This window comes from Chitinophagales bacterium, assembly GCA_017303415.1.
GTDB lineage: Bacteria > Bacteroidota > Bacteroidia > Chitinophagales > Chitinophagaceae > SpSt-398.
The window spans coordinates 1-57671 of record JAFLBJ010000003.1; the positions used below are offsets into that span (position 1 = coordinate 1).

The 57671-nt window shown below is 46.8% G+C and carries 44 protein-coding genes and 1 tRNA gene (1 of these 45 running past the window's edge); 26 read left to right on the forward strand and 19 right to left on the reverse strand.

Going from position 1 to position 57671, the window contains the following annotated elements; translation table 11 throughout:
- Positions 1-374: 374 nt before the first annotated feature.
- Together J0M30_15150 and J0M30_15155 are read right to left on the reverse strand one after the other, a co-directional pair.
- Complete coding sequence (locus J0M30_15150) at positions 375-806, reverse strand: hypothetical protein (protein ID MBN8668832.1); 432 nt, start codon at positions 804-806, stop codon at positions 375-377.
- Positions 807-1227: 421 nt separating this feature from the next.
- On the reverse strand, positions 1228-1959 hold the full coding sequence (locus J0M30_15155) for a hypothetical protein (protein ID MBN8668833.1): 732 nt from the start codon (positions 1957-1959) through the stop codon (positions 1228-1230).
- A gap of 339 nt (positions 1960-2298) precedes the next feature.
- Between J0M30_15155 and J0M30_15160 the strand changes: the two genes are divergently transcribed.
- Positions 2299-3846 (forward strand): YifB family Mg chelatase-like AAA ATPase, encoded by a 1548-nt coding sequence (locus J0M30_15160; GenBank protein ID MBN8668834.1) that lies wholly within the window; start codon positions 2299-2301, stop codon positions 3844-3846.
- Between the two features lie 75 nt (positions 3847-3921).
- The gene (locus J0M30_15165) at positions 3922-4332 is read left to right on the forward strand and encodes a hypothetical protein (protein ID MBN8668835.1); all 411 of its coding nucleotides are present in this window, start codon (positions 3922-3924) and stop codon (positions 4330-4332) included.
- Between the two features lie 75 nt (positions 4333-4407).
- On the opposite strand, the gene J0M30_15170 is transcribed toward J0M30_15165, so the two are convergent.
- The gene (locus J0M30_15170; protein ID MBN8668836.1) at positions 4408-7809 is read right to left on the reverse strand and encodes a glycosyl hydrolase 53 family protein; all 3402 of its coding nucleotides are present in this window, start codon (positions 7807-7809) and stop codon (positions 4408-4410) included.
- Between the two features lie 51 nt (positions 7810-7860).
- Between J0M30_15170 and J0M30_15175 the strand changes: the two genes are divergently transcribed.
- Positions 7861-9705, forward strand: coding sequence for an ABC transporter ATP-binding protein (locus J0M30_15175; GenBank protein ID MBN8668837.1), 1845 nt, complete (start codon positions 7861-7863; stop codon positions 9703-9705).
- A gap of 92 nt (positions 9706-9797) precedes the next feature.
- Here J0M30_15175 and J0M30_15180 read toward each other — a convergent pair whose 3' ends face one another.
- The 4 genes from J0M30_15180 to J0M30_15195 all read right to left on the reverse strand — a co-directional run bounded on the left by J0M30_15180 (position 9798) and on the right by J0M30_15195 (position 14862).
- Positions 9798-10235: a DUF2721 domain-containing protein gene (locus J0M30_15180; GenBank protein MBN8668838.1), complete on the reverse strand. Its 438-nt coding sequence runs from the start codon at positions 10233-10235 to the stop codon at positions 9798-9800.
- A 15-nt stretch (positions 10236-10250) separates the two neighbouring features.
- A complete protein-coding gene (locus tag J0M30_15185; GenBank protein ID MBN8668839.1) occupies positions 10251-11822 on the reverse strand; it encodes a DUF1501 domain-containing protein in 1572 nt (523 codons plus the stop codon).
- Positions 11823-11832: 10 nt separating this feature from the next.
- Positions 11833-13506, reverse strand: coding sequence for a DUF1800 domain-containing protein (locus J0M30_15190; protein ID MBN8668840.1), 1674 nt, complete (start codon positions 13504-13506; stop codon positions 11833-11835).
- A gap of 180 nt (positions 13507-13686) precedes the next feature.
- Positions 13687-14862 carry an acetyl-CoA C-acyltransferase gene (locus J0M30_15195; GenBank protein MBN8668841.1) on the reverse strand — a complete coding sequence of 392 codons (1176 nt, stop codon included), beginning with the start codon at positions 14860-14862 and terminating at the stop codon, positions 13687-13689.
- Positions 14863-14997: 135 nt separating this feature from the next.
- On the opposite strand from J0M30_15195, the gene J0M30_15200 reads away from it, so the two are divergent.
- Genes J0M30_15200 through J0M30_15210 form a run of 3 tightly spaced genes read left to right on the forward strand, consistent with a single transcriptional unit; the run spans position 14998 to position 17429 of the window.
- Positions 14998-15582, forward strand: a complete 585-nt coding sequence (locus tag J0M30_15200) for a hypothetical protein (GenBank protein ID MBN8668842.1) — start codon at positions 14998-15000, stop codon at positions 15580-15582.
- Between the two features lie 7 nt (positions 15583-15589).
- Positions 15590-16612, forward strand: coding sequence for a quinone-dependent dihydroorotate dehydrogenase (locus J0M30_15205; GenBank protein ID MBN8668843.1), 1023 nt, complete (start codon positions 15590-15592; stop codon positions 16610-16612).
- 13 nt (positions 16613-16625) lie between these two features.
- Positions 16626-17429: a TerC family protein gene (locus J0M30_15210; protein ID MBN8668844.1), complete on the forward strand. Its 804-nt coding sequence runs from the start codon at positions 16626-16628 to the stop codon at positions 17427-17429.
- 83 nt (positions 17430-17512) lie between these two features.
- Here J0M30_15210 and J0M30_15215 read toward each other — a convergent pair whose 3' ends face one another.
- Entirely contained in the window at positions 17513-18220 is a 708-nt protein-coding gene (locus J0M30_15215; protein ID MBN8668845.1) for a 16S rRNA (uracil(1498)-N(3))-methyltransferase, read from the reverse strand.
- A gap of 8 nt (positions 18221-18228) precedes the next feature.
- Positions 18229-19773, reverse strand: a complete 1545-nt coding sequence (dnaB, locus tag J0M30_15220; protein MBN8668846.1) for a replicative DNA helicase — start codon at positions 19771-19773, stop codon at positions 18229-18231.
- 333 nt (positions 19774-20106) lie between these two features.
- On the opposite strand from dnaB, the gene J0M30_15225 reads away from it, so the two are divergent.
- The 3 genes from J0M30_15225 to J0M30_15235 are packed head-to-tail and all read left to right on the forward strand — an operon-like array spanning position 20107 to position 23101.
- On the forward strand, positions 20107-22533 hold the full coding sequence (locus tag J0M30_15225; GenBank protein MBN8668847.1) for a phenylalanine--tRNA ligase subunit beta: 2427 nt from the start codon (positions 20107-20109) through the stop codon (positions 22531-22533).
- 6 nt (positions 22534-22539) lie between these two features.
- Entirely contained in the window at positions 22540-22818 is a 279-nt protein-coding gene (locus tag J0M30_15230) for a hypothetical protein (GenBank protein MBN8668848.1), read from the forward strand.
- A gap of 4 nt (positions 22819-22822) precedes the next feature.
- Positions 22823-23101, forward strand: coding sequence for a cell division protein ZapA (locus J0M30_15235; protein MBN8668849.1), 279 nt, complete (start codon positions 22823-22825; stop codon positions 23099-23101).
- An 82-nt stretch (positions 23102-23183) separates the two neighbouring features.
- Here J0M30_15235 and J0M30_15240 read toward each other — a convergent pair whose 3' ends face one another.
- A complete protein-coding gene (locus J0M30_15240; GenBank protein MBN8668850.1) occupies positions 23184-24341 on the reverse strand; it encodes an AhpC/TSA family protein in 1158 nt (385 codons plus the stop codon).
- 218 nt (positions 24342-24559) lie between these two features.
- Between J0M30_15240 and rny the strand changes: the two genes are divergently transcribed.
- The 7 genes from rny to J0M30_15275 all read left to right on the forward strand — a co-directional run bounded on the left by rny (position 24560) and on the right by J0M30_15275 (position 30298).
- On the forward strand, positions 24560-26125 hold the full coding sequence (gene rny / locus J0M30_15245; protein MBN8668851.1) for a ribonuclease Y: 1566 nt from the start codon (positions 24560-24562) through the stop codon (positions 26123-26125).
- 191 nt (positions 26126-26316) lie between these two features.
- Positions 26317-26682 (forward strand): 50S ribosomal protein L19, encoded by a 366-nt coding sequence (rplS, locus tag J0M30_15250; protein ID MBN8668852.1) that lies wholly within the window; start codon positions 26317-26319, stop codon positions 26680-26682.
- A 122-nt stretch (positions 26683-26804) separates the two neighbouring features.
- Positions 26805-26999: a twin-arginine translocase TatA/TatE family subunit gene (locus J0M30_15255; protein ID MBN8668853.1), complete on the forward strand. Its 195-nt coding sequence runs from the start codon at positions 26805-26807 to the stop codon at positions 26997-26999.
- A 36-nt stretch (positions 27000-27035) separates the two neighbouring features.
- A complete protein-coding gene (gatA, locus tag J0M30_15260; GenBank protein ID MBN8668854.1) occupies positions 27036-28472 on the forward strand; it encodes an Asp-tRNA(Asn)/Glu-tRNA(Gln) amidotransferase subunit GatA in 1437 nt (478 codons plus the stop codon).
- 3 nt (positions 28473-28475) lie between these two features.
- Complete coding sequence (locus J0M30_15265) at positions 28476-29552, forward strand: lytic transglycosylase domain-containing protein (protein ID MBN8668855.1); 1077 nt, start codon at positions 28476-28478, stop codon at positions 29550-29552.
- A 130-nt stretch (positions 29553-29682) separates the two neighbouring features.
- A complete protein-coding gene (locus J0M30_15270) occupies positions 29683-30135 on the forward strand; it encodes a hypothetical protein (GenBank protein MBN8668856.1) in 453 nt (150 codons plus the stop codon).
- A gap of 10 nt (positions 30136-30145) precedes the next feature.
- A complete protein-coding gene (locus J0M30_15275) occupies positions 30146-30298 on the forward strand; it encodes a hypothetical protein (protein MBN8668857.1) in 153 nt (50 codons plus the stop codon).
- A gap of 35 nt (positions 30299-30333) precedes the next feature.
- Here J0M30_15275 and J0M30_15280 read toward each other — a convergent pair whose 3' ends face one another.
- The 5 genes from J0M30_15280 to J0M30_15300 all read right to left on the reverse strand — a co-directional run bounded on the left by J0M30_15280 (position 30334) and on the right by J0M30_15300 (position 39998).
- Positions 30334-31578, reverse strand: coding sequence for an anthranilate synthase component I family protein (locus J0M30_15280; GenBank protein MBN8668858.1), 1245 nt, complete (start codon positions 31576-31578; stop codon positions 30334-30336).
- A gap of 50 nt (positions 31579-31628) precedes the next feature.
- Positions 31629-32075, reverse strand: a complete 447-nt coding sequence (locus J0M30_15285; GenBank protein ID MBN8668859.1) for a hypothetical protein — start codon at positions 32073-32075, stop codon at positions 31629-31631.
- 147 nt (positions 32076-32222) lie between these two features.
- Positions 32223-33488 carry an adenylosuccinate synthase gene (locus J0M30_15290; protein MBN8668860.1) on the reverse strand — a complete coding sequence of 422 codons (1266 nt, stop codon included), beginning with the start codon at positions 33486-33488 and terminating at the stop codon, positions 32223-32225.
- A 45-nt stretch (positions 33489-33533) separates the two neighbouring features.
- On the reverse strand, positions 33534-37667 hold the full coding sequence (locus tag J0M30_15295) for a gliding motility-associated C-terminal domain-containing protein (GenBank protein MBN8668861.1): 4134 nt from the start codon (positions 37665-37667) through the stop codon (positions 33534-33536).
- A gap of 93 nt (positions 37668-37760) precedes the next feature.
- The gene (locus J0M30_15300; protein MBN8668862.1) at positions 37761-39998 is read right to left on the reverse strand and encodes a bifunctional (p)ppGpp synthetase/guanosine-3',5'-bis(diphosphate) 3'-pyrophosphohydrolase; all 2238 of its coding nucleotides are present in this window, start codon (positions 39996-39998) and stop codon (positions 37761-37763) included.
- Between the two features lie 82 nt (positions 39999-40080).
- Here J0M30_15300 and J0M30_15305 point away from each other — a divergent pair.
- From J0M30_15305 to J0M30_15340, 8 genes are all read left to right on the forward strand, one after another.
- A tRNA-Leu gene (locus tag J0M30_15305) sits at positions 40081-40162 on the forward strand.
- Positions 40163-40181: 19 nt separating this feature from the next.
- The gene (tig, locus tag J0M30_15310) at positions 40182-41555 is read left to right on the forward strand and encodes a trigger factor (protein ID MBN8668863.1); all 1374 of its coding nucleotides are present in this window, start codon (positions 40182-40184) and stop codon (positions 41553-41555) included.
- A 273-nt stretch (positions 41556-41828) separates the two neighbouring features.
- Positions 41829-42524, forward strand: a complete 696-nt coding sequence (locus tag J0M30_15315) for an ATP-dependent Clp protease proteolytic subunit (protein ID MBN8668864.1) — start codon at positions 41829-41831, stop codon at positions 42522-42524.
- A 7-nt stretch (positions 42525-42531) separates the two neighbouring features.
- Positions 42532-43170: an ATP-dependent Clp protease proteolytic subunit gene (locus J0M30_15320; GenBank protein ID MBN8668865.1), complete on the forward strand. Its 639-nt coding sequence runs from the start codon at positions 42532-42534 to the stop codon at positions 43168-43170.
- Between the two features lie 344 nt (positions 43171-43514).
- Positions 43515-44756 (forward strand): ATP-dependent Clp protease ATP-binding subunit ClpX, encoded by a 1242-nt coding sequence (gene clpX, locus J0M30_15325; GenBank protein ID MBN8668866.1) that lies wholly within the window; start codon positions 43515-43517, stop codon positions 44754-44756.
- Positions 44757-44858: 102 nt separating this feature from the next.
- Positions 44859-45005, forward strand: a complete 147-nt coding sequence (locus J0M30_15330; protein ID MBN8668867.1) for a hypothetical protein — start codon at positions 44859-44861, stop codon at positions 45003-45005.
- Between the two features lie 111 nt (positions 45006-45116).
- The gene (locus J0M30_15335) at positions 45117-46124 is read left to right on the forward strand and encodes a hypothetical protein (GenBank protein MBN8668868.1); all 1008 of its coding nucleotides are present in this window, start codon (positions 45117-45119) and stop codon (positions 46122-46124) included.
- Positions 46090-48498, forward strand: a complete 2409-nt coding sequence (locus J0M30_15340) for a hypothetical protein (protein MBN8668869.1) — start codon at positions 46090-46092, stop codon at positions 48496-48498. Before J0M30_15335 ends, J0M30_15340 begins: the two co-directional genes overlap by 35 nt.
- Before the next feature lie 506 nt (positions 48499-49004).
- On the opposite strand, the gene J0M30_15345 is transcribed toward J0M30_15340, so the two are convergent.
- Complete coding sequence (locus tag J0M30_15345) at positions 49005-52352, reverse strand: vitamin B12-dependent ribonucleotide reductase (GenBank protein MBN8668870.1); 3348 nt, start codon at positions 52350-52352, stop codon at positions 49005-49007.
- A 557-nt stretch (positions 52353-52909) separates the two neighbouring features.
- On the opposite strand from J0M30_15345, the gene J0M30_15350 reads away from it, so the two are divergent.
- Positions 52910-53659: a geranylgeranylglyceryl/heptaprenylglyceryl phosphate synthase gene (locus J0M30_15350; protein ID MBN8668871.1), complete on the forward strand. Its 750-nt coding sequence runs from the start codon at positions 52910-52912 to the stop codon at positions 53657-53659.
- A 24-nt stretch (positions 53660-53683) separates the two neighbouring features.
- On the opposite strand, the gene J0M30_15355 is transcribed toward J0M30_15350, so the two are convergent.
- Genes J0M30_15355 through J0M30_15365 form a run of 3 tightly spaced genes read right to left on the reverse strand, consistent with a single transcriptional unit; the run spans position 53684 to position 56814 of the window.
- Positions 53684-54967: a M28 family peptidase gene (locus tag J0M30_15355; GenBank protein MBN8668872.1), complete on the reverse strand. Its 1284-nt coding sequence runs from the start codon at positions 54965-54967 to the stop codon at positions 53684-53686.
- Between the two features lie 45 nt (positions 54968-55012).
- Positions 55013-55747, reverse strand: a complete 735-nt coding sequence (locus tag J0M30_15360; GenBank protein MBN8668873.1) for a response regulator — start codon at positions 55745-55747, stop codon at positions 55013-55015.
- Positions 55748-55758: 11 nt separating this feature from the next.
- Entirely contained in the window at positions 55759-56814 is a 1056-nt protein-coding gene (locus J0M30_15365; GenBank protein MBN8668874.1) for a histidine kinase, read from the reverse strand.
- Positions 56815-56994: 180 nt separating this feature from the next.
- On the opposite strand from J0M30_15365, the gene J0M30_15370 reads away from it, so the two are divergent.
- Positions 56995-57671, forward strand: the beginning of a protein-coding gene (locus J0M30_15370; GenBank protein ID MBN8668875.1) for a 1-deoxy-D-xylulose-5-phosphate synthase. Its footprint extends 1246 nt past the window's final position; only the first 677 of its 1923 coding nucleotides appear in the window; it begins with the start codon at positions 56995-56997; its stop codon lies beyond the right edge, outside the window.

Here is a 57671-nt window from a genome sequence, read left to right on the forward strand (position 1 = left end):
TGTACTTAATCACGATAATTTTCATCCTTATTGTTTTAACAAGTTAACATCCTGACCTATGGCACCCCTGCTCTCCTGAGTCTTCCCGTACCTCTTTAAAAAACAGAAGGCTGGCCGTTGTCTTACTAACTCCAAACTATCACAATTATAGTTCACCAGACTACGGCCCATCCAAACCACCGCCTTGAAAAAAATTCAATTATAATCTCTGTGTCTCTGTGGTCATTTCTTACCCAAATTTCCGAAAAATTACCTCTTCTGACCCCGAAAAGATCTCCCATAATACGGGCGATTTTCTTCTACGCTCGGTTAGAACTTAATTTGAAATGTAGATTTTAAAGATCGAGGTTAGCTGACCGAGACTTACTTAACATCTATTCTGAAACATTGCCAAACCTATTAGTCAAATAAAACAAATGGTCATCAGGATAATCCGGATGTTTACGAATAGATCCATTTGAAATTAGCTCATCAAACTGCTTATCAAATTCACCAGTTGAAATACCTTTTGATGTTAAATATTTCTTCAAGCGATAATTATCAAATCCGTCATTTCTCCCGCCAGGGCCAAAATCTATATCAATCTCCGTACCTGCATCCCTAAAATAACAACCTCTTCCATGAAAATTGTAAGATACATTCCCTATGGTTCCTGTTTTGGGGAGGATTTTTAAAATTTTCGCTCGTTGCAGACTTACGCTTTCCTTATAAGTACTCATTAACATGCTACAGTACTTGTTTGAGCATTCTAAATAATCTCTAATTAAAGGCAGTAGCTCTTTATCCATAATACCATTTACATTCATTTAAGATAATTAATTTCCAAACCCTCCGGGATACTTTGATACTATTTGAATAACAGATACTCCGCTGGCCGTTGTCTTACAAACTCCAAACTATCACAATTGTAGTTCACCAGACTATGGCCCATCAAAACCACCGCCTTGAAACAAATTCAATTATAATCTCTGCGCCTCTGTGGTTTTTTCTTACCTAAATTTCCAAAAAAATACCCATACTGATCCTATAGGGGTCTACCATATGCAGGGCGACCCTTTCAGGGTCTATAAACCTCGTGGAAACTTCTGGCTACAAACGGGTGGCCCATTCAGGGCCCCTGTAAACAATGCCTTACTTTGCGTAATCAATTGTCCCAAAATCGATTCTGGCCTTTGGCAGAAAAATTCTGCAGGCCTCTACCTGATCTTTGGAAAGATATCGGAAGAATTAGAAATCGAGGTTATTACAACCAAATAAGAAGCTGCGTTTACGCCTAACAACTTTATTTCTGATGATTTCACAATCAATGTTTTCATCAAAAAAACGATTGCCTTTAATAAATAAGTTAGACATTACTGAAAAGAATGTTTCTTCTCCAAGATGTATGTTGTCTGACCTGTATCGAACCGTAACTTCAATCAAAAGACTATCGCTTAACACACTATTAATCGTTAACAATGTATAATTCATGCTATTCTTATCTATTCCTGTAAACTTATTATAATGATAAACTCGGTCGCAGGTGGTGTTAACTAGTGCACAACTGTTAGAATTTACTTTTAAACTATTGTTTTTAACTTCTTGAAGCATTGCCTTATGATATTCAGCAAGATCAAAGTCTATATTCTCGGCTATCCCAATTTTTAACAAAAGCAATTTAGAGGTATCATCATGTGCAAATGCAACAAACTTACCTTCATCAGTATCAGTACTTAAGTAAACAGGTACGTTAGTTCTTATTGATGAATCTTTACTATAATACTGTACCCAAAAGATTGAATCCTTAAATGGGAAATAATATTTCCACAACCCCACTCGTACTCCATTTAAAAAAAAACCCTCTTGGCAAAGGTTATGGTTTTCTAATCCATAGAATTTCCATAGTCCTTTCTCCAAATGATTTGAATCTGCTGTTCCTTCAGCATAATAATCTCTAATCTCCAATTTATTCTCAGTCATATTGCATGAGACTACTATGCAAAAACTCAAAAAAAATAGAAAAAAGCTATGTTTACTCATTATTTAATATTTTTTACCCCCGCTCTCCTGAGTCTTCCCGTACCTTTTCAAAAAACAGAAACCCGCTGGCTGTTGTCTTATTAACTCCAAAATAACACAATTATAGTTCACCAGACTACAGCCCATCCTAGTCACAGCCTTTAAAAAAATGACTCCCCTTGCGCTCATTAATGTTCTCGCGTCCTGACGGTTAAACCACCGCAAACCGCCGGTGATTTTCACCAAAAACCCCGTTGCCTTTTCTGCTGAACACATCCACTTGTTTTCTACTTTCACTCCATGCTCGTAAGAACCTATGGAAGCGCTGTATATGGAGTAGAGGCCCGCACCATTACGGTGGAAGTGAATTGGATGGCCACAGGAAAAGAAAGTGTGGTGGTGGGCTTGCCGGATAGCGCAGTAAAGGAAAGCATGCAACGGGTGGAAAGCACGATCAAATCCATCGGGTTATTGATGCCCCGCACCCGTATCGTGGTCAACCTGGCACCCGCGGATCTGCGAAAAAGCGGAACGGCCTTTGACCTGCCCATGGCGATTGGAGTACTGTCTGCCTCGGATCAATTGGAAAATGGCAAGGCCATTGACAAATACGTTATCATGGGCGAATTGAGCCTCGATGGAGAGGTTCGTCCCATCAAAGGCGCACTCCCGATTGCTATTCAGGCACGCAAAGAAGGATTCAAGGGAGTGATCATACCCCATGCGAATGCACGGGAGGCAGCCATTGTCAACAACCTTCCCGTATTCGGGGTCAATCATATCAAGGAGGTTATAAAATTCTTTGAAAACGGAGAGAAGGGAATCCAGGCCACTACCATCAATACCCGGGAAGAATTTTTTAATGCCCAATATGATTTCGAAATAGATTTCACCGATGTAAAAGGCCAGGAGAATATCAAACGTGCCCTGGAAATCGCCGCTGCCGGAGGACATAATGCTATTTTGATCGGGCCACCAGGAGCGGGTAAGACCATGCTCGCGAAAAGATTGCCCACCATCCTTCCTCCGCTGAGTTTGAACGAAGCCCTCGAGACCACGAAGATCCATTCGGTGGCGGGAAAGCTTCCGGAAAACGCGACATTGGTTTCCCGAAGACCCTTTCGTTCCCCGCATCATACCATCAGCGATGTGGCCCTGGTGGGTGGCGGGGGCAATCCACAACCGGGTGAAATATCACTGGCGCACAATGGCGTGCTGTTTCTGGATGAACTGCCTGAATTCAAACGCACCGTCCTCGAAGTGATGCGACAACCCATTGAAGAAAGAAAAGTGACGATCTCACGCGCTAAAATGGCGATCGATTTTCCGGCCTCCTTTATGTTGATCGCTTCGATGAACCCCTGCCCCTGTGGATTCTATAATCATCCCGAAAGAGAATGTACCTGCCCTCCAGGTGGCGTACAGAAATACCTGAACAAAGTATCGGGACCTTTGCTTGACAGGATCGACCTGCATGTGGAAGTAACACCCGTCGCCTTTAGTGAACTGTCATCCCTTCGGCAAACAGAATCCTCGGCGTCCATCCGCGAGCGGGTGATCAAGGCGCGGGAGATACAGGCCGAGCGGTATAAAGAAAATACGGGCATCTATTGCAATGCACAAATTAGCAGCAAGATGCTCAAAGAAATTTGTGTGATTGATAGTGCCGGGGCAAATATGCTTAAATCGGCTATGACCAAACTCAATCTCTCCGCACGCGCCTACGACCGAATACTCAAAGTTTCCCGCACCATTGCCGACCTGGCAGGTACTCCACAGATCCAACCTGAGCACCTCGCCGAAGCAATTCATTACCGAAGCCTGGACAGGGAGGGATGGGCTGGTTGAAGGTAATAGTTTGCCTTCATCGTGGAAACACTTACTCAAAAACCAATTTTCAATCACTATTTTTAATTCAAATCTATGGGAATGATCTATGCAGAAATCGAGTTGCTGAATGCCAGCGATGTGTATCAGGCAAGAAAAAACTTAATTGACCACGATGAGGTAAAACGTATCCGCGTGAACATGCTAGTAGACACAGGCTCTTATGTATTGGCCATTAACCAAACGATCCAAGAGGTACTTCAACTACCTTTAATAACACGTCAACGAGTTTGGTTGGCAAGTAATAAGACTGAGGAACATGATCTGGTTGGTCCAATTGAGATAAGGTATCAGGACAAAACAACAAGCTGCAATGCCATTGTTCTTCCTGGTGATTGCGAACCCTTATTGGGAGCTGTGCCCATGGAAGCCATGGAAGTTCTTGTTGATCCTTTAAGACAAGAACTAATTGTTAATCCTGAAATTCGTCGCGGACGATACTTTTAATCCCTTTGCGCCTTAGCGTCTTTGCGGTTAAGTGCTTAACCGAGAAGACGCCAGGGCGCAAGGGAGCGCGAAGGGTTAATGGAGATAGTCAGAGGAAATTTGGTCGTATTTCTTCAAATAATCATTCGCCTTTCCATCACGGTCAAAGAAGGATTCCCAGGTACTGAGCGGCTCCCAAATACATGTGCCTTTGCCTTTTCCTCGGGGAAGTTCAAACACCAGTTTATTCACTTCCTCCTTCTTAGCCGAATACTCCACCACGATAATATCCTTGTCATACCGGTTGATCAGGTCCAGCATATTATCACGCAGGTCATCCAAAGTGCCATGCCACTTGGGATAATAGGAAAGACCGATCACATCAAAAGGAACATTTCTTTTGCGCATTTCTTCGAGGAAAAAAACCGTTTCTTCATTTTGTCCACCCAGGGCCAAATGAAGTAATAACACCGTGGAAGGTGCCACTGTTTTTACGGCCGCAACTCCGGCACTTACCAATTGGGCCATTTGATCAGGGTTGGCCACATTGCCTTCAGGCCATACAAGGCCATGATTGATCTCATTTCCCACCTGTACCATATCCGGGAGTGTCCCCTGTGCCTTTAGCTCGTTCATCACCTGAAGGGTATAATCATACAAGGCCTTTTTTAATTCACTCATTGAAAGCCCCCGCCAGGCATATGGTTTATATTGTTTGCCCGGATCGGCCCAGTAATCACTGTAGTGAAAATCCAGCAGGAATTTCATACCAGCCTCTTTTACCCGTTTGGCCATAGCCTTTGTATGAGCCAGGTCGCAAAAACCCTTTCCAGGTGAATAGCCACTATCCAGCGAAGGGTTATGAAATACACGGAGTCGCACATAATTGAACCCATGCCCTTTCATGATCGCGAGAACGTCCTCTTCTTTTCCATTTTCACTAAACTTAATCCCTCTGGCCTCAAGTTCGGGGAGAAAGGAAATATCGGCTCCCAGCATAGGAGTTGCTGATTGGGGTTTTGCCGCTTCGCCCTTTAATATATATGTGGGATCGAGGGTAACAGGTTCCAGGTTCTTCACCGGAACTGTAACAATATCCGTTGATCCACTCCATAACCCGGGCGAATAGGCTTCAAACTCGATCATGCCTGCTTCTTTCTCCGACTGAACGATAACCTGGCACTTGCCATTGAATACACTGCGCTGCCAGGCACCATCGGGACATTTATCAGGCTCATGACTACTTGGATCACCATTTCCTACTCCAATGATCTTTCCGGGGCCTTTGATGCGAAACCGGATCATGTTATTGGCATTGGAGACTTCCCTTCCTTCCCGGTCAATGATGCTGACATTCAAAACAGCAATGTCTTTTCCGTCGGCGATCATCGTGGTCTTGTAGGGGGTAAGCACGATCTCGGCGGGAGCGCCTGTCGTTTCCACCTTTGCTTTTAATATCCTTCCCTTTTTATACCCAATGGCCTCGAGTGTACCGGGGGCATAGGTTACATCCCATTGAAGGTGACCATTGCGGGGCATGGTCTTCATACCCAGTTTCTTTCCATTCAGCAAAAGTTCCACACTATCGGCATTGCTATTGACCCACACATCGATCACGGGTGCGGGCTGCCCCCATTTGATGGTCCAGTTCCAATGAGGCGAGATATTCAACACATCCTTATCCGTCCACCAACTTTGATAATAGTAATAATTGTTCTTTGGGAAACCACACACATCCATCACCCCAAAATGTGAATTGATATTGGGCCAGCGGAAAGGGGTAGGTTCGCCGCGATAGTCAAAGCCGGTCCAGATAAACCCACCCAACCAGTACTTGTTTTCTGCCGCCGGTTTCCACCAGGCCTCGGCTGTTGAAGCCCACCAGGGTGCATTCAGGTCATGATCATGCAGGTAATTGCGTATCGTGTCCTTCGCATATTCGCCTCGAGTAGACACCGTACTTCCCATCTCTGTTCCTATTATAGGTTGGGTGGGATGGTCTCGGTGATAATCGACCACAAAAAGATGCCGGTAATTAAACCCTCTGATCGGTATCACTTCATTTACTCCCGGAAATACATTGGCGAGATCGGAGGCATAGGTGCAGGTACGGGTGGGGTCCCATTGTTTTAATTTTTCAATCAGAGTTGCTGCAATCCTTTTCCCGTACGGCGTTGCCTGAATACCGAATTCCTCATTACCAATACTCCAAAGAAAAACAGAAGCATGGTTCCGATCGCGGTAAACCAACCGCTGTAATTGATCAAGGTATTCCGGACTGCTATTGAGCGACCGGTTCTCATCCATCACCAGCATACCCAGGCTGTCACAGGCATCGAGTAGTTCAGGCGTGGGTGGATGGTGGCTGGTCCGGTAGGCATTGCATCCCATATTCTTTAACAACCGGACGCGATAGTATTGCAGAGCATCCGGGACAGCGATGCCCACCCCGGCATGGTCCTGGTGATTATTGGTACCCATGATCTTCAGGTGCCGGTCATTCAGGAAAAATCCTTCATTGGCATCAAACCGGAATGTTCGTATCCCCATGCGGCCCGTTTCCCGGGCAATCTCTTTTCCATTTTGTTTAATGACCGTTATGACCCGGTAGAGATAGGGGTCATCAAGATCCCAAAGTCTTGGTCGGGAAACAGACAGCGCAAACTTCCTGGTAACCTCACCGGCAGCGGCGATCTGAATCGCCTCTTCCCTGGATTTGGCTATCGGCTCCCCTGCCCGGCCGGTGATAAAACTTTGAACGGTGCAGTTAACCGGTACAGATGATCCGTTCTTCACATGTGTCTCCACCTCTACCCTGGCCACTCCATTGCTGACCGTATTGTGGTAAAAATGTCCGCCTGGGGGTATATACACCGGTGCAGTTTGACGCAACCATACATGCCGGTATATGCCGGCACCTTCGTAAAACCATCCCTCATATTGGGAGGCATCTGCACGGACAACCAGTACATTCTCCCCGCTTGGGTTAAGGATATCCGTTATATTATATTGTTCGCCGATATATCCACTTTTTATATTCCCCACAAAGAAGCCATTGACCCAGATCATGGCATCCCGGAATATGCCGTCAAACTGAAGCAAATACCTATTACCATCCATCGGATTGGGTACCTGGAATCGCTTTCTGTACCAGCCAATGGTGGTTTCGGGAAAATGGCCGCCAACTGGTTTATATCCATGTCCATCAACATCCGGAGCAGGATGCTTAACGAACGGAAGTTCTACGGCCCAATCGTGTGGAATATCCAGTTTTCGCCAGGAAGTATCCACGAAATTGGGATCGATCGCCGTCCCAACGGCTGTACCCGATTTGGAGAAAATGGTTCGAATACCATAATTGAAGTCCTTCTCCGGGTTGGCTGCATGGCCAAAATGAAATCGCCAGTCATCGTCGAGGGGCCAAACCTGCTGACCGAAGGATGTCCCAAAAATCAAAAAACTACCGATAAGGATCAGGGATTTAGTGAGTGCGCACATGGCCTTGGGGGTTTTGGGTAAAGTAACATTTTTTTTCACGAACTTGGCCTGATGAAAATCCTCTTACATTATCTCAAACCCTATAAGTGGCTGGTGGCATTGGCTTTGTTCCTGGCGGCCATCAACCAGGTCTTTTCACTCCTCGATCCATTTTTCTTTGGTAAAATGTTTGACACCTATGCCCTCCACCCTTTTGAAGAAGGGAAATATGTGGTGCAGGAAGTGCTTAAAGCAGATGGCAAGGTCGACAAACAAAAAATATTTGTACCAACGGGTGATGGCAAAAGGACTGAATCCGAATTTATCTGGGGCGTCCTGAGTATGTTAGCCATTTTGATCAGTGTGGCCATGGTGTCACGGATCGCCAAAGCCTTTCAGGACTATTTTGGAAATGTGATCGTCCAGAAATTTGGCGCCCGCATTTTTACAGATGGGCTTAAACATTCCATGAAACTCCCTTACCAGGAATTTGAAGACCAACGTAGCGGGGAAACCCTATCCATCCTGACCAAAGTGCGTACGGATACGGAAAAATTCATCGTTTCCTTTATCAATATCGTTTTTGGATTGTTAGTTGGTGTTGTCTTTGTATCCATTTATTCGTTCTCTCTCCACTGGTCCATCATGCCTGTATATTTTGGCGGTATTGTGGTCCTGGCCCTGCTCACCAGTGTATTGAGTAAAAAAATAAAAGGGATACAAAAGAACATCGTAAAGGAAACAACATCGCTGGCGGGTTCCACAACGGAAAGTTTGCGGAATATTGAACTGGTAAAAAGCCTGGGGCTGACTGAGCAGGAGATCAACCGGTTGAATAATAATACCTATAAAATATTGGGGCTTGAACTGCGAAAAGTAAAAAGCATACGGACCCTCAACTTCATTCAGGGTACCTGTGTAAATGCCCTGCGACAGATCATCATGTTCATGCTGCTCTGGCTGGTATTTCAAAGTACGATTACGCCAGGGCAGGTGATGACCCTTATGTTCTATTCCTTTTTCATCTTTGGCCCATTACAGGAGATCGGGAATATCATCATCATTTATCGTGAAGCGGAAGCCTCGTTGACAAACTTCCATAACCTGATGCAGAAGAAACCTGAATCCCAACCGGAAAAACCACAACACCTGGGACCGATTCAGGAACTTGCCTTCCAGCAGGTTGCATTTAAACACCAGAGTGCCTCACAAAAAGCAATTGAGAATATCAGTTTCAAGGTTAGATCAGGGGAAACGATAGCCTTTGTTGGCCCTTCCGGTTCGGGTAAATCCACACTGATGAAATTACTTGTGGGATTATACCGGCCACAGGAAGGCAGTATCCTGTACAATGGCATGGATGAAAACGCGATCAGTTATGAAGACCTTCGCAACCAGATCGGGTTCGTAACCCAGGATACGCAATTGTTTGCGGGTACGATTCGTGAAAACCTGTTATTTGTAAACCCCAAGGCCACCGAAGATGACCTGAACGAAGTGCTGCGCAAATCAGCCTGTACCAACCTGCTTTCGCGTGCGGAAAAAGGATTGGATACCATGATCGGTGAAGGCGGCCTCAAACTTTCCGGCGGGGAGAAACAACGCTTGTCGATTGCGCGCGCCTTATTACGCCAACCCAAACTGCTGATCTTTGATGAAGCAACGTCCGCGCTTGACTCCTTGACAGAAGAAGAAATCACGGATACCATCAAGGATGTTTCTTCGCAACAAAACCAGATCACCATCCTGATCGCCCACCGTTTATCCACCATCATGCATGCCGACCGTATTTATGTACTGGAACAAGGCCAGGTGGCTGAAACCGGCACCCATGAGGAACTGCTTGGCGAAAAGGGATTGTATTATGCGATGTGGAGACAGCAGATCGGCGAAAGAAAAAAAATGAGCCTGGTTTAAATTCTGCCTATTCTGTGCTTTCCGTGTTTTGCGTGAGCTAATTTTTTCACAGTCCCGAAGCTTCGGGACACGGAATGCACAGAATAAATTACTTAGTCCTTCTTATTAAAAATATTTTTGAAAAAATTCTCCTGATCCAACCCTTCCATATCACTGATCTCGAGCTCTAGGGCCTTGGTGCTCTGTGTAATTTCCAATAAGGATATAAACAACGAGGCGAGAAGACTGAGCAGACTGATCGCAAATACGATCTTGATGGCTTGTGCCCATTCCATATACACGCCATACATGGTGATCACACAGCAAAGAAAGCTAAAGACGCCAAAAGCCTGCATTTGCCTGACCAGGTTGATCCGGCTGCGGAGGATCTTGATCTGTTGTAAGAGGAGATGATTCTTCTCCCCGCGCATGTACTCATCATGTAATTTACGGATCAGATTGGCCAGGGCCAGATATCGATTGGTATAGGCCAGCAACAAGAGGCTGATCGCCGGAAATAACAAGGCGGGGGTAGTAAAGGTGATCTCCATGCCGCAAAGGTAAACTTAGTCCCTCACTTTCAACATGGCCCTTACCTGTTGTACCGGACCATTCTGTAACCGGGCATAATACACCCCGGTAGCCAGGTTACCGCTATCAAACGTAACGCTATATAACCCGGGCCCGTTATACTCCTGGTCAACCAGGGTTTTGATCACGCGGCCCATCACATCAATGATCATGACAGAGGTATGTCCGCCATTGGTCTTGTATTGTATACTGGTAGAAGACGTGAAGGGATTAGGTTGGTTACGGATCAGCAATTGTTCCGGCATATCCGGAATGGTAGAGCTGCAGGAATTGGCTTTGACGATAGGCAGTGACTGATAATTTTTTAACATCACCATCTGCAGGTCATTGTTCTCCAGACAAAACCATTTCTCCAATATCGAAGCATATACACTTCGAAAATCATACTGAAAGGGAATGTTGTCATTCACACTCACCCCCGGTGGTATGATGGGATTGGATCCCAATACACCCGACTGTACATAATCCCCAAAGAGAATCATCGGTGCTGCGGCGCCATGATCGGTGCCAGTACTAAAATTGGATTTGATCCTTCTTCCAAATTCGGAGAAGGTGGCTCCCATCACGCGGCGATTAACCCCCAGGTATTTAAGGTCATCCATAAAGGCCTTGATGGCTTCGGAAACATTCCTTAGCAGGTTGGCATGGGCTCCTGTTGTGGTATCTGAACCATTGACCTGATTGGAGTGGGTATCAAAACCCTGAATATTTACCATGTACACCCGGGTCTTAAGTCCGCCGGCAATCAACCGGGCCACGATTTTTAATTGATCGGCCAGGTAATTATTGGAGGGATAGGTCAACTGCTGAGTAACCGAAAGCGCGGCTGATTTCACCACATCTGCATATTGCTGGGTCTGCTTATTGATGGTGCGGATGTAATTCAACTCGTACCCGGCGTAGGTATTGGGTACGGGCTCATCAATGCCATCGATCAGGTTATAAAAATTGGTGGGATCAGATATACTCATTCCCATACTAACCTGAGGGCCCTGGAAAGTAAAGGAGGTCAATGATCCAACCTGGATGCCCAGGGGATCAGAAAAAGTAGTGTTGGGGTAACCATCGGGAAAACCCGGGTATTGGTTGTCAAGATACCTTCCGGCCCAGCCGGTATTCAGATATTCATCACTATCTGAGCCACTCATCCATATATCCGTGGCACGGAAATGAGAGAAATTTGGATTGGGGTAGCCCACCGATTGTACGATGGCTGCTTTCCCTTCATTGAACAATTGTTGTATACCGGTCATGGAAGGGTGAAGACCTGTCTTGCTATTTCCTTGTAAACTTAAAATCCGGTTCTGGGGAATGGCCACATTGCTACGCGCTGCCTGATAAGCACCATAGGTATCAATAGGGATCACCATATTCAGTCCATCATTTCCTCCATTCATCTGCACCAATACCAGCACATGATCTGTATCCGTGGTAAAACCCAATAAGGACCGCACCAGCGGAGATTCCATGCCCAATGCCTTGATCGGCATCCCTTGTACCATGGCCGCCGCCGGCATACTCAGTCGCAAAAAGTTTCTTCTTTTCATGGGATGGGTTTTAGCTTAACTGGTACTCGGAAAGGTTCATGAAATATTTGTAGAGATTCCGTAGCCGGGTATAGACCACCTGAAAGGTTTGGGGATTGGGGTCGGCGATATAACTATTCCAGGCATTGGTCCAATAATGATCCTGCGTCTGCCCGGTCAGCAAAGCCTGGGTCTTGATCGCTGCCTTTGCCGTTGCTGACACATCAACCCGATAAAGAATATCCAGGGCATCATCAATCAGTTGATTCGGATCTTGCGGATTGGGAAGGTCTTTAGTAAAAGCCACCGGGTCAATGATCAGGGTATTCCCACCCTGAGTGTACCCGGAAAGGATCATGATATCCGTGAACAGGTTACGGAATGGCAGGGTATCTGAATTGATCCAGATTTCGTAGAACTGAGGTGTCTGATAAAAGGCCTTCCATCCCGCCACATCCGGCGGATCACCGATATCCTGTTGCAATACGGTGCCGACATCCTGTATGAATCCCCACATATTGTATTGCTTCGAAATATCGGAGGCATTAGGAAAGGCCACATTGAACTCGCGGCATAAACCGGTCGCAAATTCGATGGGGGATTTGATATAACAACCCCGGTTGGCCACATCAAAAAAATGATCACTTTTCAACAGGGTCTCCAATACCGGTTTGATCTCCCAGTTACTATTGCGCAACAATAAGGCCAGCGGCTCGATCACATTGATCTCGGTGGCGCTGTCTATTTTGTAATAAATAAAATGACGGTATAATTTTTTTACCAAATACCTGGACACTTCCACCTGCTTGCTGAAAATCATATTCAACAGGTCATCCAATTCCTGCATACCAGCCGTAGCCCCACTGCGGCCAGTGATGGTGGTATTATTATAAAAAGAAGAAAAGGTTTTATTGCCTGTATCATGCTGTCCGGCATCGAAATAAGCTACATTGTTTGTATAATCTATTTTCCATCCGGTCAACACGCGGGCGGCCTCTTTTACATCCTGTTCATTATAGTTGGGATTATTTTCTTTTCCCAGGGTGAACAGCTCCTGCAATTCACGTGAATAGTTCTCATCCGGTGCAGTTTTGTTATTGAGATAGCCGTTCAGGTAGCGTAACATGGCCACATCCAGGGTAACCTGTTTGACAAGGTCTTTGAAATTTCCCACTACATTTTGTCGAAGTAATTTGTGATGGTTGTAGGACCATATCGCAAGGTCAACTTCATTGGACTGTGTAGCAAAATGGTTATGCCAGAACAACAACATTTTTTCGCGCACATTCCGGTCCTGGTTTAATATCAATCCGGTCCACCAGGCTTTAAAAGAACGACGGCGTTTAAAGTTGGCTGTGCCGTCATACGTTGTTGTATTTACCCAGGTTTGCCCTTCGGCGATCCCAAGTTCAGGATCTCCGGTAGCAATATCATTGTTATTATAACTCTTGAGTGGTGGTGGCGGCGGGGTGTTATCTATCTGGAGTAATTCATCTACAGCCTGATCAAGAGTCAAACCGGAAAAATAGTTGACATCGGAGATCTTTGCTCCGAACATGGTGCGCTTTAAAAGGTGGATCACTTCGGTCTTGGTCCAGGGACCGGTATAAGGATTGATACCTGACCATGTCCTGACCGCATCCGTATGCACGACAGGGTTGGTCTTTGGCTGCTTTCGCAGGGCAAGAAAATCTCTTCGGTCCATTTTCCAGGGAGTTTAGCCGTATTCACTAGGACAAGAATTTTTGGCCGAGGTTACACGGAGACCTAAAAAATACCCTTTTTTTTCAAGAACTGCAAGCAGGGAGAGGGACGTGAGACGTGAGGCGTCAGACGTGAGTCTTCTCACGCCTCACGCCTCACGTCTCACGGCTCATGTCTCACGTTACAAATTCTCTACGATCCCTGCTATTCCCTGCCCGCCACCGACACATGCGGAGATCATTCCATATTTTTTATTCAACCGCTTCATATCATGGAGATTCTGGATGGTCAGTTTGCAACCGGTGCATCCAAGCGGATGTCCCAGCGCGATGGCGCCTCCGTTGATATTTACTTTGGATGGATCCAACCCGGCTTCGCGAATCACGGCCAGTGACTGCGAGGCAAAGGCCTCATTCAATTCAATGAGATCGATCTGGTCGAGGGTCATTCCGGCTTGTTTGAGTGCTTTGGGTATGGCCGCTACGGGACCAATCCCCATGATGCGAGGATGAACACCCGCCACGGCAGAGGTTACCAACCGCCCAATGGGTTTTAATCCCAGTTCATTGACCATGCGCTCACTCATCACGATCACAAAAGCTGCACCATCGGAGGTTTGCGATGAATTACCGGCCGTCACACATCCACCTGCAGCAAAAGCAGGTTTTAATTTGGCGAGGGCCTCCACCGATGTATCCGCTCTTGGTCCTTCATCGGTGTCTACAATATATTCCTTCTTTTTTCGCTTTCCATTTTCATCTACATATACCTGTTCCACATTGATCGGCAGAATGCCCGGTTTAAAATGACCATTTTGAATCGCACTGATGGCTTTCTGGTGTGATTGATAGGCGAACAGATCCTGATCCTCCCGGCTCACATTAAACTCCTTGGCCACCGCCTCTGCCGTTAATCCCATACTCAGATAATAGTCAGGTTCATCTTTGGCAATGGAATAGGCAGGTACGGTTTTCCACCCAGCTGTAGGTACCAGACTCATACTCTCTGTTCCTCCGGCGATAATACATTCCGCCATGCCCATCCGGATCTTCGCGGTAGCCATAGCAATGGTTTCCAATCCTGAGGCACAATACCTGTTTACCGTAACCCCGGGTACATCAATACCCAGCGCCCGGGCACTGATGATCCGGCCAAATTGCAAACCCTGCTCCGCTTCGGGTACGGCATTTCCTACAATCACATCGTCAACCCTTTTCGCTTCCAGTTGAGGAACCGATTGCATTAGGCCCCGGATCACGTCAATCGCCAGATCGTCAGGCCTTGTGAAGCGAAACGCTCCCCGCTTGGATTTACCTACCGCCGTACGATAACCGGCAACAATATAAGCCTCCTGCATAGTCTGATATTTTCAAATGACTGAAATAAGTAATAGTTGTTTATGCAACTTTCTATTTCAAAATTAATTCTTCCGGTCAATCCGGCAAACTTTTTATAAAGGGGAATATTATCTTCGCAGAATAACTTAATCCCAATGAGAAAATTTAGCTTCTCCCTTATCCTCGTTCTTTCGTTCTTTTTAACTATTCAGGCCCAACACGATCCCCGTTTGGTACAACGGTTGGATTCCACCTTGTTGGCCACACGCGCTATGGATTTTAACCGCATCCTTGATCTTACTTACCCAAAACTGTTTGATCTGGTAGAGCGGGATCAGATGAAAGCGGTTCTCCGCTCCACTTTTGATAATAATCAATTTCTGATCAGCCTTGATTCCTTAACGATTGCCTCCATATCACCGGTAATGACGGTAGGTACAGGACAATATGTAAAGATTCAACATACGATGCTCATGATCTTTCATTTCAAGGATACAGCCGGTAAGGAAAACATAGAGACTGAAAAACTGGTGGCAAACACCATGGCCATGCAATATGGGGATGAAAATGTGAAGTATGATGAGGTTACAAGATCGATCAGGGTTTTTACCAAACCTGAAATGATTGGGGCAAAAGATGATATCTCCCCGGAGTGGACCTTTGTCAATTACAAAAAAGGGGACATGATCACCGAGCTATTATTCAGTAAAGAGATCAGGGATAAACTGGCCGAAAACTGATTTTCCCATGTACACCTTACTTCGCAATTTCCTCTTTCTGTTTGGTCCGGAGCAAGCGCATCATATTTCCATGAAACTCCTGAAGCTGGGCTGCTCCTTTCCTATTATCCGTCAAATGATCGCACGGCAGTTTACCCCGGCAGACAAACCAGTTACTGCTTTTGGTATCCGGTTTCGCAATCAAATTGGATTGGGTGCCGGTTTTGATAAAAATGCCAAATACCTGCGCGAGTTGGAAGCACTTGGTTTTGGCTGTGTGGAGATCGGTACGGTTACCCCAAAGGCACAGGATGGCAATGAGCGACCCCGATTGTTTCGACTGCCTGCCGATAAGGCACTGATCAACCGGATGGGTTTTAACAATGAAGGCGTGGAGGCTGTTGCCAAACGCTTGCGTAAATGGAAAGAAAAAAAACATGTGCTGGTCATCGGTGGCAATATTGGAAAGAATAAGGTCACGCCCAACAACGATGCCTGGATGGATTACGAGATCTGTTTCAACGAACTCCATCCTTATGTCGATTATTTTGTGGTCAATGTCAGTTCCCCAAATACACCCGGTCTGCGTGAACTACAGGAAAAAGAATCCCTCCGCAAGATCCTCACCAACCTGCAATGCCTGAATGATGAGAAGACGGTCAAAAAACCCATCTTGTTAAAGATCGCCCCCGATCTTACCCGGGAACAATTGGATGATGTGGTAAACCTGGCCCTGGAGATCGAACTCGACGGGATCGTGGCGACCAATACTACCATTTCCCGGACGGGATTGCGTACCCCTTCGGTAGAAGTGGAAAAGATGGGAGCCGGTGGATTGAGTGGCGCACCGGTCCGAAGCCGGAGCACGGAAGTGGTGGAATATCTGTTTCGAAAATCAAATGGAAAACTCCCCATCATCGCCTCGGGTGGTATCTTTGTTGCCGCCGACGCGCGCGAGAAACTCAGGGCAGGGGCCTCCCTTATCCAGGTATGGACCGGTTTTATTTACGAAGGACCGGGTATCCTGAAGAATATCTGCCGCGGTCAGTGATCAAATAATTTACATGGAACACTTATTTACATCGGAAAGCATCATCAGTTTTGTTGTCTTGGTCATTCTTGAGGTCGTGCTGGGCATAGACAACGTGATCTTTGTCAGTATCATCATGAACCGGCTGAAAAGCCTCAAAGAACAAAAAAGAGCCCGTCGTATCTGGATGATCACAGGCATCCTCTCACGCAGCTTATTGTTGATGGGATTGGGATGGCTGCTTTCGCAAAAAGGAAAAGCGGTATTTACCATCTCCGGAAAAGGATTCGATCTGGCCAGTCTGGTCATGCTATTGGGAGGATTGTTCCTGATCTATAAGGCAGTCAAGGAAATCCATAACAAACTGGAAGGGGAAGACCCCAATGCGGCGACAAAAAATGCAAAAGGTATCAGCTTAGGCCAGGCCATTGCCCAGATCATGCTCATTGATGCCGTATTCTCCTTCGACAGCATCATCACTGCCGGTGGAACAGCCAAACATGTAGAGATCATGATCGCGGCTGTAGTGATTGCCATGACCATTATGTTTTTATTCAGCCCCCGCATTGCCGGTTTTATCCATAAACACCCCACCTTGAAAATGCTGGCGCTTTCCTTCCTTGTCATGATCGGTCTAAGCCTGATCATTGAAGGATGGGATAGCGAAGCGGCGCACCAGTTGCACCTGAAAAATTATATCTACTTCGGTATGGCCTTCTCTTTTGTGGTAGAATTGTTGAACATGACCATGCGCAGCCGGGAGAAAAAGAATAAGGCGCATGTGGTGAAATTGAACGAACCCGTGTTGGAGCAGGATGACTCACCGCAAAGAACATAAGAACGCAGAGAAACGCAGAGATTTTTTTGAAGGAATAAATATCTTCATATATATCTCTGCGTTCTCAGGTTCTCTGCGGTGAATCATATTTTCAATAACATAAGCCCGACAACCCCTGCTGTCTCCGTTCTTAACCTCGTATCACCCAGCGACACCGGCGAAAACCCTTTTTCCATGGCCAGTTCGATCTCCTGCTTTGTAAAATCTCCTTCGGGTCCGATCAGCAGCAAGCGGTCATTGCCTGTATTTTTCTGCGCAGCAAGACCTGATTTTTCACCCTCGGCACAATGAGCAATAAACAGGTCGTGATTATTAAAAGATTGTTGAAGATAAGCGCTCATCTCTATTGGTTCCTTTAGTTCAGGCAACCAGGCCTGTTGGCTTTGGATCATCGCGGCTATGCAGATGCCTTGCAATCGGTCCTGCCGAAATTTCTCGCGTTCGGTGCGCGCGCAGATCAACGGTTGAATAACCGAAACACCGATCTCCGTAGCTTTCTCGAGGAACCACTCAAAACGACTGGCATTTTTTATAAGGGAAATAGCGATGGTGATTCGGGGAGAAAAAGGAGCTGCACTTTCCACCTTTTTAATGATCACCCTACAGTGTTTCTTATGTTCTTCTTCGATTTCGGCAAGGATAAAATGGCCTTTCCCATCGGTCAGTTGTAGTAGCTCCCCTTTTTTCATCCGCAATACCTGAATGATATGGCGTGAATTTTCTTCTCCCAGATCGAGACGGGATTCGTTTTGAAAGGCAGGAATATAAAATAATGGAAGCTGCGTTTGCATGATAAGAATTAGAAAGGATCTTCATCCCCCATATCCAGGTCATTCATTTTGCTACCGGTTTGGTAGAATACTTTAGGACCATCATCATCTTTCACCGGTCTCCAGTTTCCTCCAGGCATACCAAAATCCGATTCACCACCATCCTCAATAAATTTCTGGATATGCAGCAGGGCCCTGAGTTTGATCGTTTCAAGGGAACCATTCCGGTGTTTGGCGATCCGTACATGGGTTTCCCCCTTATTGCTCTCCCCCATTTCATTGGAGGTGATATCATAGTATTCAGGGCGGTAAAGGAACATAACCATATCGGCATCTTGCTCGATCGCTCCCGATTCACGCAGGTCACTCAACTGAGGCATCTTGTTTCCTTCCTTTCTGGTTTCAACCGCCCGGCTTAACTGTGACAGGGCGATGATCGGGATGCTCAGTTCTTTTGCCAGGCCTTTCAGGTTTCGGGAGATATTACTGATCTCCTGTTCCCTGTTTCCTTGCCGGTTATCATTGGTACCACTCATGAGCTGGAGATAGTCAATGATGACCATTCCGATATTGTGTTTGTTTTTGAGACGACGGCATTTCGCCCGCAATTCAAAAATATTCAGGGCAGGAGTATCATCTATAAAGATCGGCGCCTGTGCCAGGCGTTGAATACCCCGTGCATATAATTGCTTCATTTCATGCTCTTCCATTTTACCGCGGCTGATCTTCTCCAACCAGATCTCACTTTCAGCAGAAAGGATCCGTTGCACCAACTGACCGGCACTCATCTCCAGCGAAAAGAAAGCAACCGGTGTGGGTTTGTTTGCATTGAGGCCGGCGTTTCTCGCCAGGTTAAGGGCAAAGGCAGTTTTACCAACGGCAGGACGTGCCGCCAAAATGATCAGGTCGGTATTCTGCCATCCATACGTAACACGGTCAAGTCCGGGGAAACCACTGGGCACACCCGTAACATCTTCGTTTTTATGCCGCAGGTCTTCGATCCGTTGAATGGTTTTTACCAAAACCGAATCAATGGTATCAAAGTTTTTCCGCAGGTGATTATTGGTGATCTCAAATAATTTGCTTTCCGCATCATCCAGCAGATCGAATACATCAGTGGAATCTTCAAAGGCATCACCAATGATCTCTCCACTGATACGTATCAGTTCGCGCTGAATGAATTTCTGCAATACAATACGGGCATGTGCCTCGATATTGGCCGATGATACAACAGTGTTTGTCAAACGGGTTACATAATAGGCCCCGCCAACCATATCCAATTCTTCTCTGGTGCGGAGTTCTTCCGATACGGTCAGGATATCGATCGGCTGGCTTTTTTGTGCCAGGGATTGCATGGAACGAAAAATCCGCTGATGCGCTTCTACATAAAAACATTCGGGCTTCAGTATCTCCACCACAGCATCAAAGGCATTTTTTTCCAGCATGATGGCGCCTAATACGGCTTCTTCCAATTCCTTGGCCTGTGGGGGAACTTTGCCATAGACCATGGGGGTCAGGTCTGGCACATTCTTCTTGCGTTGCTTCCGGTCGCGATTCAGGTTAGTAAGGTCCATAGTCTTAAAGATTGACTCTTTTTGACCTTCGGGTTCGTATTCCAGCCTTGTGTTAAGTAAATATTACCTCCGTGTGATGGAAATGTTATCCGATAGTCTGAACGGCGAATTTAAAGGCAAGTAAATTGCCTTCCATGAATTGCCGTATCATTTTTTACCTACCCCACTCCCATCCCTATTCACCCGTTATCCACACCCAAAACAGGTTAATCCACATGTTTTCCCAGGTCATCCACAAGTTACTCCAATTTTGGCGAATGGATGTCCCTTGTTAATAATCAATAATTAATAATTAAAAATCCATAATTTGCCCCCCACGTTTTACATACAACCATGAAGATCTCATACAAATGGCTTAGTGAATACCTGCCTGTGGACCTGGAACCCGAAAGACTCAGCAGGATACTGACTTCCATCGGTTTGGAAGTGGAGAGCCTGGAAAAATTTGAAGAAGTTAAAGGCGGGTTGCAAGGACTGGTGATCGGTGAGGTATTGACCACCGAAAAGCATCCCAATGCAGATAAATTGACGTTGACCACCGTAAACATTGGTGCAGATTCTCCTCTGTCCATCGTATGCGGGGCACCGAATGTTGCAGTAGGACAAAAGGTAGTTGTAGCTCCTGTTGGCGCCACCATTTACCCCACCCAGGGCGAACCGGTGACCATGAAACTGGCCAAGATCCGTGGCAGTGAAAGTCAGGGCATGATCTGCGCGGAAGATGAGATCGGATTGGGAACATCCCATGCAGGTATACTGGTTCTCCCGGCTGATGTAATGGTGGGAAAACCGGCTGCTGAGTATTTCAAACCCTATTCAGACTGGGTGTTTGAGATCGGTTTGACCCCCAACCGCATGGATGCCATGAGCCATTGGGGTGTGGCCAGGGATGTATGTGCCTATCTTTCCCATCATGATAAAAAGGATCTGCGCGCAAAGATCCCGGTAACCAATGGCCTGAAAGCCGACAACCTCGAATGGCCCATTCAGGTGAGTATTGAAAATACACAGGCTTGTAAACGGTATAGCGGTATCAGTATCGCCAATATTACCGTTAAGCCCTCACCGGTCTGGATGCAACAACGGTTAAAGGCCATAGGCTTGCGACCGATCAATAATATTGTCGACATCACCAATTTCATTCAACACGAAACCGGTCAGCCGCTACATGCCTTTGATGCAGAGAAAATTGGCGGAAAAAAGATCCTGGTGAAAAATCTTCCGGAAGGCACTCCGTTTGTGACCCTCGATGAAAAGGAGAGAAAACTCAACGCACAGGACCTGATGATCTGTGATGCTTCGGAGGGAATGTGTATTGCCGGTGTATTTGGTGGCGTACATTCAGGTGTTTCGGATAGTACCCGTCATATCTTTTTAGAAAGTGCCTGGTTCAATCCCATTGATATCCGCAAGACCTCTTTCCGTCATGGATTACGCACCGATGCTGCCACGCGATTTGAAAAAGGGATCGATATTTCCAATACCGTCAATGTATTGAAAAGGGCCGCTTCGTTGATCAAAGAATTCGCTGGTGGACAGATCGCGTCGGAGATCGTAGATATCTACCCTCAACCTGTGGAGAAGACCAAGGTGGGTATAAAATATCATTACCTGAAAAAGCTATCGGGTAAGAATTATCATCCAGATACCGTCAAACGTATTTTGGAAAGTCTGGGTTTTGAGATCACCAAAGAAGGGATTGATGAACTCTGGGTGGCTGTACCTTATTCCAAACCGGACATTAGTCTGCCGGCAGATATCGTTGAAGAGATCGTGCGCATCGACGGACTTGATAATATCACTATCCCGACCTCGATCACGATCTCCCCATCCACCGAAGAGAATTATTTCGCGGATACACTCAAGGAAAAGATCGCCAATTATCTGACCGGTCTTGGGTTCAATGAGATCATGACCAACTCCATTACCAATTCCGCCTACTATTCTCCCGAAGAGTTGGCCGAAACGGTGAAGATGATCAATAACCTGAGCGCGGAACTGGATATACTACGCCCTTCCATGCTGGAAACAGGTTTGGAATCGGTAGCGCATAACCTCAATCGCAAAAACCTGGACCTGCGGTTTTTTGAGTTTGGAAAAACATATCGTGTCATTGCTCCCGGCCAATACGAGGAAAAAGATCATCTCACGCTCTATGTCACCGGAAATAGCCAGACCAGTTCCTGGAAAGGAAAATCCGTTGGGTCTGATGCCTATTATCTGAAAGGGGTATTGGAGGCATTATTCAGCCAGGCAGGTGTGGAAAAACCACAATTCCAGAGCAAGGAAAATGAAAAGATCAGTGGCGCACTCGTGGCCCGGTCAATGGAACAGGACCTGGCCCTGACAGGTACGGCGGCACCATCTTTATTACAACGTTTTGATATCAAACAGCCAGTCTACATCGCGGATATTGACTGGACCAATTTTACCAATAAAGCCGCACTGGGCAAGATCCAGTATATGGAGTTGGCCCGTTTCCCGGCGGTAAACCGTGATCTCGCGTTGGTTGTAGACAAGGCGGTGGCCTACGAACAGGTGGAAAACTCGGTGAAAAAGTTAAAGCTGGATAAGCTGAAAGATGTGCAACTCTTCGATATTTTCGAAAGTGATAAATTGGGAGCAGGTAAAAAATCCCTGGCACTTAGCTTTACCTTCCAGGATACCGAAAAGACGCTCACGGATAAGGAAATCGAAAATTGGACCGGTAAGATCATTCAAACCCTCGAAAAAGAACTCAACGCCGAGATCCGGAAATAAATTCGCATGGAAGAACAAATCAAACGCATACAGGAAAAGATCCAGCAATTGCTCAGGCATCAACAACTGCTCCAAAAGGAGAATAAGGAGTTGAAAGGAGCGCTGGAGAAAATGCGGGCGGAATCTTCCCAACAACAAGACATCATCCAGGACCTGAAACAAAAAGTGGAGATCCTCAAGATCAGTTCAGGCAAATGGGAGGAAGGCGATAAAAAACAATTTGAAAAAAGGATCAATTCCTATATCCGCGAGATCGATCGTTGCATCACCCTCTTAAGCGAATAATACCATGGCTGATACACTCATTCCTGTTTCCATCGTTATCGGTGACCGGAGTTACCGCATCAAGATCAACCCGGCCGATGAAGAGGTTGTGCGAAAAACAGTAAAGACCATCAATGACAAGATCGTTGATTTCAAAACCCATTTCGCCGGCAAAGACATGCAGGATTATGTGGCCATGGTACTCGTTTGGTTTGCCACCGAAAAAAACGAACACCTTAGCTCTGTAATGGAGGAAGAAAAATGGAAGGAAGGGTTGGCCCAGATCGAGAAACTGTTACCATGATTACACGGATTTCACTGATTAAACGGATTATTAAAAATCTGTTTAATCAGTGAAATCCGTGTAATTAATGTTGCACAAGAAATTAGAATGTCTTTCCAACCACAATCAACTCAGCCAGCTTAGCCTCTAACTCCTCCCCTCTTAAGTTTTTAGCAATGATCTTTCCCTGTGGGTCAATCAGTAAATTTTGAGGAATGGCCTTGATACCGTATTGCTGTGCAACGGCATTATCCCAGTATTTCAGGTCGCTGACATGTGACCAGGTGAGTTTATCGTCTTCAATGGCTTTGAGCCATTTGTCTTTTTGTCCTTCCCGGTCAAGGGAAACACCCAGGATATTGAACCCTTTTTCTTTAAACTTATTATACGCTTTAACCACATTGGGATTCTCCACCCGGCAGGGACCACACCAACTGGCCCAGAAGTCGACCAATACATAACTTCCACGGAAAGAGGAAAGCGAAACCGGTTTACCATTGGGATCATTTTGGGTAAAATCCATGGCTACCATACCGATACCGGTTTTTTTGGCGGTATTGATATCCTCATGCAGGGTTACGGCGGTGGGATAGGCCTTGTACTTCTCTGGCAATTGATTCCATAAAGGCTCAATTACCTCAGGTTTGATATCCCATCCCGCAGCACTTTTAAGCATATAAACAGCGAGGGGGCTTTGTGTATTTTTCTTGAAATATTCTATGCGACTGGCATTCTCTTCTTCATCCAGTTTTTCCATTTCATCCTCTACCTTTTTCTTTCCTTCTGCATCTTTGGCTTTGTTAAAGGCAGTCCACTGTTCGCCAAGGGCATTTTGTTTTTGGGTAAATGGTTCCAGATAAGTGTTGAGTTTTTTATATTCATCATGAGCCGCTGATCCTTTAACCTGCACATTCGCAAATGAATCAATATGGCTCAGTTTGATCTTTCCCGAAGCCGCGAAGACGGTAGCATAGTCCCGGTCAAATTTAATGGCGGGTCGACTGCCATCAGCCTTGGATTTATAGGCCGGGTAAAGCGTGATCATGGTTGGCTCGGCCAGAACAGCGGAATAGCTGAATTTATTATTTACTACTTGGACACTGTCGTGGATCCTTGCGCCATTGTTGCGATAGGAAAAATGGATCCATTCGGCCTCCAATGCCAGATTTTCAATTGTACCCGACATTTTTGCGGGGGCCGGGGATTTTTGGGCTTGGCCAAAAAGAGGCATGGATACCAGCAGGAACAGGATTTTTCTCATGATAAAATTTTAGAATGAACTGCAATTTTAATGTTTTTGGGGCTTTATTCCGCTCCGATCGTCATTTTCACGGGGCAAAGGTTGAATTTCATGCTATTCCGTCTGTTTTGTATCTTCGCTGATTACCTGACCATTATCAGGTATTTTGGAAAAATACGGCAGTATGTGTCAAAAAAATGGAAATATTGCTGAGGAGTTAATTATTAAAAAACAAATTCATGGATCCCATCATAACATTAGTCATCGTAGGGGCGGCCGCATTGATCCTGGGGGTCATTGCCGGTAAGTTCATTTTTGCAAAGAATACACGTCAAAAGATCGAAGAGGCCGAACAACAGGCCAGCAAGATTCTCGCCGATACCCAGGCCAAAGCTGAAACCATCAAGAAAGAGCGCATGCTCGAAGCGAAAGAACGGTTTGTACAACTCAAATCGGAGCATGACAAGGAGGTAATGGAAAGAAACCGGAAGATCACAGAGGGCGAGAACCGGATTCGTCAAAAAGAACAGGGAATCAATCAAAAAGAAAGTAATCTGGAGAAACAGATCCGGGAAAATGAGGCCATCAAAGAAAACCTCAATCGCCAGATCGAGTTGGTGAATATCAAACGTACTGAACTCGAAAAACACCAGGAAGAGCATATCCGTCGCCTGGAAAAGATCGCGGCCCTCTCTGCCGAAGATGCCAAGGCTCAATTGATCGAAAGCCTGAAACACGAAGCACAATCTCAAGCCTCTTCGCTTCAGCAGGAGATCATTGAAGAAGCTCGTCAAAAAGCCAATAAAGAAGCCAGAAAGATCATCATTCAAACCATACAGCGTACCGCCGCCGAGCAGACCATTGAGAATACCATCACTGTTTTCAACCTTGAAAGCGATGAGATCAAAGGTCAGATCATTGGTCGTGAAGGCCGGAATATCCGTGCTATCGAGGCTGCTACCGGTGTTGACCTGATCGTGGATGATACCCCGGAGGCGATCATTCTTTCTTCCTATGATCCCCTTCGTCGGGAAGTTGCCCGCCTGAGCTTGCAGCGTCTGGTCACCGATGGACGTATCCACCCGGCCCGTATTGAAGAGGTGGTGGAAAAAACAAGAAAGCAATTGGAAGAGCAGGTCATGGAGATCGGTGAAAGAACCGTAATCGAACTCGGTATCCATGGATTGCATAAAGAACTGGTTCGTATGGTCGGGCGGATGCGTTTCCGTTCCTCCTACGGTCAGAACCTGTTGATGCACAGTCGCGAAACCGCCAATCTCTGTGCCATCATGGCGGCTGAACTGGGTCTTAACCCCAAACTGGCCAAGCGTGCCGGTCTGCTTCATGATATCGGCAAAGTGCCTGATGAAGAATCCGAACTGAGCCATGCCTTGTTAGGGGCCAAACTGGCTGAGAAATATGGAGAGAACCCGGCCGTGGTCAACGCCATTGGAGCCCACCACGATGAAATGGAAATGCAATATGTGATCTCGCCTATCATCCAGGCCTGTGACGCCATCAGCGGCGCCCGTCCCGGTGCCCGTCGGGAGATCATGCAACAATATTTACAACGGATCAAGGACCTCGAAAACCTGGCCATGGCCTACAATGGAGTGGAAAAAGCCTATGCCATCCAGGCCGGTCGTGAACTTCGCGTTATCGTAGAGGCCGACAAGGTCACCGATGGTGATTCCGATAAACTGTCCTTTGAAATTGCCCAGAAGATCCAGAACGAAATGACCTTCCCGGGACAGATCAAGGTGACCGTAATTCGGGAAAAAAGGGCGGTGAATGTAGCCAGGTAGTTGATTTTTAAAGAGTTGTTGGATGTTGGATGTTAGTTGGAGGTTATTGGTTTTTGTTTTAAAGTTTTTGACAACCATCTAATCCTTATGGCTTAAAACCAACATCCAACAACCAACATCCAATATCCAACAACTATCCTTTGGTAATTCGACATTTCCCCCCTACCTTTGCATCCCTTAAATTTCAGGATATGAACGCAGTAAATTACGTACACGAGCAGCTTTCCGGGAAGAAAGAATACCCCAAATTCAAAGCCGGGGACAACGTGACGGTCAACTATAAGATCATAGAAGGTAACAAAGAGCGGATCCAGAGCTTCAAAGGCGATGTGATCAAACGCCAGGGAACCGGGGCTACCGCCACTTTTACTGTCCGTAAGATCTCTGACGGAGTAGGTGTGGAACGTTTATTCCCGCTCTTCTCCCCTAATATCGACTCTATCGTATTGAATAAATCAGGTCGTGTACGCCGCGCCAAACTCTTCTATCTCCGCAGCCGGAGTGGTAAGAGCGCGCGTATCAAAGAGAAGCGTCAGGCTGTTGAAACTGCCAAATAAGCGGATGCCAACGAATTATCGAAAAGCGGAAACAGGTATGTTTCCGCTTTTTTTGATATTAAATTAGCTATACCTTTGGGCGGAAACCCAAGATTGAAATCAAACAATAAATCTTCTATTATATGGGAAACTTTGGAGCAACCGAATGGGTACTGATCCTCCTCGTGATCATCCTGTTGTTTGGCGGACGTAAGATCCCCGAACTGATGCGTGGTATTGGTAAAGGTATCCGTGAATTCAATGATGCGAAAAACAACGTGAAGAGAGAGATCGAAGAAGGGATCAATGAAAAGGACAAAGAACCTTCCAAACAATAAGCCCCTTTCTCCAACCCTCGTAAACAGTGTCTGCTTTTGTTCTCTTTTTCTTCCATTGAACAGTACCAGGAGCAGCTAAAAAGTGGCAGCAGTACCTGTTCCGAAGCGATTCAATTCTATTTAGATCGGATTCAGCAAACCCGGCACCTGAATGCCTACACCCAAGTGTTTGCCGAAGAAGCACTGGAAAGAGCAGCATTCCTTGACCAAAAACGCGCCACCGGTGAACCGCTTGGTAAATTATTTGGCGTGGTAATCGCGATAAAGGATGTGATCGCTTATAAGGGCCATTCCCTCACCGCCGCTTCGCGGATCCTTGAAGGGTTTAAATCATTATACTCCGCTACAGCTGTTGAAAGAATTCTGCAGGAAGATGGCATCATCATTGGCGCCACCAACTGTGATGAATTTGCCATGGGCTCCACCAATGAGAATTCGGTGTATGGCAAGGTGCTGAATGCAGCCGATGAATCCCGGGTACCCGGTGGATCATCCGGCGGTTCGGCCGTGGCCGTGCAGGCACATACCTGTATGATCGCGCTGGGAAGCGATACCGGTGGTTCTGTTCGACAACCCGCTGATTTCTGTGGCGTGGTTGGTCTTAAACCGAGCTATGGACGTATCTCACGCTATGGACTCATCGCTTATGCTTCCTCCTTTGACCAGATCGGCCTGTTTGGACAAACCATTCCCGATGTAGCAAAGGTGTTGGAAGTGATCAGTGGAAAAGATGAAATGGACAGCACCTCTTCACGACTGGAGGTAGCGCCCTATACAAACAGCCTGAAATATGAATCCGACAAAAAGTATCGCATTGCCTGGTTTCCCGAAGCATTGGAACAGGAAAGTGTGGACCCGGAGATCAGTCAGGCCATCCGTCAACTACTCGAATCCTTAAAGGAACAGGGCCACCAGGTAGAGCCCGTTCATTTTGAATACCTCGATTATATCGTTCCCGCTTACTATGTACTTACCACGGCCGAAGCAGCTTCCAACCTTTCGCGGTATGATGGGGTGCGGTATGGTTATCGATCCAATCAACCCGCCGACGATTTAACAGCCTTTTACAAGCAGACCCGTTCCGAGGGTTTTGGCAAGGAAGTTAAGCGCCGGATCATGCTGGGCACCTTTGTACTGAGTGCCGGTTATTATGATGCTTATTTTACCAAGGCCCAACAGGTAAGACAGGCATTAAAAGACAAAACCAACCTGATATTCAAGGATTTCGATTTTATTTTGCTACCCAATTCCCCCTCCATAGCCTTCCCGATCGGGGAAAAAATGGAGGATCCTATTGCCATGTACCTCGCCGATATCTTTACGGTTTATTCCAACCTCACAGGGACCTGTTCCATCTCCCTGCCCCTGTTCAGGCACTCTTCCGGCATGCCCTTTGGGTTACAGGTTATAGCAAAAGCCTTTGATGAAGTATCTTTGCTCCGCATTTCCGACCGGCTGATGCGCTCGAAATAACACATGCTCAAGAAATACACTTTTTCCCTGCTACTGGCCTTTGGGCTCGGTCAGGCGTCCATTCAGGCGCAGGGCACCGCCATACCCGCCGAAAAGGAACCCATCGCCATAGATTCCCTTACCCCTGAAACACCCATCAATGACCCCAAGAAAGGCTTCAAAGACCTTTTTACGGAGAATGCAGAGGTGGATGGTATTTCCGTCAAACACCTGAACCCACGGGCCATCAGTTTTGTGGAGGATTATGTAAAAAAACAGGGTAAGAAAATGGAGGAGATCAAGAAATGGGGTAAACCCTATTTTGATATGATCGATGGGATATTGATGCAGCATGGCATTCCCAAAGAGATGAAGTACCTGGCGGTCATTGAATCGCATTTACAGGTATATGCGGTTTCATGGGCTGGTGCTGTTGGCCCCTGGCAGTTTATGCCCGCGACAGCGCGTCGCATGGGCTTACGGGTAAACAATGCCGTGGATGAACGAACTGATTATTATAAAAGCACCCAGGCTGCTGCGCGGTACCTGAAAGAATTATACGGCATTTACGAAGACTGGCTGCTGGTGATCGCCGCCTATAACGGTGGCCCGGGCAATGTTAATTCAGCGATCCGGCGGAGCGGTAGCCGCGATTTCTGGACGCTACAGAATTACCTGCCCGAGGAATCCAAGAACCATGTCAAAAAATTCATCGCCACCCACTACATCATGGAAGGCGAAGGTGGCATTACCACCCTTACCAAATCAGAAGCCGGCGAATACCGGCAATTGGCTGCTGCCAACAACCGCGATGGGTTGACCGAAGAAGAAAAAACAAACTCCCTTACCTATCCCCTCACCGGTAAATACAACTCCATGGTGATCGTCAAACACCTGTTGATGGACATCACCGAATTCAACCGTTACAACCCGGGGTTTGATAAGCTCCTGGCTACAAACGGCAATTATGAAATGCGGCTGACCAAAGAAAAAATGGAATTGTTCAAAGCCAAGAAAGTAATCATACTGAACGAGTCGATTCAGCTTCTACTGAATTCGTTGAGCCAACCGTTGTTGACTTCTGATAAGAAGGGAAATTGATGGCACGAATTTTACAAAAGGCGCGAATTTCAAAAATTCCTTATGGGTGGTGTTTCCTGGCTGGCTTCAAGTATGTTTTTCCACGACTTCCATTTTCCTGATTTATGATCAGTTTATCTTTGACGGCTTGATGAGCCAACACAATCGTTATATCCATCTAGACGTATCTTCCAATAGTACAGTATTTGAATTTACCAGCACTGGCCCTAAGGGAGACATATTAAAAATCATCCAGTTTTCTCAAACTGAAATAAATAATGTTTACAACTTAGGATTTGGAAATATCAGAAATGACGGCAGTATTGATGACACTACCACCAACGATAATAAGGACCGGGACAAGATATTAGCAACTGTTGCATCTGCTGTAAATGAATTTACTGACAGGTTTCCTCACCGTCAAGTATTCTTTACTGGAAGTACAATGGAGAGGACCAGATTATATAGAATGGCAATTACCATAAATTATGAAGTACTTTCAACCGATTATGAGATTTGGGGGCTAAAAGATGAAGGCCTATTTGAACCTTTTGTTAAACGCCGTCAATACGCAGGTTTTTTAATTAAAAGAAAAAAATCGTAATTTTATACTTGTGAAGCAAACAAAGAAAAATATCAACAAAAAGACTTCAAATGTGCATACCAGGGTAAAGAAAAGCCTTGATAAGTACGCTGGCCAGGTGCTTTTTCCTGAAAAATTGGCCAAGGCCAATGAGTTGCTCAAAGGTAAAAAAATCCCCACTTAATTTCTTGCAAAAGTCAAATCACGAGATGCGATAGACTACGCGGATAATACCTTTATGATCGCCTCGGCCTTCACTAAACACTCCTCATACTCTTTTTCCGGGTCGCTGTAAAAAGTGATGCCTGATCCAACAGAATAAGAGAGGTACCCGGAGGTTTCATTGTAAAACAAACTCCGAATCACCACATTGAAATCAAAATCTCCATCCGGGGTGATATACCCCACTGCCCCGCTAAACAATCCGCGTTTTGTTCTTTCATACTGCTCGATCAATTCCATCACTTTGCGTTTGGGTGCGCCGGTCATGGAACCCATGGGGAAAGTAGCACGGATAATGGAAGCAAAATCAATCGAGGGATCCAGTTCTCCACTGATCGTTGAGATCATCTGGTGTACCTGAGGAAAGGTGTAGATGCCATAGAGCTCATCTACTTTGACCGTAGATTCCAAACAGATCCTCGACAGGTCATTACGAACAAGGTCTACCACCATCACATTCTCCGACCGGTCCTTGGCACTTTGCATTAAGGCATTTCGGCTGGAATAATCCTGGTCTGCATCATCCGGATAACGCGGTGAAGTGCCTTTGATGGGTTGGGATAAAAGTTGTGTCCCTTTTTTTCGCAGGTATCTTTCCGGACTGGCACAGATCAGGTATTTCTCTTCATTGCGGTAATAGGCGGAAAAGGGATTGGGTGATAATTCACTCAGCGAGCGATAAACTTTCAGGGGTTGAAGCAGTACCTGCCGGGCAAAGAACTCCTGGCAAAAATTGATCTCATAACAATCACCGCGTAGTATATGTGCCCTTAGTAGGTCGATTTGCCGGATGTATTCCTCCCGTGTAAGCCGGCTTTGAATAGCAGGGATTCTACCCTGCTGAGCAGGCGGCGCCTCATTTAACCCGGTTATTTCCTCCCAGATGGTGGCAGGATCATCCACGGTCATGAGCTCCGCATGCTGTTCATGCAAGCGGATGATATGGCGCGGGCGAAAGAAAAACAGGTCATCAAATCCGATCTCATCGGGAAGTGTGGAGCTCAGGCCGGTTTCGGTTTCATTTTTCAGGTCATAGCCCAAATGACCAAACCACCAGGAACTTTCTTTATCCAATCTTTTTTGAAAAGCACTAAGCATATCCCCTGCCTGTCCTGAAATGGTTTCCATTGCCCCCGCAGCTACCAGCACTTCCAGAGAAGAGGCGGAGGAGGGATAGCGATTGTTATCTAGGAAACAAAAAATGCTGAACCGGTTGACCCAGTTCAGCACTTTATATTTCATATCCCCGAGTGAAGTGTGGGGAAAAAATGCGGTATTATAAGAAATCGCCATTAATAATCGTCATCATCATCCCCATATCCATCATCGTCAAACATATCCATGTCTTTGAACTCATCGTCAAACTTGAAATCCTCTTCCTCCTCGCCTGCTCCTTTCTTTGGTGCAGGGCCAGCGGCCTTTTTCCCTTTTGATTTAGGGATATCAAACTCATCAAAATCGGGGTCCCAGCTGTCTTCCTCTTCTACCTTATCCCAATCATCTTCTACATCTTCGGCTTCATCATCCTCATCATCTTCGTCCTTGCCTTTTTTGGCGCCGGTTGCTTTGGCTCCTTTCTTGGCAGGTTTTACATCAAGATCCTCATCGTCGTCAAGGTCTTCCTCCTCGTCTTCTTCTTGTTTCTTGGGTTTGGACGTAGCTTTCGCTGCATCGGATTTAGATGCACCGGCCCCGGTACGGGAATTTGTTTTTTTGTCTTTTTCAGATTTAGCGGCCATAGTTAAACTGGATTAGCAGCTGTAAAATTTCAGCGAAGTTTTTAAATAGCCAAATTTTTTAAAAAGATTTTCTAACGTTGAAAATCAGTTTTTTCCCCTATATAACCGGGATCATAACATGATCTAAGACAATATCTAAGAAAGAGGTCAGCCGATGTGCAACAATTGATCACGTCCCGGGCCATTGGAGATATAGTGAACCCCTACACCCAGGTATTCGTTGATGAATTGAACATATTCCTGCATTTTGGCCGGAATCGGATCACCCTGTTTCAGAACGGAAGAAGCCTGATTCCATCCGGCCAGGGATTGATATACGGGTTGGATGGCATGCCGGGTCATTTGAAAAGGCACTTCCCGGGTTTCTTTTCCTTGAATAGAATAGGCGGTACAAACATGCAGGTCGGCAAATTCATCCAATACATCGGCCTTGGTCATGATCACTTTGGTGACGCCATTGATCATACAGGCAAATTTGAGGGCGACCAGATCGATCCAGCCACAACGACGCGGCCGTCCGGTTGTTGCACCAAATTCGTTACCGATTTTGCGCAACCTTTCGCCGGTTTCGTCCTCCAGTTCAGTGGGAAAAGGTCCGCCACCTACCCGTGTGCAATAAGCCTTGGTTACACCCAATACATCACGTATCTGCTGAGGGGCTACACCCAATCCATTACATACACCGGCGGAAATGGTGTTCGATGAGGTAACAAAGGGGAAGGTTCCAAAATCAATATCGAGCATGCTGCCCTGTGCGCCTTCTGCCAGGATCTTTTTACCCTGGGAAAGTTTGTCATTGATAAAATATTCGCCGTTGACAATGTTCAGGCTGCGAAGAAATTCGATGGCTTCAAAAAACTCCTCTTCCCAGGCGCTTATGTCCTCCTGCAGGCCATAACTATCCAGCATACGCTGGTGTTTCAGGCGGAGTTTGATATATGAAGTGGTAAAACTCTTATCGAGAAGGTCACCTACCCGAAGTCCATTGCGACCGGTCTTGTCCATATAGGCCGGTCCGATCCCTTTGAGTGTGGATCCGATCTTCTCATTGCCTTTGGATAATTCGGAGGCTTTGTCCAATGCCCGGTGAGTAGGCAGGATGAGATGGGTTCTTTCGGCAATAAAGAGGTTTTTCCGTAGATCGACCCCAAAACCGGAGACCGTATCACATTCCCTTTTCAGGGTGACAGGATCAAGTACAACCCCATTACCGATCAGGTTGATAGTATTTGCATGAAAGACGCCGGAAGGAATCTGGTGTAAAACGATTTTCTTATCCCCAACATACAGGGTATGCCCCGCGTTGGGCCCGCCCTGAAACCGGGCGATCAGGTCGTAACCGGAGGCAAAATAATCTACGATCTTTCCTTTTCCTTCATCTCCCCATTGCAACCCGAGAATAACATCAATCATGATAAATGTATTAGTAAAGCGGGGGCAAAAATAACACTTCCCACCTTACCGGATCAGGGTCACGGTTCCTTTTTTCGTAATAACCTTGCCATCTCTGGCAACACCCTGAACCATCCACACAAATACCGAGGTTCCCTGGTCCATACCATTCAGTTTACCATCCCATCCCTGACCCAGGGTAGTGGTGGAATAGACCAGTTGTCCCCATTTATTAAAGACCCTGAAAAAGCGCAGTTCCTTGATCCCTACCGGGAAAGGCCGGAAAATATCATTTAACCCATCTCCATTTGGCGTAAAGGCCGAAGGCACATAGAGATCGGGGCCGTTATACACTTTGATCACCACATCCGCCGTACCCTTACACCCGGCCTGGGTGGTTGCGGTTACGGTCAATACCGCATCACCGCTTACCGTGAATATGGGATTGGGGATATTGGGGTCGGATAATCCGGCTGCCGGGCTCCAGACATAATCTGTACCTACTGAAGTGGCATTCAACTGAAACTGATCCCCAAAATAACCCACCGTATCCGCCGGACTCACGCTGATCACGATCGGCGGGGTCACATCCAGGGTCATTTCATCCGGTGTCAGTGAATTACAGCCATTGGCCCCAACAACCATAAGCGAATAAGTAATGGTTTGGCCGGCACTGGACAGCGGATTGGGATTCCCCGTATTGTCCAAACCGGTGGCTGGTGACCATTGATATTGTACACCCCCACTTCCCTGGAGGGTATAGGTTTGTCCAAAACAAATAAACCCATCCGGCCCTGCATTCGGTATGGGAGCCGGTAATACATTCACTACGATCGTATCATTTACACTGCAACGTCCAAGGGTGGCCGTAACAATATATTGAGTGGTATCGGATGGATTGGCAGTTGGGCTGGCCAGCGAGGCACCACTCAGTCCATTCTGTACCTGCCACTGAAACTGGGTGGCGTTGGTATTGAGTTGTAATTGAACAGGCCGTCCCTCGCAGGTTGTAACATCCGCAGCAGGCACAAGGGTGAGGTTATTGGTGAGACCAACCGTCACCGGCTGTGTGGCCACACAATTTCGGCTATCCCTTACTGTGAAATTATAGGTACCCGGGGCAACATTGAAAATACCGGAAGCCTGGAAATTCGTGCCATCAATGGAATATTGATAACTATTGTTTCCACCGGCCGCGGTGATAGTTATTTGTCCATCATTTCCTCCGTCGCAGGTGGCATTTGCCGACAGGGCTGTGGCGGTCAATACAGCCGGCTCCGTCATGTTCAGATTGGTTTGACTCACCTGACATCCGTTATTATCGCGGGTATAAACGGTATAAGCGCCTGCGGGAACCGCGAATGTATTGGTGGTTTGCCAGGTGGTACCATTGAGCGAATACTGGTAGGGACCTGTACCACCTGTTGCATTGGCCGTAATCACCCCATCTGCCAATCCATTACAACTTACAGCCTGGATAGCATTCGTAGCGGCCAGGGCAGTGGGTTGGTTAACAGTCGCAGTGGTGGTTCCATCGCAACCATTATTGTCACGGAAGAATATCGTATAGTTTCCGGCAACCAGGCCATTGAATACATTGGAAGCCTGATAATTTACTCCATCCAAGGAATAGGCATAGGGAGGCGTTCCAATACCGGTTTGCAGATTGACCGTAATGGATCCATTGGCCCCACCAAAACAACTCACATCGGTCTTACTGGCCGAACCGGTCAGTGGTACGCCGGTGGGAACGACCACCTGGAAATCGTTCATGGTACAACCCCAGGTATCGACGATATCGATACTATAAGTTCCCGCGGCCAATCCGGTAAATACATTTGACCCTTGTACTGGTCCGTTATTGATTGAGTATTGATACGGCCCTGCGCCATTATTGGGAGAAAGGGTTATGGAGCCATTGCTCGCACCACCACAAGAGGTGGAAGTAGTAAAGGCTGCTGCACCCAGGGGTTGACCGGGAGGTACAATGGCGTTGATTCCATTTAAAGTACATCCACCACCATCGATCATATTAACCGTATGGTTTCCGGATGCCAATCCGGTAAATACATTGCTGGTTTGTAAAGGACCACCATCAATTGAATATTGATAAGGCGCGGTTCCATTGGTGGGTGTTACAGTCAGTGTTCCATCCAATCCGATGGTACAGGAAGGCGCGGTTCCACCGGTGATCGCGGTCAAGGCCTGACCCGTGGCGATCGTTACCTGTAATCCATTGACCATACAACCCGATACATCCATCACATTCACCAGGTGATTACCTGCTGCCAGGCCATTGAAAATATTAGAGGACTGCCAGGGACCGCCATCGATGGCATATTGATAAGGACCCGATCCGTTAGTAGGTGTAATGGTGGCTGTACCATTGTTTGCACCCACACAGGAGGTGGGGGTAGAAGCAGCAGTGGCGGCCAATGCCTGACCAGAGCCAACCACAGCAGGTAAATTGCTGACAGAACAACCTCCGGCATCAAGGACACGAATCAAATAGGTTCCCGGGGCTAAGCCGGTAAATACATTACTGGTTTGAAGTGGCCCGCTATTGATCGAATACTGATAGGGTGCCGAACCAGTGGTTGGTGTTACTGTAACCGTTCCATTATTGACTCCATTACAGGCCGCTGGCGAAGACGCCACCGTAGCCAACAGGGGCTGACCGGGGGATACCGCTACAATGATATTATTGGCTGTGCACCCAAAGGCATCACGCACATTCACAAAATAGGTGCCGGGTACCAATCCGGTAAAGACATTGCTGGTTTGCCAGGGACCGCCATTGATATTATACTCGTAGGTACCCGGTACAGCCGGTGTTACCGTTATCGTTCCGTTTGAGGCACCGGTACAGGAAGTGGGTGTGGAACTTGTTTGTACCGATAAGGTTCCAACCAGGGCCACCGTAGCATTGATGGTAGAACTGCAACCATTGGGATCCTGCACCTGCACAGTATAAGGGCCTGCGACCAATCCATTGAATACGTTACTGGTTTGGTTAGGTCCTCCATTCAAAGAATATTGATAGGGAGGGCTTCCTATACCGGCAGGAACCGTGACCGAAATACTTCCAGTGGGGGAACCACAACTTGCATTGGTGGTTGCCGCTGTGGCATTCAGGCTATTGGTTTGATTAATGGTAATGGTATCTTCTGTAACCAGGTTAGGACCAGTACCACAGGAAGCAAAAGTGGTACGAACGATAAATTGTTCGGAGGTTCCACTGGGGCAGATATTAGGGAAGGAAAGATCCAATAAACCTGCAGTGGTAGTGGAGGTATCAGCGGTCCGCACCAGGGTACCACTCAGCGTCAACAACTCAGCACTCACATACCTGGATCCTCCGCCATTGGGAGTAAAACGCCAGCCTTCATCCGCGGCTGTCCATTGGGTGGCATTGCGACCGGCACCTGCCACAAATTTGGTACGTGTCCAATCCTGGATTCCAAAAATCGCGCGCCCGTTATCAGAACTCGTTGTACACAATTGTTTTTGTTGAAAGAAAACATCCACTAACCCGGTAGACTCGTGCAATACGATTTGAAAGGTATTGGGAAAATTATCACCACAGGAGCCGCCAAATATCCCTACCCGATAAAAACTGATGACAAATTTTCGACAAGGCGCAGTACCAAATACTTCCCACTGAATTTTTCTGTCGATGGGACTATCAGATGGATCCAGGTCGGAATAATTGGCCATGATACTCGCCCGGGGATAATACCATTGCGCACTCTGGTTACACGGGGTACCGGCATTCAATGGAAGGGGTGGTCCGATATGATAGGCATTGGCACAGGAGCCCGAACCATTGGTAAGGTAGTCGAATGTGACAAGTCCATTGGAGCCTACGACTATATTCGAGAAAATAGAATCATAGAAACAAAAGTTGAACGGCATGGGGATCGTACTGCTGAACCGGTCATCCAGGTAAAGATTAAAATCCTCACTTCCTGTACCTGTTATATAAGGATAGGGAGCATAAGGAATGCTGTTGAGCGCATAATCACCGGTTGATTTCAGGTGGGGAACGCGTACGGTCACCGTGCTACAACTCACGCCACAGGGAAAATTGATCGTGGAATTATTATTGCCCGTGGTAAAGCAGTTCTGGGCATTCAAAATGAAAGGCAGAAGCAGTAGTACGGATAAAAGTTGAGATACCTTGGACCTCAATATTCTCATTACAGTCAGTTTCAATTAAATAAGTGCTAAAGAGTGGGTAAGATACAAAAAACCGGGAATGGTGGTAAGCCTACGTGGGAAAAAAACGGCCTTTTAATTGGGAGATTCCGTATCATATCGGTCAACCGATTGAATACCACCCAGTTGTTTTAAGCGCTGGACGAGTACGTCCAGCTCCTCTTTATCATGTACAAAAACCTTAATATTTCCTTCAAAAACTCCTTCCCTTGCTTCCACGGTCAGGGCACTGATATTTATCTTCATTTCACCGGAAATCAGGTTCGTGATCTTATTAATGACACCCACATCATCCAGTCCAATGATGCGGAGACCCGTAAGGAAGGAAATTTCTTTGTTCTTGGCCCATTTGGTTTTTACAACCCGGTGCCCAAAATTGGCAAGTAACTTGGCCGCATTCGGGCAATTGGTGCGGTGTATGGTCAATCCTTTTCCCGTTGTTACAAATCCAAATACATCATCTCCCGGAATGGGCTTGCAACAATTCGCCAGGTTGTACACGATGCGGTCGCTGCTTTCTCCAAAGATGATCAGCTCCGCATCTTTTTTATTTAAAGCATGAACAGGATGGTCTCCTTTTTCCGTGTGCACCCGTTCCGGTTTGGGCGCTTCCAACCGGTCTCCCAATACCTTGAATTCCTTAAGCTCTTTCAGGTCAATGGCCTTTACGGCAACCTGATAAAAGAGGTCGAGTTGTGAATTGAGTTTGTAAAAGGTGGCGAGCTCTTCAATATTCCCGGCAGAAAAAGCCGCGCCGATACCTTCGAGTTTTCGCTGTACAAAATATTTTCCTTCATCCGCAATGGTGCGTTTTTCTTCCTTAAGTGAATCCTTGATCTTATTCTTGGCCTTTGCACTCACTACAAACCCAAGCCAATCTTCAGAAGGTTTTTGTTTATTGGATGTAATGATCTCTACCTGGTCACCACTCCGCAGTTTATGACTGATCGGTACCAGCTTGTGGTTTACCTTGGCGCCAATACACTTTGAACCTACGGCACTGTGAATGGCAAAGGCAAAGTCGAGCGCCGTAGAACCCACCGGCAACATTTTTACATCTCCCTTGGGGGTATAGACATAGATCTCTTCAGCGAGAAAACTTGTTTTGAAATCCTGCAGGAAATCAATGGAGTCGGTTTCATTGCTGGTGATCACTTCGCGAATCTGTTCAAACCATTTCTCAAAACGGCTCTCTTCGGCACTGCCTTCTTTGTATTTCCAGTGCGCGGCCAACCCTTTCTCGGCAATCTCATTCATCCGTTTGGTCCGTATCTGTACTTCCACCCATTTTCCCTGCGGGCCCATCACCGTGGTGTGGAGCGCTTCATATCCATTGGATTTGGGATTGCTGAGCCAGTCACGCAATCTTTCCGGAGACGGATTATATTCATCTGTGATAAAGGAATACACTTTCCAGCAATCCTCCTTTTCCTTTTCATGGGGGGAATCGAGTATGATGCGAATCGCAAAAAGGTCATACACTTCTTCAAACCCCACCCCTTTCTTCTTCATTTTATTCCAGATGGAATGGATGCTTTTGGGGCGGCCATAGATCTCGAAGTTGAAATTGTTCTTGACCAGTTTTTCCTTGATGGGTTTGATGAATTCGTTGATGTACTTGCTCCGTTCCCGTTTGGTTTCTGCCAGTTTACGGGCAATGTCCCGATAGGTTTCCGGCTCCATGTACTTCATGGCCAGGTCTTCCATCTCGGTTTTTACACTATACAAACCCATCCGATGGGCAAGCGGGGCATATACATAGACCGTTTCGGAGGAGATCTTGAGTTGTTTCTCCCGTTTCATGCTGTCGAGGGTCCGCATATTATGCAGCCGGTCAGACAGCTTGATCAGGATCACGCGGGGGTCATCGGTGAGTGTAAGGAGTATCTTCTTAAAATTCTCGGCCTGTTGCGAGGCATTGATGTCTATGACATTCGAAATCTTGGTCAGACCATCCACGATACGCGCGATCTCGCTCCCAAATTCCCTTTCCACATCTTCCAGGGTAATATCCGTATCCTCAACTGTATCGTGTAACAAGGCACAGATGGTGGAGCGTACCCCGAGACCGATTTCCTCTACGCAGATCTTGGCCACGGCAATGGGGTGAAGGATATAAGGCTCACCACTTTTTCTTCGCATGGTTTTATGCGCTTCGGCGGCCATCTCAAAGGCTACCCGGATCAGTTTTCTGTCACCCGGCTTCAGTTTTGTCTTCAGGGCCCGCAGCAACGCACGGTATTCCCTGAGGATCAATTTTTTCTCTTGTTCCTCGTTCAAATTGTACCGGGGTATCTGGGCGACCGTTTCCATGCCTTACGAAAATAACAAAATTGGGCGGTAGTAGGTTGCAGTGAATGTATTACCTTTGCCGACCTTTAGCTATTACCTACTCCCGGATGTGGTGAAATTGGTAGACACGTCAGACTTAGGATCTGATGCCGCAAGGTGTGGGGGTTCGAGTCCCTCCATCCGGACTTAATTGTACTATTTATTATGGCGACTGTTACAAAAGAGAATGTCGGTCTCTTAAACGAGAAACTGTCTGTTACACTCAACAAAGAAGATTATCTGCCCGCTTTTCAGAAATCCCTGAAAGAATATGGCAAAAAGGCCAATATCCCGGGTTTCCGGAAAGGGATGGTTCCCGTTGGACTGATCAAGAAAATGTATGGCCACTCGGTTTTTACCGATGAAGTGCTCCGCAGTGTTGACCGTGAACTGGTTAAATACCTGCAAACCGAGAACCTGGACATCTTTGCCCAGCCCATTCCCCTGGAAATGGATATCCAGCAACTGGATATGAACAACCCGGTAGATTATACCTTCCATTTTGAAGTGGGTATGAAACCAGCCGTAGAACTGACCGGCCTGGCCAAAGCCAAGATCACCCGCTATGTAGTGGATGTGACCGATGAAATGGTAGACAATGAGATCACCCGCCTCCAGAACCGCTATGGCAATATGACCGAGCCCGAGGAAGTGAACACCGAGGAAAATGTGCTGAATGTAAACTTTGCCGAATCCGATGCAAAGGGCAATCTGGTGGAAGGCGGTGTAACAAAAGATAACTCCCTGCTGGTTAAATATTTCTCTGCCGACCTCCGCAAATCCCTCATGGGAAAGAAAAAGGACGATAAATTCACCCTCCAACTCAAGTCTGCCTTTGAAGACAAGGAAAGAGATTGGGTAGCCGGCGACCTGGGATTGAACAAAGACGATGCCGCTGACCTGGAGAAATATTTTACCGTAACCATTACCAAAGTCGGCCTGTTGGAAAAACGTGGATTGGATGAAGAATTCTTTAACCAACTCTATCCCGGACAAGAAGTAAAGACCGAAGCCGATTTCCGGAACAAGATCAAAGAAGAGATCGCCAACTATTGGGCGGGACAGGCACGTAACCAGATTCATGACCAGTTATACCACCAACTGATCGATCATACCCCGATTGAATTCCCCGAAGCCTTCCTGAAAAGATGGATGAAGACACAGGGCGAAAACCCCAAGACCGAAGAAGAAGTAGAAAAGGAATTCCCCAGCTTCAGAAATCAACTGAAGTGGAGCCTGATCACCGAAAAGATCGTAACCGATAACGCCATACAGGTTCAACCCGACGAACTCCGCCAATTTGCCAGACAGCAATTATTTGGCTACATGGGCATGGGTGCCATGGATGAAGAGCAACCCTGGGTAGCCGATTATGTGGAGAAAATGATGAAGGACCGGAAATATGTGGAAGATGCATTTAACCGCATCCAGACACAGCGGATCTTCGAATGGGCAGAGACCCAGATCAACCCGACCGATAAATCCATTTCGGCCGAGGAGTTTACGAAGATGGTGGAGGAACATCAGCACCATCATTAGTCTTGGTATATTACCGCAAAGAACACAAGAACGCGGAGTTACGCAGAGAAAGTTATTAGCCGTTAGCTTTTAGCTAATAGTCCATACCGATCCTTGGCGTCTTAGCGCCCTGGCGGTAAAATTCTCTGCGCATTTCCGCGTTCTTATGTTCTCTGTGGTAAACCGAACCCGCAAAACCGTCACACCCATTCCCGCCAATTTTGCAGTTCCATCATTTGGACGGATATTTGAGGGATTCTTTAGCTCGGATTAATCGCTTAAATATCAAAACAAATGAGTTCTGAATTTGAAAAATACGCCGTCAAACACCGGGGCATTTCCAGCAATACCCTGAACGGATATGCCTCGCATCTGGTTACGGCGCTTACCCCCAACATTATTGAAGAGAGACCGATGAATGTGGCCGTCATGGACGTTTACAGCCGTTTGATGATGGACCGGATCATCTTTCTTGGTTACCCGATCAATGACGAAGTAGCCAATATCGTAACCGCCCAGTTATTATTCCTCGACTCGACCGACCGCGGCCGGGACATCAATATGTATATCAACAGCCCGGGTGGTAGTGTATACGCCGGTATGGGTGTATACGATACCATGCAATATGTAGCCCCCGATGTGGCTACTATCTGTATCGGTGTTGCCGCCTCCATGGCTTCGGTATTGCTTTGTGCGGGTACCAATGGAAAAAGGGCCGCGCTCAAACATTCCCGGGTAATGATGCACCAGCCCAGTGGCGCCATCGGCGGACAGGCCAGTGATATCGCCATCACCGTTAATGAAATTCGTAAGCTCCGGGGCGAATTGTATGAGATCATTGCCAATCATTCTGGCAAATCGATCGAAACCATACAGTCCGATTTTGACCGTGACTATTGGATGACCGCTTCCGAAGCAAAAGCCTATGGCCTCGTGGATGAGGTATTGGTCACCAACCCGAGAAAAGAGAAAAAAGATTCCAAACACTAAAATGTCAATGATGTTTCCCAAGCAATATATCAACAACGACTGGAGAGCCGATGATGAAGAGGATGAGAAGGATCCCGCCGCCAAACGAGATGAGCTGATGATGCTCAACAAACGGTTGGAGAAATATTTTTACGAAAAAAGAAGCGTTTACCTATGGGGTGTGGTGGATGATAAATCTGCCCGCGAAGTGGTTTCCAAAATGCTCCTGCTCGAAGCCGATAAAGCCGGTGAAGAGATCAAATTCTATATAAACAGCCCCGGTGGCGTTGTCACCAGCGGTATGGTGATATACGATACGATGAAAATGCTGAAATCACCCGTGAGTACCATTTGCATGGGATTGGCAGCATCCATGGGCAGTATCCTGCTCAGTGGCGGCGTAAAAGGCAGACGATTTATATATCCCCATGGTGAGGTCATGATCCACCAGCCTTCCCTGGGTGGACATTTTCAGGGGGTAAGTGCCGACCTGGAAATTCAGGCCAGACAAACCCAAAGAGTAAAAGAGATCGGTGCCACCATTCTCGCGAATAACTGTGGCAAAATGGTAGCCCAGGTGATGAAGGATTTCGACCGCGATTATTGGATGGATGCGAAAGAAGCCATTGAATATGGTATCGTTGATGGTGTCTTAGAGACACTTTAATTTAAGTTTTTACCGCAGAGAACATAAGAACGCGGAGTTACGCAGAGATTTTTTCTTATGTCCTAAAAGCTCCTGGTCTTTAATTATTAGCTTTTAGTTATAAACATATCTCTGCGAAACTCTGCATTCTTATGTTCGCTGCGGTAAAATATCTATCTGATTTTCAATCAATTAAAAATAATCCGGTAGGAAACTACCCGCTTATTGCCTTTTTTGTAACTTCGCCTATTGCGTTTTACGTGAAAATAGTTGGTTATAAATTATTGATTATTAATTAATAGGTTGTTTATTTTTTAATAATCAATAATTAATAACAAAGAATTTATAACAAGAATACCTATAGAATGGCCAAGAGCCCCCTCCACTGTTCCTTTTGTGGTCGCAACCGCGACGAAGTGAAGATCCTGATTGCAGGGCAGGAAGGCCATATTTGTGAAAACTGTGTTGACCATGCACGCGAAATCATTGAACAAGAATTAATGGTCAAGGAAGAAAAATCTACTTCCTCCTTTAAGCTTACCGTTAAAAAACCTGTTGAAATAAAGCGCTTCCTGGATGAATATGTCATCGGGCAGGGCGAGGCCAAGAAAGTACTGGCTGTAGCGGTTTACAACCACTATAAGCGTTTACAGCAAAAGGCCACTGAAACCACCCCTTCTGAAGTAGAGATCGAAAAGAGCAATATCATCATGGTGGGTGAAACCGGTACGGGGAAGACCCTGCTGGCCAAGACCATCGCCAAACTGCTCAATGTACCCTTTACCATTGTGGATGCCACGGTATTCACCGAGGCGGGCTATGTAGGAGAAGATGTGGAAAGCATTCTCACCCGTTTGCTCCAGGTTTGTAACTATGATGTTTCCGCTGCCGAACGTGGCATTGTTTATATTGATGAGATCGATAAGATCGCCCGTAAAGGCGATAACCCTTCTATCACCCGGGATGTGAGTGGCGAAGGGGTACAACAAGGTCTGCTCAAACTCCTTGAAGGAACCGATGTACTCGTTCCCCCACAGGGAGGACGTAAACACCCTGAACAGAAACTCATCAAGATCAATACACAGAATATCCTGTTTGTATGCGGAGGCGCCTTTGATGGCATTGATAAAGTGATCGGACGCCGGGTGCAGACCAATACCATTGGTTTTAATGTGGACAAAGAACTCCAGGATAATATGAAAAAGAACCTGTTGCAGTTTGTCAACGCGCAAGATTTGAAAACATTTGGATTGATCCCCGAATTGCTTGGTCGTCTGCCTGTAGTGACCCATCTTGATCCGCTGGATAGCGCCACCCTCCGGGAAATTCTTACCGAACCCAAGAACGCCCTGGTTAAACAATACAAGAAACTCTTCGAACTCGAAGGCATTCAGCTTTCCATTGAAGCCGATGTGCTCGATTTTATGGTGGAAAAAGCCATGGAATATAAACTGGGGGCACGCGGACTTCGGAGTATCTGCGAAACCATCCTTACAGATGCCATGTTTGAACTGCCTTCCTCCAATATCAAGACCTTTACCCTCGATATTGAATACACGCGCCGCAAGTTCGACACGAGCAAACTCAGCGTCCTTAAAGTAGCCTAAGCTTTTTTCTCTGCATTCCATGTCCTCAGTGAGAAAAAAATGCTCACAGAATACACCGAATGCACGGAAATATTGTGCAAATTCGTGTTACAAATACTATACATGGAAGAAATCATCTCCCGTCTCCAATCCGAGGCCGGTCTGACCGAAGAGCAAGCCAAAAAAGCCATTGAGACCATTAAAAACTTTGTGGTCGAAAAATTCCCGATGCTCGAAGGGGCCGTCTCGAATATATTTAGGGGCAATTAGTGTGAGGGATAGATTATTGATTTTTAATTATTGATTATTCAGCTTCCATACTATTTTAATAGCTGTCATATCTAAGCATGAATCAGTAATTAATAATTTATAATAGCCCCCATGCTTTTCAGGGTTCTTGCAATATCGCTTTTCCTCTCCGCCTGTACATCCAAACCCGATAAACAGGTCACCCGTGCATTCTATCACTGGAAGTCACGCGTCAACCTCACCACAAAAGAAACCCAGGCTCTCGACACGCTTTCCGTAACCCGCCTCTATATCAAATTCTTTGATGTAGAATGGGACGACGTAAAAAATCAAGCTGTACCGGTCGCGATGGTTCGTTTACCTAAAACAGATATTCCCAAATATCGCGTAACGCCTGTCGTTTTCATCACCAATGAAACCATTCAAAGACTTGATGAAACAGGTATAGATACCCTGGTCGTGAAACTGGCCGGTCTGTTGCAGGAGCTAACCCCGGATACCGATTGGACAATTGACCAGGAGGTTCAACTCGATTGTGACTGGACCGCCGCTACCCGTGACCGTTATTTCCGGCTGCTGGAAGGCGCGAAAAAACAACCCTATTTTACCGGGAAAAAGATCTCGGCAACCATCCGGCTCCATCAATTGAAATACACCCAATCCAATGGCATCCCCCCTGTTGACCGTGGATTACTGATGGCTTATAATATGGGTAACCTACGCCACCCCGAAACCCGTAACTCCATCATTGACCCAGCTATTCTGAATCAATATATCGGGAAGATGTCCAACTATCCCCTCCCCCTTGATATAGCCCTGCCGGTTTTTGACTGGTGGATCTGGTTCCGAAATGATAAATACAAAGGACTGGTCCGCACCGAAACCATCCCCTATTCTTTATACCGAAAAGAAAAAGTGGTGTTCACCGAAAATACCGTGGTAAATGGCCATACCTTTGAAAAGGGTGACTGGTTGCGCTACGAGAACAGCCCGTATTTGTCCCTGACCGAGGCCGCCTATCAATTGAACCGAAGACTGAACTCCGATCGCACCACTGTCATTCTCTATCATCTCGATCCCTCCAATCTTTCAAAATATACCTTGCATGAACTGGAAACTGTTTACCGCCGCTTCCGTTAGCGTAATGCTCAGCGCCTTTCCCCAAAATATTATTGGCTGTGGTGGCTCTGAGGACCCCTATGATTATTACACCAGTTTCTTTTCCAAAGAAACAACGGACCTCCATGGGTACCGGCCATTTTATTATACCTCACTCCTTACCTTTTACAGCGATTGGGAAAATGAAAACAAAGAAACCGATCTGCCTGATCCCGTTTTGGAAGAATGGAAAGAATATGCCGGTGGCAAAGTGAGCACGGCCGATGCTGAACAATTTATTTACATTTTTAATGCCGATTATATCGGTCAACTCAACGGGCATATTACCCGCAAACAGCCCGCCACCCTGCCCGCTGATCTGAATAAGAACGGAATGACCAGCTATTTCACCAGTTCCAGGGACCTGGAGGCCCTGAACTATCTCGTAATGGCCAAACAGGCAGAGAAATACAGTGTGGCCAGTGACGCCTGGAGCAATCCTGAACGTGGCGACAGCCTCGAATTAAACCGCTATATCGCCGGAGCTGATGCCCAATACAACAAAATGGTCAATCCCTTTCTGAAGACCAAGTATGGTTTTCTTCGGTGTAAACTGGCCTTCTACAATAACCGGTTTAAGGATTGTATTCGCTGGTATGATGAGGCTTTTACTGCCTCCGATAAAAGTGCGGTAAAGGAGCAGGCATTGGCTTACAAAGCGGGAAGCCTGTTCAAAACCGGAAAACCTAAAGAAGCTGCCTATACCTTTAGCCAGGCTTTTGCGCTTTCATCCAAAAACAAAAGATCTCATTTCATGGGATTTCTATGGGCTTCACAAAATGCAAATCCCCAACTGAAGAACAGTTACCTCGCTCTCGCCCGGAACAATGAAGAGAAAGCCAATCTGCTGGGAATGTTTTCCCTTTTTGGTTCATCCTATCGCCTGGCGGATATGGCGCAGGTACATCAACTCAGTCCGGCCAATCCCATGCTGGAGATACTCGCTATCCGCGAGATCAATAAGATCGAAGAACAATTCCTTACCCCGCGTTTACATAGCGAAAAAGGGGGCAAGGCTTTTTATTTTACCTGGGAGGATACCAAATCGGCCTTTACGCAAAGTAATCAGCCCCTTGTCAACACCAGTGCTTTTTTTCAAAAACTGGCAGCAGACAAGAATACCAAAAACCCTGCATTGTACCTCGCAGGCGCAGCCTATATCGAATTCATCAATAAAAATTACGCCAAAGCAGATGCGTTAGCGGCCTCGGTTTCCAAACTCAATCCCTCCCAAAAGATCAAAGAGCAGGTGCAGTTGATCCGCTTACTGGTGATGGCCAATGACCAACCCAAGATCGACGCGCCACGGGAGGAAAAACTATTGTCCGAGCTTCAATGGCTACGTAAAAAAGCGGCTACCCAAACAGAATACCGCATTTTCTACCGCAATTTCCTGTCCGAGATCCTGGCTCAGAAATACCAGCAACAGGGCGATGTGGCCAAAGCAGCGCTGGCCCTGGGCGTTGCCGATCTGTTTGACTTGTCTGAATCAGAAGAAGAAAGCTATGGAGAGGGATATGGAATTGACTTTGTCCGTGAGCAAATGACAACCACACAGATTCTGACTCTCTATGGATATTTTGATAATAAAACACCTTCCCCCTATCTCAAACACCTGCTGGATCACTCTTCCTTTAATAAGGATAAGGTGGTGGATGTGATCGGTACTTCCTATCTGCGTGATTTTAATTTTACCAAAGCCATTGAATGGTTGGCCAAAGCAAAAAGCACCGAGTCGCTGTCTGAAAATTACTGGAACAGCCTGAGCCAGACCGAAGAGAACCTGAATGTGGACCCCTTTCATGATTACCTGAATGACTGGCAGCGTTATGATAAAAAATTACCGACGCCCTATAACAAACTCAGTTTTGCCAAAAAAATGCTTGAGTTGGAGACAAAACTACCGACCCTAAAAGGCGAGGAACAAGCCAAGCTTTATTATCAACTTGCTTCGGCCTATTACAACATGAGTCATTATGGAAATAGTTATATGACCGTTGTCTATTATCGGTCCAGTAGTGCATGGAACCATGGAAAGTATGATCTGGCCTGGAAGCGCGAGTATTTTCAGGTCAACAAGGCCAGGAGCTATTATCAAAAAGCTTACGAACTATCAACCAATAAAGAATTCAAAGCGGCAGCATTCTTCCTCGTAGCCAAATGCGCACAGCGCCAGATTCCCATGCCCGATTATAACAGCAATGATTGGACAGCGTTCGACAAGCAGATGACAGAATTCAATAAAAAATTCAGGAACAATCCTCAGTTTGCCCAGTTCAGGAAGGAGTTTGGGGCTACGCAGTTTTATAAATATGCGTTTAATCGCTGTAGTTATCTGCGGGATTATCGACCATGATTAAAGGGTTGAGGGATTTCTGGTGGTTATTTACACCTTAGCGTCTTAGGGGTTATGTCTTACCGCCATGACTCTTGGGTGCAAGCGAGTGCGGTGGGGGGAGGTAATACCCAAGTACATTTCCTATTGCCCAGCCCGATTCTGGCATATATCTTGCCCCCGGTCACCCAAAATCCACTCATGAAAAAAGCGATCCTTCTCTCCATCGTTGCCCTTGTATTTTTATCCGGTTGTATGCGTGCATTGACGCCAAGTGAAGCGGCGAGTGCGAAGTATAGAAAGTGTCATCCAATTCGGTAGACCAGGATTTACCAGGATTATCAAGATTATCAGGATTGGCAGGATTGATTTTTATGATTACTTCAATCCTGATAATCCAAAACATCCTGATAACCCTGGTCAATTCTGTAAATCCTGGTCACAATCCTGGTAAAAAGAAAGGATCCCGCCGGTTAAAGCAGGATCCTCGTTCTACAATGGTTTTTCCGTCCTAAACAAATTTCTTCTTAGCTACATCCCATGCTATTGCCACAGTTCAAACACTTGTAGCAGGTACCGCTGCGTACGGTGATATGTCCGCAGGTGTTACAGGCGGGTGCATCGCTTTGCATGCTGCGCGCAGCGGCATTCACGGCATCCAGACTGGTTTCGGCTTTTGGCGCCGCTTTGGTGGCCTTAGGTTGTACCGAACCTACAACGCGTACATTTGACAACTCGGGTTCTTTTTCATACTCAAGGGTCGTAGGGATATCATCCCAATCATCTGCCCCGGTATTGTTCACCTCGGGTTTGTCGAGGATATGCACGAGATCGGTACGTCCGAGGTACTCATAACCAAGTACACGGAATATAAAGTCCACAATGGAAGTAGTGGTACGGATATTCGGGTGTTCAACAAAGCCGGCGGGATCGAATTTGGTAAAGACAAATTTCTCTACAAACTCTTCCAGCGGTACACCATACTGCAAGCCGATCGAAATGGAGATGGCAAAGCAGTTCATCATGCTGCGCATGGTGGCGCCTTCTTTGGCCATATCAATAAAGATCTCTCCAATGGTACCATCCGCGTATTCTCCGGTGCGGAGGAATACGGCCTGTCCATTGATCTTGGCTTTCTGTGTAAAGCCACGACGCTTGGCGGGTAAGGTGCGGCGTTCTACGATCTTGGCGAGGCGGCGTTTGAGTTTGGTATCAGGCGAAGCTTGTACGCGTTTCTGTACTTCATCCAATAATTCTTCGATGGTGAGTTTGCCCATATCTACAATGGCACTCTCGTTTACTACAGCTTCGGCGATCTCTTCCGTCTTGGTATCTTCTGCCTTTTTCTTCTTATCACTCTTGTTGCTCAGCGGCTGGCTCAATTTTGAACCATCACGGTAAAGGGCGTTGGCTTTGAGACCGAGTTTCCAGCTCAGCAGATAAGCATCAGAGATTTCCTCTACGGTAGCTTCGTGGGGCAGGTTGATCGTTTTGGAAATGGCGCCACTGATAAAGGGCTGGGTAGCTCCCATCATCCGGATATGCCCATGGGCATGAATAAAGCGTTCACCTTTCTTTCCACAACGGTTGGCACAGTCAAAAACGGGCAGGTGTTCAGGCTTGAGATAGGGTGCCCCTTCGAGCATCATTGTTCCGCAGATATAATCATTGGCGGCATCGATCTGGTCCTCGCTAAAGCCAAGGGCTTCAAGCAGGCTCCAGGAGAAATCATTGTATTGCTCGGGGGTAAAGCCCAGGCGTTGGAGACATTCTTCGCCAAGGGCATATTTATTGAAAACAAATCCGATCTCAAAGGCGGTGGCTACAGCCGCATCGAGTTTTTTGATCTCTTCTCCGATAAACCCTTTTTCACTCAGGGTTTGGTGATTGATATGCGGGGCACCGGCAAAGCTCGCATGACCCACAGCATATTTTACGATGGCGTCCGCTTCTTTCTCCGTATACCCCAGGTTACGCAGGGCTGCAGGAACAGATTGGTTGATGATCTTGAAATATCCACCACCGGAAAGTTTCTTGAATTTCACAAGGGCAAAGTCGGGCTCCACACCTGTTGTATCACAATCCATCACCAGACCAATGGTACCGGTGGGGGCGATCACGGTAGCTTGTGCATTGCGATAGCCATATTTTTCTCCCAGTTCGACTGCTTCGTCCCAGGCTTTGCAGGCTGCCTTAAGCAGATAATCCGGGCAATGCTGGGCATTGATTCCCTGAGGTTTGATGCTCAGTCCTTCATACTCATCCGCTTCGTAAGCCGCCAGGCGGTGGTTACGCATTACCCGCATCATATGCTCCTTGTTCTCGGCATAGCGGGGGAAGGCACCCTGGAATTGAGCGATCTCGGCGGAGGTGCGATAGGCCACACCCGTCATGATAGCAGTGATGGCACCGGCGATAGCGCGGGCTTTATCGCTGTCATAAGGAATACCGCTTACCATGAGTACTGTTCCCAGGTTGGCAAAGCCGAGACCCAGGGTACGGTATTCATAGCTCAACTGAGCAACTTCCTGCGAAGGGAACTGGGCCATGAGTACGGAAATTTCCAGTACGGTGGTCCAGAGACGGCAGTTATACTCATACCCTTCCACATCGAAGATATTCTTCTCGGTATCGAAGAATTTCATCAGGTTGGCGGAAGCCAGGTTACAAGCGGTGTTATCGAGGAACATGTACTCCGAGCAGGGATTGGAGGCCCTGATCTCTCCACCGGCGGGGCAGGTATGCCACTCATTGATGGTGGTATTGTACTGTGTACCGGGGTCGGCGCAACGCCAGGCGGCGTAGGAGATCTTGTTCCACAGTTCGCGGGCAGGCACTTTCCGCATCACACGGCCATCGCTGCGGGCTTTCAATTCCCAATCTTCATTATTCTCCAATTTCTCAAAGAATTCGTTGGGTATACGCACCGAGTTATTGGAGTTTTGCCCGGAAACCGTGCGATAGGCATCGCCTTCATAGTCGCTGGAATAACCGGCGGCGATCAGGGCGGCTACTTTCTTTTCCTCTTCTACTTTCCAATCAACAAAATCCACGATCTCGGGGTGGTCCAGATCCAGACAGACCATTTTGGCGGCGCGGCGGGTGGTACCTCCACTTTTGATGGCACCAGCGGCGCGGTCACCGATCTTCAGGAAACTCATGAGCCCGGAGGAAGTACCTCCACCGCTCAGTTTCTCCCCTTCGCCCCGGATAGAGCTGAAATTCGTACCCACACCCGAACCATATTTGAAAATACGGGCTTCGCGAACCCAAAGGTCCATGATACCCCCTTCGTTCACCAGGTCATCCTCCACGCTCAGGATAAAGCAGGCATGGGGCTGAGGGCGTTCGTATGCCGAGGTAGACTTCTTTAGCTTCCCGTCTACAGGGTCAACAAAATAATGCCCCTGTGGCTTACCCTTGATGCCATAGCTCTCGTATAAGCCTGTATTGAACCACTGGGGGGAGTTGGGCGTGCACATCTGGTTGAGGATGCTGTACACCAGCTCCTCGTAGAATACCTGGGCGTCTTTCTCCGACGCGAAATACCCATAGCGCTCACCCCATACGCGCCAGCAGTTGGCCATACGGTGAGCCACCTGCTTGGCGGATGTTTCGCGACCCAGGCTGCCGTCGGGCTGGGGTACACCCGCCTTCCGGAAATATTTTTGGGCAAGGATATCGGTTGCGATCTGACTCCAGGATTTCGGTACCTCCACGTTCGTCATCTCAAACACCACTTCCCCACTGGGGTTTCGTATCACCGATGTTCGATAATCGTATTCGAACAAATCAAACACATTCACATCGTCACGGGTAAAGCGACGAGGAAACTGCAACCCGCCCTTGGCGGCGTTCTGCTTCTTGCTGGCCATATTAGAAAAGAATTTAAAAGTTGGTACTCTGGTTAGTAATCCGTCTCCCGGTGTGGAAGGTGTCAACGAAAATATTTTTTAGTATCGTTCCTTCAAACCTCCAAATATCCCCACTTTGTGGAAAATGCCCCGGAACCCCACACAGGGCTGCATTCGACTGTTTTTCAACATTTTTAAGTAAAAATTTTTTTGGTGAATCAACCCACTTTTAGTACAGAAATTTTTATTTATCCACCCTCCCGTGAAACGCCCTACTGTTAAGGATTTATTAAGATTAAAACGGTGAAACCCTTGATTTTACAGGCATTTCAGGGAATTGATGGGCTGAAAGCCTTGCTGGTGGCTAACTTTGGGGTAACAATTTGGTAACAGGGAGGTAATAGAGGGGATAATGGATGACGGATGACAGATGACCGATGACGGATGACGGATGACAGTAATGTAACATGGGACTTCAGTCATCGGTCCTCAGTCATCCGTCATCAGTCATCCGTCATCGGTCATCCGTCATCTACCTCGCAACAACCAAAAAAAAATCGCATTTTTGTACTCTACCGATGAATACATACAAGACATTAACAGACCGGAAAGAGAATGGGAAAAAATCCTTTGCCGTACTAATCGATCCTGATAAGGTAGATGAGGATTCCCTTCGGCGATTGATCGATCTGGCCCATGAAGCTAGGGTGGACTATTTTTTGGTCGGTGGCAGTCTGGTCATTTCTACCTATCTCGACGAGTGTGTCCAGTTCATAAAGAAGCACAGTTCTATTCCCGTCATACTTTTCCCGGGAAGTTCCGCACAGGTAACTCCCTATGCAGACGCGTTGCTATACTTATCCCTGATTTCAGGACGCAATCCTGAATTATTGATCGGCCAACACGTTGTATCTGCACCCTTTGTCCGTAAAAGCGGTTTAGAGATCATGTCCACCGGTTATATCGTGGTCGATGGCGGTGCCCCCACCACGGTTTCTTATATCAGTAATGCCAGTCCTATACCCGCTGATAAAAGCGAGATCGCGATGTGTACCGCAATGGCGGGAGAAATGCTGGGCATGAAACTGATCTATATGGATGCGGGAAGCGGTGCCCGAAAACCGATCACCGAATCCATGATTGAAAAAGTAGCTTCTTCTATTTCCGTTCCGCTGATCGTAGGAGGTGGCATCACAGATCCGGAAAAAGCATATTTAAACTGCCGGGCAGGCGCCGATGTGATCGTGGTGGGAAATGCGATTGAGAAAGATCCGGCGCTTATCAGGGATATGTCTGCTGCTGTTCATAGCGGCTCTCGGGTAAAATAAGAAATTATAAATATTTATTATTTCTCAAAGCTCCTCGACCTTAACACGCGCCGGTGTATCCTTTCCTGAAATAATCGTTCTTGAACTCAATGCGATGGCCTGGATCACTTTGGTCATATTCTCCAGGTCAAGCGTTTCCACATGATCCGATACTTTATGGTAATGCGGTTCATTCTCCATTTTGGCGGTGGAAATCGTATGCGCCGGAACACCTAAGCGCGCCAGTGTAGCATTGTCTGAACGGAAGAACAGATTCTGCGTGGGATAGGGATCAGGATAAAAAGTAAAATCCGTTCCTTCAAGGTTCTTTTGCAAAATGGCCCCCATATCCGTGCGTTCATACCCCGTGATATACGCGGAGTTCTTGCCCCATTTGCTTTCCGTCCCATTCATTTCAATATTAAACATGGCCATCACCTTCGCCGGTTCGAATTGCCGGGAGAAATATTGTGAGCCAAAGCCACCCACTTCTTCTGCCGTAAAGGCCGCAAAGATCAGGGTACGTTCATTATTTCCCAGTGCCTTGAAATATTTTGCCAATAAGATCACCGAGGTGGTACCGGCTGCATCATCATTCGCGCCATTGTAGATCGAATCGCCATTGACCGGTTTCCCGATACCGATATGATCATAGTGACCCGAGAAGATCACATATTCGTCTTTCTTGCTTTTACCGGGTAAAATTCCCACCACATTGGCGAGCTTTTGTTCTATGATCTCATGCTTGGCTTCAAAGGCAAAAGTTGATGGATCACTATCGGTAAGCACGAATACCACACTTGATTCGGATTTGAACAATCCCCTTTTCAATCCGGTAAGCCGGCCAAAATTGGCGCCCAACGAAGTGGGCACGAATACGATCCTGTTCTTTCCGGCACTTGCCAGACTGCGTGCTTCGCGGAGTAAATTGGCATTGGGGGCCATCTTTATTCTTTCGTACCCCGATCCTTCATTGAGTTGAAGTTCCGGTTTGCAGGTAACAACGATGAGGTTCTTGGTCTCTATTTGCACTCCATCCAAAACACCTGTAGCGCTGATGAATTTGGGCTGAACCATTACAAAGGATTGCAGATAGGAGCCGCTATTATTCAGCGTTTGGAGTCCGGTAGCTTTGAATTCATTGGCAATAAAATCGGCGGCTTTGTCAATTTCCGGAGAAAAAGTGCGGCGGCCTTTGAGTTCATCGGCAGCGAGAAAGGTTTCAATACGGCGAACTTCATTTACATTGATGATCTGGTCAATGTTCTGGGAAAAGATTTGCTGGGAAAGAAGGAAAAAGAACAGGAAAAACGAAGCTTGTTTTCTCATTGATCTGGTATTGAAGAATTATTTATTCTCAGCGGTAAAACAAATTTAAAGGCTCATCATTTCTTTAAACTTCACTGTTTGCCTCCGGCTCACTTCGATCTTTTCACCGCCTTTTAATTCAATCAGCAGACCGCCATTGAAATAGGGTTCGATCTTATCGATCAGACGCAGGTTGACAATGTGTTTACGATTGGCGCGAAAGAAAACTTTCTCATCCAGTCTTTCTTCCAGTGCATTGAGTGATTTCAGGATCAGGGGTTTGTTGGGGCCAAAAAATACCTTGGCATAATTGCCCACGCTTTCAAACAAGCGGATATCCGAGAGTTTGACAAACCAGCATTTCTCCCCGTCTTTTACAAATACCTGATCATGTTCACTCAGCAGGCTGCGGTTATAATTTTCACCAATGGGCAACCCTTCTTTGATCTCAATCTGGTGTAACTTCTGAATGGCATCGGCCAATCGCTTGGGTTCAACGGGTTTCAACAAATAATCGAGCGCATTGACCTCAAAGGCCTTTAGTGCATATTCGTCATAGGCCGTGGTGAATATTACATGGGGAGCCCTGTCGAGTTCTGAGAGCAGGTCGAAACCGGTCTTACCAGGCATTTGAATATCGAGAAAAACCAGATCGGGTTGCAGGGAGTCAATTTTTTGAAGCCCTTCTTCGGCATTGGTGGCTTCATCAATAACCTCGATCTCGGGAAATTCCTGGAGCAACTTGCGTAATTCGGAGCGTGCCAGGCGTTCATCATCAATGATTATCGCTTTCATGTGCATGTGTATGTGATTTATTGGGCAACCGGGATATGGACCCGGGCCTCCACCAGTTGCGGGGAGATCTGCCTGATATCAAAATGTGCTTTGTCGCCATAGAGCAGGTTGATCCGGTTCACCGTACTTGAAATACCAAAACCTTCCTGGTCCACGGTATGTCCATTGAGGGTACCTGTATTCTGAACGATCAACTCGTGGAAATCCTCCCTAAAATCAGAGATAACGCGTACCACCCCGCCATCTACCCGGCGACTAATGCCGTGTTTGATGGCATTTTCCACCAGGGTTTGCAACATCATTGGAGGTACGGGTTGTAAGAGGGTGTCTTCATCGATCTCGTATTCCACTTTCAACCGGTCTTCAAAACGCATATTTTCCAGGGCCAGATAATCCTTTACAATATTCAACTCTTTTTCAAAAGGCACCAATTCCAATTTCTCTGTTTGCATACTGCTCCGCAGGATATTGCTGAGTTCGGTGATGGCGGTACGGGCCCGGCCAGGGTTCTCATCAATAAGGGCGCGAATGCTATTGAGCGAATTGAAAATGAAATGGGGATTGATATGGGCCTTGATGGTCTTTAGCTCCAGTTCTTTGACCAGGGCTTCCAGCCGAAGGGTATCGAGTTGTTGCCGCTGGCTCTTGGAAATGTAATGGTACATGAAGTAGATACAGTTCCAGATAAACAGGTATATAAAAGAGTAGAAGGTATTGGTAAGGATCACTTTGTGCATGGCGATCGCCTTTTCGCTACCCCGTTCCATGGGGGAAAGTCCAAAAGCCCGCTGGAGGTAGGATTCCGCCACGCCAACAATAAAAGCAAAGATCAGGGTGATAAAAAAGAAGTTGAGAATCTGCCGGTTGAGGGGTTTCATCAATACCCCGGCCGATACGATCACCATCCGCATGAGGTGGGAAAGCATGATACCCAGTGACACATAGATCAACAGGCGATAATAGAACTTCTCCTCCCCGATATTATTGAAAACAAAGGCAAAAAAGATATTGATCAGGGTGAACATCCCCCACCCGATCATCTGGAATATCCAGTATTTTCTCGCATTAGACATTATTACTATAAATATAGAGTCAAAATTATAAGATTCGACCCCCCCTGCCGTTTTTCTTTTGACCAGTGGCAAATTGGGTCATTAAATGGAGAAATGGGCCAACCTATTTTATGGAAAATTGTTAAAACACCCCTGTTACTGGTATAAAACATTAATTTTACGCCGTTTAAACCGCCACACATGGAAATTACTCCCGGACCGCTCTTACGCACCATCGGCTCTCCCGAGGACCTTAAAAAGATCCCCCGGGAAAAGCTTCATCAGGTCTGTGATGAACTCAGGCAATACATCATTGATGTGGTGAGCGTACACGGCGGACATTTTGGGGCCAGTCTCGGTGTGGTGGAACTTACTGTCGCCCTTCACTACATTTACAATACTCCTTATGACCAGTTGGTTTGGGACGTAGGCCACCAGGCCTATGGCCACAAGATCCTGACCGGTCGTCGCGATAATTTTGCTTCCAATCGGAAATATAAAGGCCTGAGTGGCTTTCCCAAACGTTCGGAAAGTGAGTACGATACTTTTGGGGTGGGCCACTCCTCTACGTCTATTTCTGCCGCCCTCGGGATGGCCATGGCCGCCCATTATAAAGGGGAAACCGACCGCAAGTCCATTGCCGTGATCGGCGACGGGGCCATGACCGCCGGTCTTGCCTTCGAAGCCATGAACCACGCCGGGGTGACGGATGCCGATATGCTCATTGTGCTGAACGATAACTGTATGAGCATTGACCCCAATGTGGGGGCTTTAAAAGGCTATCTGACGGATATCTCCACCTCCTATACCTACAACAAGATCCGGGATGATGTTTGGAATATGCTGGGAAAATTGCCCGTAGGAAAGAACTTCTCCCG

Excerpts from the sequence above, each read along its gene's own strand:
- J0M30_15295 (MBN8668861.1), bottom strand. The coding sequence starts at position 37,667 with ATGAGAATATTGAGGTCCAAGGTATCTCAACTTTTATCCGTACTACTG.
- J0M30_15315 (MBN8668864.1), top strand. The coding sequence starts at position 41,829 with ATGAGTTCTGAATTTGAAAAATACGCCGTCAAACACCGGGGCATTTCC.
- J0M30_15330 (MBN8668867.1), top strand. The coding sequence starts at position 44,859 with ATGGAAGAAATCATCTCCCGTCTCCAATCCGAGGCCGGTCTGACCGAA.
- J0M30_15205 (MBN8668843.1), top strand. The coding sequence starts at position 15,590 with ATGTACACCTTACTTCGCAATTTCCTCTTTCTGTTTGGTCCGGAGCAA.
- J0M30_15200 (MBN8668842.1), top strand. The coding sequence starts at position 14,998 with ATGAGAAAATTTAGCTTCTCCCTTATCCTCGTTCTTTCGTTCTTTTTA.
- J0M30_15150 (MBN8668832.1), bottom strand. The coding sequence starts at position 806 with ATGAATGTAAATGGTATTATGGATAAAGAGCTACTGCCTTTAATTAGA.
- J0M30_15235 (MBN8668849.1), top strand. The coding sequence starts at position 22,823 with ATGGCTGATACACTCATTCCTGTTTCCATCGTTATCGGTGACCGGAGT.
- J0M30_15365 (MBN8668874.1), bottom strand. The coding sequence starts at position 56,814 with ATGTCTAATGCGAGAAAATACTGGATATTCCAGATGATCGGGTGGGGG.
- J0M30_15195 (MBN8668841.1), bottom strand. The coding sequence starts at position 14,862 with ATGCAGGAGGCTTATATTGTTGCCGGTTATCGTACGGCGGTAGGTAAA.
- J0M30_15240 (MBN8668850.1), bottom strand. The coding sequence starts at position 24,341 with ATGAGAAAAATCCTGTTCCTGCTGGTATCCATGCCTCTTTTTGGCCAA.
- J0M30_15290 (MBN8668860.1), bottom strand. The coding sequence starts at position 33,488 with ATGATTGATGTTATTCTCGGGTTGCAATGGGGAGATGAAGGAAAAGGA.
- J0M30_15225 (MBN8668847.1), top strand. The coding sequence starts at position 20,107 with ATGAAGATCTCATACAAATGGCTTAGTGAATACCTGCCTGTGGACCTG.
- dnaB (MBN8668846.1), bottom strand. The coding sequence starts at position 19,773 with ATGGACCTTACTAACCTGAATCGCGACCGGAAGCAACGCAAGAAGAAT.
- J0M30_15340 (MBN8668869.1), top strand. The coding sequence starts at position 46,090 with ATGAACTGGAAACTGTTTACCGCCGCTTCCGTTAGCGTAATGCTCAGC.
- J0M30_15180 (MBN8668838.1), bottom strand. The coding sequence starts at position 10,235 with ATGGAGATCACCTTTACTACCCCCGCCTTGTTATTTCCGGCGATCAGC.
- J0M30_15355 (MBN8668872.1), bottom strand. The coding sequence starts at position 54,967 with ATGAGAAAACAAGCTTCGTTTTTCCTGTTCTTTTTCCTTCTTTCCCAG.
- J0M30_15350 (MBN8668871.1), top strand. The coding sequence starts at position 52,910 with ATGAATACATACAAGACATTAACAGACCGGAAAGAGAATGGGAAAAAA.
- J0M30_15280 (MBN8668858.1), bottom strand. The coding sequence starts at position 31,578 with ATGAAATATAAAGTGCTGAACTGGGTCAACCGGTTCAGCATTTTTTGT.
- J0M30_15175 (MBN8668837.1), top strand. The coding sequence starts at position 7,861 with ATGAAAATCCTCTTACATTATCTCAAACCCTATAAGTGGCTGGTGGCA.
- clpX (MBN8668866.1), top strand. The coding sequence starts at position 43,515 with ATGGCCAAGAGCCCCCTCCACTGTTCCTTTTGTGGTCGCAACCGCGAC.
- J0M30_15335 (MBN8668868.1), top strand. The coding sequence starts at position 45,117 with ATGCTTTTCAGGGTTCTTGCAATATCGCTTTTCCTCTCCGCCTGTACA.
- J0M30_15185 (MBN8668839.1), bottom strand. The coding sequence starts at position 11,822 with ATGAAAAGAAGAAACTTTTTGCGACTGAGTATGCCGGCGGCGGCCATG.
- J0M30_15160 (MBN8668834.1), top strand. The coding sequence starts at position 2,299 with ATGCTCGTAAGAACCTATGGAAGCGCTGTATATGGAGTAGAGGCCCGC.
- J0M30_15345 (MBN8668870.1), bottom strand. The coding sequence starts at position 52,352 with ATGGCCAGCAAGAAGCAGAACGCCGCCAAGGGCGGGTTGCAGTTTCCT.
- J0M30_15300 (MBN8668862.1), bottom strand. The coding sequence starts at position 39,998 with ATGGAAACGGTCGCCCAGATACCCCGGTACAATTTGAACGAGGAACAA.
- J0M30_15255 (MBN8668853.1), top strand. The coding sequence starts at position 26,805 with ATGGGAAACTTTGGAGCAACCGAATGGGTACTGATCCTCCTCGTGATC.
- J0M30_15360 (MBN8668873.1), bottom strand. The coding sequence starts at position 55,747 with ATGCACATGAAAGCGATAATCATTGATGATGAACGCCTGGCACGCTCC.
- J0M30_15210 (MBN8668844.1), top strand. The coding sequence starts at position 16,626 with ATGGAACACTTATTTACATCGGAAAGCATCATCAGTTTTGTTGTCTTG.
- J0M30_15165 (MBN8668835.1), top strand. The coding sequence starts at position 3,922 with ATGGGAATGATCTATGCAGAAATCGAGTTGCTGAATGCCAGCGATGTG.
- rny (MBN8668851.1), top strand. The coding sequence starts at position 24,560 with ATGGATCCCATCATAACATTAGTCATCGTAGGGGCGGCCGCATTGATC.
- rplS (MBN8668852.1), top strand. The coding sequence starts at position 26,317 with ATGAACGCAGTAAATTACGTACACGAGCAGCTTTCCGGGAAGAAAGAA.
- J0M30_15215 (MBN8668845.1), bottom strand. The coding sequence starts at position 18,220 with ATGCAAACGCAGCTTCCATTATTTTATATTCCTGCCTTTCAAAACGAA.
- J0M30_15320 (MBN8668865.1), top strand. The coding sequence starts at position 42,532 with ATGATGTTTCCCAAGCAATATATCAACAACGACTGGAGAGCCGATGAT.
- J0M30_15170 (MBN8668836.1), bottom strand. The coding sequence starts at position 7,809 with ATGTGCGCACTCACTAAATCCCTGATCCTTATCGGTAGTTTTTTGATT.
- J0M30_15155 (MBN8668833.1), bottom strand. The coding sequence starts at position 1,959 with ATGACTGAGAATAAATTGGAGATTAGAGATTATTATGCTGAAGGAACA.
- J0M30_15230 (MBN8668848.1), top strand. The coding sequence starts at position 22,540 with ATGGAAGAACAAATCAAACGCATACAGGAAAAGATCCAGCAATTGCTC.
- J0M30_15285 (MBN8668859.1), bottom strand. The coding sequence starts at position 32,075 with ATGGCCGCTAAATCTGAAAAAGACAAAAAAACAAATTCCCGTACCGGG.
- J0M30_15190 (MBN8668840.1), bottom strand. The coding sequence starts at position 13,506 with ATGGACCGAAGAGATTTTCTTGCCCTGCGAAAGCAGCCAAAGACCAAC.
- J0M30_15270 (MBN8668856.1), top strand. The coding sequence starts at position 29,683 with ATGAGCCAACACAATCGTTATATCCATCTAGACGTATCTTCCAATAGT.
- tig (MBN8668863.1), top strand. The coding sequence starts at position 40,182 with ATGGCGACTGTTACAAAAGAGAATGTCGGTCTCTTAAACGAGAAACTG.
- J0M30_15265 (MBN8668855.1), top strand. The coding sequence starts at position 28,476 with ATGCTCAAGAAATACACTTTTTCCCTGCTACTGGCCTTTGGGCTCGGT.